Here is a 57671-nt window from a genome sequence, read left to right as displayed (position 1 = left end):
CGCGGTTCTCGGCGTACGCGGCGTCCAAGAGCGCGCTCGCGATCTTCGGCCGCAGCCTCAACGCCGAGCGCCCGCATCCCGGCGTGCACGCCACCAACGTCTACTTCCCCCTGGTGCGCACCGAGATGATCGCGCCCACCGCGGAATACGCGGAGGCCGGAGCTCTCGACCCGGTGGAGGCCGGACGGTGGATCCTGCGGGCCGTGACGCATCAGCCCGTCGAGGTGTCGCCGGCGGCGCTGCGCGCGGTGCTCCCGGTGGTCGACCTGCTCTCCCCCACCGCGTCCGACCGCGCGATCTCATCGCTTACCTGACCTAAGCGTGGTTTGCCTACCCTAAATCATCGAGTACGCTACGCCCGTGATAACCCGATCCGTCGCCCGCCGCCTCGCGCCCGCGGTCGTCCTGCTCGCCGCCTCCGTCGGCATCGCGTCCTGCTCGAACTCCGACTCCCCCGACAAGAACTCGGGGAACGCCGACGTCGCCACCGGCGGCGAGCGGTTCGGCACCGCCGATGCGGAGACCGCGAAGCTGGGCAGTGACGCCGCGCCCGGGGTCTTCCCGCGCACCGTCACACACGCCCGCGGCGTCGCCGAGATCCCGAAGAAGCCCGAGCGCGTCGTGGTCCTCGACACCGGCGAGCTGGACTCGGTTCTCTCGCTGGGCATCAAGCCCGTCGGCATGGTGGAGACCGAGGGCTCGTCCTCCGTGCCCTCCTACCTCGCGGACAAGGTGCAGGGCATCGAGAAGGTCGGCAAGATCCAGAGCGTGAACCTCGAGGCCATCGCCAAGCTCAAGCCGGACCTGATCCTGGGCAGCCAGCTGCGCGTGGACAAGCTGTACGACAAGCTCAACGCGATCGCCCCCACCGTGCTGTCGATCCGGCCCGGGTTCCCGTGGAAGGAGAACTTCCGCCTCGCGGGCTCGGCACTGGGCGAGGAGAAGAAGGCGGTGGACGCGCTCAACACCTACGCCGACAACGCGAAGGCGCTGAGCACCAAGGTGTCCGGTAAGCCGACCATCTCCCTCGTGCGTTTCCTCCCCGGCAAGATCCGCCTGTACGCGAACAAGTCGCTGATCGGCGTGGTGCTCAAGGACGCCGGGCTCACCCGCCCCGCGAACCAGAACGTCGACGAGCTGGCCGTCGAGATCTCCATGGAGAACCTGCCGCAGGCCGACGGCGACTACCTGTTCTATTCGAGCTACGGCACCCCGGAGGCCACCGGCGAGGCTGCCGCCCTGGCGAATCCCGCGTGGGGGCAGCTCGGCGCGGTGCAGCGCGGCAAGGCGTTCCGCGTGGAGGACGACGTCTGGTACCTGGGCCTCGGCCCGACCGGCGCGAACCTCATCGTGCAGCAGCTGGGCGACTTCCTGGCGAAGTAGCGGCGCCGGGGATTCGCGGACGCGCCGCCCGGCCGGTGTCCGCGAATCCCCCGTCGCATGGCCGATTCGGCCCCGCCGACGCGGCGAGACTCGCGAGGCGCATGTGACTAATGGTGTGTACGGTACGCCTGTGAACAACAGGGGTATGCGTATCGCCGACGGGGCGGGGGTCGCCCGATGACCACCCGCCGCAGTTTCCTCCGAGCCGGCGCCGCCGCCGTCACCGCCGCCGCGGCGACGGCCGCCACCAGCCGCTTCGCCTCCGCCGAGCCCGCGGCAGCGGCCGCGGCGAACATCGCCGGCACGACCCTCGAGCGGGTCAGCGTGCCCGGCGCGCCGCGCGCCGGCGGCTATCGCCCCCTCGTCCCCGGCGCCGCCTGGCCGCTGTACGTCCGGCAGGAGCTGGCCACGGCCGGCGCCGCGCGGGAGACCGCGCGCACGCCGCTCGCGTCCTTCGTGCAGCTCACCGACATGCACATCGTCGACGCACAGAGCCCCGCCCGGTTCGAGTTCGTGCACCCCTTCCAGGGCTCCGCCTACCGTCCGCAGGAGACCCTGACCACCCAGGGCGCCGTCGCGCTGGTGCAGCGGATCAACGCCCTGCGCGGCGGCCCGTTCACCGGCCGTCCGTTCGACTGCGTCATCACCACCGGCGATAACACCGACAACCGAGAACTGGCCGAACTCAACTGGTTCCAGACAGTCCTCTCCGGTGGCACGATCGTACCGAACACCGGTGCCCCCGATCGCTTCGAGGGCCTCGAGGCGCACGGCGCCGCCCTGTACTGGCAGGCGGAATCGCCGTACTGGGACATGTACAAGGACAAGGGATTCCTGCAGATCCCCGGGTTCCACCGCGCCGCGATCGGCGCGCACACCAGCCCCGGCCTGCGCACCCCGTGGTACGCCGTGGTCGGCAACCACGACGACGGGCTGCTCGGCACCCTGCCCAACGGCGTCGCCGACTGGCTCTACCTCTCGCCCGTCAAGCTCGACATCCCGCACACCGATCCCGCGGCGCTCGCCATCGCGCGGGCACTCACCAGCGACCCGTCGCAGCTCGGCCCGATGCTCACCAAGCTCAAACTGTCCGGGCCCGTCGTTCCCGCCACCGTCGACCCGAAGCGAACGCCGTTCAGCCCCAGGGAGTTCGTGCGCCGGCACTTCGATCCCGCCGTCACCGGGCCCGGCCCCGTCGGGCACGGGTTCTCCAGCCCCGACGGCCCCACCTGGTACACCTTCCAGATGGCGCCCTGCGTCCTGGGCATCGCGCTCGACACCACCAACAACCTCGGGCTCTCCGAGGGCACCATCGGCGAGAAGCAGCTCGCGTGGCTCGTGGCGCAGCTCAAGGCGCACCCGGACCAACTGATCATCGTGTTCAGCCACCACACGTCGACCACCATGACCGCGAAACTCCCCGACCCCGAGGAACCCGGCGAGAAGCAGTACGACGGAGGCGTTCTCGTCTCCACGCTGGCCCAGCACACCAACGTGATCGCATGGGTCAACGGCCACACCCACAAGAACGAGATGATCGCGCACCCCGGGCCCACGCCCAAGCAGAGCTTCTGGGAGATCAACACCGCGAGTCACGTCGACTTCCCGCAATTGGCCCGGATCATCGAGGTCACCGACAACCGGGACGGGACGATCAGCATGTTCACCCCGCTGATCGAGGCCGACAGCCCCGTCACGGCGAACCCGTCGGACCTCAGCGCGCCCGGCCTCGCCAGCCTCTACCGGGAGCTGGCCTACAACGACATCCATCGCGACGACGACAAGCTCGGCGCCGTCGCCGACCGCAACTGCGAGCTGCTCCTCGCCCACCCGCTCCGCTGACGCGCCGCCCCCCGGGGCCGGGATCCCGACGGACCCCGGCTCCGGGAGCGCTCCCGCGCGCCGGAGGACGTCACCGGCCCCCGGGGCGCACCCTGTCGGCGGATCACTTGTCCCACGGCGTGACCGGGTAACCGCCGCTCTTCGGGTTGCCCGCCGCGTCGAACTTCGCGTCCAGGTCCGCGATGATCCGCGCGTAGTTCGGCGACTCCGAGTTCACGAACGCCTTCCGTTGCGCCAGCGTCATACCCGGCGCGTAGATGTCCACGGGCTTACAGCCCTGCAGCCCCTCGGGCCACGGCTTCTTCGAGCCGTCCTCGGCCACGAAGTCCAGGCAGCTCGGCAGCGTGCTCGGATCGAAGCCCGGGTCGGCGTTCGCCGAACCCGCCGCAGCGACTCCACCCAGCAGCGCGCCCGCGGCGACCGCCGAGCCGGCGATCCCCGTCATGATCCGATTCCTTCGCGAAAAGCTCGATCGCATGGTGCATCTCCTCATTCGTCGATCAGCCGCACGACCTGTGCGACACCGACCACACTCGTCCGGAGATGTCGCACGACCGTCCCAGCGATGGCGCGATCGAGCACGAAACGCGTCCCACTTCCCGCCGTCGGTGGCGCGCCGCCGACGGGAGCTACAGGCCCCGGGCGGCGAGGGCCTCGCCGAGGAGGTCCGCATCGCGGACGAGGCGGATGAGCACCGTCGGGAGGACCCGGACGAGCGAGGCGCGGCGGCCCCGGGCCCACTCGGCCTCACGGGACTGCCGCACGATCGCGATCACCGCCGGGATGGAACGCACCGTCAGCGCGATGAGCAGTTCCACCCGCCACCCCAGCAGGCGGCCCGCGAGCGACGCGAGGTCCGTCGCCCGAGTGGTGAACACCAGCAGGTTGCCCGCCAGCACGCCCACGATCAGCTGCCCCACCGGGCCGATCGCGGCGCGCGCACCGTCGGGCCAGCCCCGGCTGACCAGATAGAAGCCCGTGAGCACCGCGGCGAACAGCAGCGCCGGGCGCAGCGCCCGCCACAGGTGCACGGGCCGCAGCCGCGCCACCGGGAACAGCGCCGCCACCAGCAGCGCTGACACGGCCAGCGGCGCCGGCCGCGGAACGATCGCCAGGAACGTCACCAGCGCGAGCATCGCCAGCAGCTTCACCCCCGCCGGCAGCCGGTGCAGCGGCGACCGGCGCGGGACGTACTGCCCGATCATCGCGCCGCCAGCTCCCGGTAGAAGGGAACGGCCTCGGCGGGCGGACCGTCGAAGACCACCGCCCCGTCGTCCATCACCAGCACCCGGTCGAAGTCGTCGAGCATGTCCAGATGGTGGGTCAGCAGGATCACCTGCTGCTCCAGCGCGGCCAGCCGGCTCCGCACCAGCAGCACGTTCCGCAGATCCAGCAGCGTGGTCGGCTCGTCGCACACGAGGATCTTCGGCTCGGTGACCAGCACCGACGCGAACGCCAGCATCTGCTTCTGCCCCGAGCTCAGCAACTGCGCCGGCGCGTCCGCGTGATCGGCGAGCCCGAACTCGGCCAGCACCTCGGCGACGCGGGCGGCCACGGCACCGTCGGGCCCGCCCCGCCGCCGGCGGCCCCGCGGGCGCAGCGACAGCGCCACGTCCTCCGCCGGGGTCGGCATGACGATCTGCGCCGACGCGTCGGCGAACATGAACCCCACCTGCGCACGCACCTCGGCGCGCTTGCGGCGCACGTCCAGCCCCAGGGTCTCGACGGTGCCGCGGTCCGGCACGACGAGCCCGTTGAAGGTCCGCGCCAGCGTCGACTTGCCGGAGCCGTTCGCCCCGATGATCCCGATCCGGCGCTCGGACAGCTCGGCCGACACGCCCCGGAGGACGGGCCGGTCGTCGTAGCTGTGCCAGACGTCGTCGAGGACGATCACGGTCTCTGGGCGATCTTCGGATAGGCCCGCACCACCGTGACGGTGACGAGCGCGGTGATCGCGACCTTGATCAAGTCGCCCGGAATGAACTGCAGGCCCAGCGTGAGCTTGGCGAACAGGCCCGATCCGGTGCGCCAGCCCAGCCACGGCAGGCCGACCGCGTAGACGATCAGCATCAGGCCGATGACGTTCGCGAGCGCGATCTTCAGCGGGTTCGTCCGGCCCCAGGTGTCCACCAGCCACCCGGTGATCAGCGCGCCGACGATCGCGCCGACGAGGAAGCCGCCGGTGGGGCCGGTGAGCACCGCCAGGCCGCCGCGGCCGCCCGCGCCGATCGGCAGGCCGATCACGATGAGCAGCACGTACAGCGCCACCGAGGCAGCGCCCCACGGGAACCCGAGCAGCGTGGCGGCCAGCATGAACCCCAGCGTCTGCAGCGTGATCGGGGCGATCCCGCTGATCGTGATGGTGGGCAGCGCGAGCACCGCGGTGAGCGCGGTGAACATCGCGATCAGGGCCAGGTCCCGGGGGGTGGCGCGATACGTCGCAGCGTTGAACACGGTTCAAGAAGTAATCCGGTGCTCGGCTACAGTCAAATCCGTGGCCATCAACCGACAGGACGTGCTGACCTCCGCGATCGGCGTCCTCGACCGGGTGGGCCTTCCCGATCTGACGATGCGCCGCGTCGCGGGCGACCTCGGGGTCGCACCCGGAGCCCTGTACTGGCACATCCCCAACAAGCAGTCGCTGCTGGCCGCGATCGCGGACACCATCCTCGCCGACCCCGCGCTCGCCGCCGCCGCGTCCAAATCCCGGATGCGCTGGGACCGGCAGCTCACGGGGTACGCGCACGCCCTGCGCGGCGTGCTCAAGCGGCACCGCGACGGGGCGGAGGTGGTCTCGGCGTCGCTCGCCTCCCGGCTGGGCACCCGCAACCTGCACGAGCAGATCGCCGACATCGCCCGTTCCGCCGGCGCCAAGCCCGCCGACGCCGCCTCCGTCGCCCGCACCCTGACCCACTTCGTCGTGGGGTTCACCTTCGAGGAGCAGACCCGGGAGGCGATGGCCGAGGCCGGTGCCGCCGCCGGGGACCTGGACCGTTCCGCCACGGACCGCGAGTTCGCGGGCGGCGTGGATCTCGTCGTCGACGGACTGCGCACCCGGCTGCCCGGGGACTGAGAGGCCCGACGGTGCGCCGCGGACCGTCGGGGACCGGCCCGGCGGCCGACGGGACGTCCCGGCGACGGGCCGTGCTCAGGCCCTGTCGACCGCCCTGTCGACCGCGTGCCCGTAGCCCGCGATGCCGAAGCCGGCGATCACGCCCGCCGCGATCGGGGAGACGTAGGAGTGGTGCCGGAACGCCTCGCGGGCGTGCACGTTGGAGATGTGCACCTCGAACACCGGGACCTCCGGGATCACGAGCGCATCCGCCAGCGCGACGGACGTGTGAGTCCACGCCGCCGGATTGATAACAATCGCATCGAACGACTTCTCCCGCGCGACGGCGTGGATCCAGCCGATCATCTCCGCCTCGTCGTTGGTCTGGCGGACCTCCGCGACGGCCCCGCGGGCCTCCGCGGCGCGTTCACAAACGGCGACGATATCGGCGTACGAATTCCTTCCGTACACCTCCGGTTGACGAACTCCGAGCATGTTCAAGTTCGGTCCGTTCAGCACCAGTACGCGGGGACTCATGGATACCGAGCCTAGCCGCCCGTGCCGAATCCATTTGGGATAGTTATCCCACGGCATGCGCATCTGACGAGCAATTCATGTAATGTCACCTGTGATCGCAAGCAGGAAGGGAGGGCTCCATGACAACGTTTGCGGCCAAGCTGAATCGACTTTTCGAGGTCGTCCATCCCGCAGACCGAGGGCCCTATACGTCGTCGGAATTCTGCCGGATGGTGGAGGAGAACGGCGGCAAGCTGTCCGTTCCGTATCTGTCGCAGTTGCGCTCGGGCCGTAGCTCGCGCCCGGCGTACGACATGGTGGCGTCCATCGCGCAGACCTTCGGTGTGCGCGCCGAATACTTCTCCGATCCGCTGTACGAGCGCGAGGTCCTGGGCGACCTCGAGCTGACCCGCGAACTCCGCGAGGCCGGCATGCTCGAGATGGCTCGTCGTTCGACGAAGCTGTCGGCGGACCGTCGTGCGACGCTCGCCGGGCTCCTCGCGGAGCTCGAGGCCGCCGACGATCAGGAGCGCACCGCCAAGTAGCGGTACGAGCACGTCGAAAACGGGCTCAGCGCACCCGCTCCAACAGGGGCGACGGGGTGTGCTGGGCCCTTTTCGTCACCGCGGACGTCCACCGCGCCGCGCGCCACCCCGGCGGCGGCGCCAGATCGGCCGACGAGATCGAGCTGTAGGGCGCCGTCTGATCCAGCCACTGCGCCACCGCCCGGGCGCGATCCGCGGGCGACTCGTCCGCGTGCAGCGCCTCCCCCGGGCGTGCCAGCATCGCCCACCCGTCGAGCAGCACGATCGCGCGGGCGTCGGCGGTCTCGACCCACCCTCCGCCCGGCCGGAGCACCGGCTCGAGATCCGGGAACAGCTCGTGCACCTGCTCGAACGCCGGCCGGAAATCCAGCCACTCCCGGGACGCGATGAGCGCCGAGCCGAGCCACGACGCCATGAGCACCAGCGTCCAACCGGCGAACGCCGCGCCCAGCATCGCCCGGTTCACCCGCAGCACCCACACGCTGACCTGCAGTTGCTGCAGTAGGAAGCCGCCCGCGATGACGTTAGCGACCGCCACCACCGCCAGCACGATCCCGCCCAGCGCCAGGACCTGCAGCTGCACCCGGTGCACCCGGGTCCGCTGCGACGCCCGCCAACTGGACAGCGCGACGCCGAGGGCCGTGGCCGCGAGACAGCTGTAGACCAGCGCGTTCTCCACCGCGAGTTGCAGCACGTCGTCGGCCGTCGAGGGGTCGAACCTCGTCAGCACGGTGTTGACCACCACGACGACCCCGGCGAACAGCAGCGGGACGGCCCGGACCGCGGCCCGGACCGGCGTCAGCCGCCCGTCGAGGGCCAACGCGAAGACGAGGGCGCCGAAGCACGCCACCAGCAGCAGGATCCGCTCGATGGTGATGACCTCGGACACGGTGAGGCCGGCGCCGACGAACGCCTCCCGCACCAGGGGCGTGTCGAGCGTGAGCATGAGGGCCAGGGCGACCGCCGTGACCAGGCCCGCGGTTGCGGGGGCGTTGCGATGGCTCTGCCACCGGCCGAGACGTTCCAGCGCGCCGAACCAGAGGATCGGCGCGACGAGGGTCGCGATCATCCGAGCAGCTCGTCCACCACGGAGTGGACGCGGCCCATGGCGTGCCCGGCGTTGACCCGGCGGACCAGCAGCGTCGCGAAGGACTCCGCCTCCACCTCGCGCTTGACGGCCCGCCCCTCGTCCGGGTCGGCGTCGCAGCCCGCGTCGTGCCCCAGCACCAAGTGGCCGAACTCGTGGGCGAGGGTCTGGTCGAACGTGGCCACCCCGGTGGAGACGACCAGGACGTCACGCTCGGCCGAGGCGAACCACATCCCAAAGACGCCGACCTCCAGCGTGATCCGCTTGATCTCGATCGGCCGGCCGCGGCGGTCGGCGTACGCGGCGACCACCTCGGCGACGGTGCCGGGGCCCGCGCCCTTCTCCGGGGTCACGACACGCAGAACGTCGCGCACTGCGCGCGTCGCACGGTCGATGCCCCTCATGACCTGAACTTTACGTCCAAACGTCAGTTCGTCGTACTCCAAGCGCCTGTTCGGAACCCCGCGTTGTCAATACCTGAACGCAATGTGCGTTGACCATGTGTTGCACAAGGATCGCCCCGGCCGCAACCCCGCAGGTCGCGGGCCCCCGCCGGGGCCGCCGGGGTGGCGGACCGGCACTCGCCACGCGGGGGTCGGCGTCTAGACTCGCGGGGTGCCCGATCAGCCCAACGCACCGCGCGCAGCCCGCGTCACGGCGTGGACCGCCGCCGTGACCGGCGTGCTCGGTGTCCTGTTCGCGCTTCTCACACCGTTCATGCCGGTGAAACAGACCACGGCCGCCCTGGAGTGGCCGCAACGCGACTCCCTGGAGTCCGTCACCGCCCCGCTCGTCTCCTACGTACCGGACCGGCTCGACGTGACGCTCCCGTGCTCCGCGGCGGCGGCGCTGCCCGGGGGCACCGGAACCCTGGTGGCGACGGGGCCCAAGGGCTCGCCCGACACCGTGCGACGGGGCCTGCAGATCGCCGTCAACGGCGGCGGCGAGGGCCGGCCTGCCGCGCTGCAGGTGGTGGTCCGCAACACCCCGCTGATCAGCGTCGACACGGCGACGCTCGCGAACCCGGACTGCCGCACCGTGCGCTTCCGCGGGGACGCGGAGACCGTCGAGGCCGAGGTCACGGGCGTCACCGGGCCCGACGGCGCGCCGATCAAGGGCGGCAAGGACAACGGCTTCGACTACCGCCCGCAGACCGTCGGGGTGTACTCCGATCTCGCCGGGCCCGTCACGGACGCCACCCGGATCCGGTTCCACGCCGACGTGGACACCCGGTACACCACGACCCCGTCGTTCCTGCGCTGGGCGACGATCGTGCTGGCCGTCGGGTTGATCCTGGCGAGCCTGGTCACCCTGCACCGCCTGGACGCCGCCGCCGACGGGCGGCGGCACCGCCGGGTGCTGCCCGAGGGCTGGTGGCGGCCGAGCAAGCTGGACAGCACCGTCATCGCGCTGCTGATCACCTGGCACTTCATCGGCGCCAACACCTCGGACGACGGCTACATCCTCACCATGGCCCGCACCGCGAGCGAAGCGGGCTACACGGCCAACTACTACCGCTGGTACGGGGCACCCGAGACGCCGTTCGGCTGGTACTACCAGGCCTTCGCCTGGCTGTCCCATCTCTCCACGTCCAGCCCGTGGGTGCGGCTTCCCGCCCTGCTCTGCGGGATCGCGACGTGGCTGATCATCAGCCGCGAGGTGGTGCCCCGGCTGGGCCGGGCGGCGCGCTCGAGCTTCGCGCTGTGGGCGGCCGCCGGGGTGTTCCTCGTGTACTGGATGGCCTTCAACAACGGGCTGCGCCCGGAGCCGATCATCGCGCTCGGCGCCTTGCTGACCTGGTGCTCCGTGGAGCGGGGGATCGCCACCGGCAGAGTCCTGCCGTTCGCCGCCGCGGCGATCGCCGCGGGGTGGACGGTCGCGGCGGGCCCGACGGGCATCATGACCGTGGCGGCGCTGCTCGCGGGCGTGCGGCCGATGGGCCGGCGGATCCTGTCCCGGGCCCGGCGGGGCACCGTCGGGGTCCGGCTGAGCGTCCTGGCGAACATCGCGCCGGTGCTGGCCGGCGGCGTGCTGCTGGTGCCGATCATCTTCTCCAAGCTGACGGTCACGGCGTTCTTCGCGAAGACCGCGATGCAGTCCTCCGTGGGCACCGTGGTCGAGACCAAGCAGTGGTTCAACGAGATCGACCGGTATTCGGCCCTGTTCACGTTCACGGCCGACGGGGGCGTGGCCCGACGGTTCGCGGTGCTCGTGACGCTGCTCTGCCTGCTGTTCGCCGCGGCCATCACGCTGCGCAAGAACCGGATCCCGGGCGCCGCGCTGGGCCCCAGCCGGCGCCTGGTCGCGGTCACCTTCGGCGGCTTCCTGCTGCTCATGTTCACCCCGACCAAGTGGACGCACCAGTTCGGCGCGTTCGCGGGCCTGGCCGGGGCCCTCGGGGCGCTCACCGCGGTGGCGATCGCCCCGACCGCGATGCGCAGCCCGCGGAACCGCGCGCTCAGCGCCGGCGCGGTGTTCCTGGTGCTCGGGCTCGCGTTCAGCGGCCCCAACGGCTGGTGGTACGCCAGCAATTACGGAGTGCCCTGGGGCGAGTCGACGGTGCTGGCGCTGGGCGGGATCTTCTTCGCCGCCGCCGTCCTCTCCGTGGTCGCGGCGGGCTGGCTGCACTTCCACGAGCCCGATCCGCCGCCGACGCCGCGCCTCGTGGCGCGGACGAGCGCGTTCTTCGGCCGCCAGTCGCCGGTCACGTGGGCGGCGGGCGCGGTCGTGCTGCTGTGCGTGGGCTCCATGGTCGCGACTACCACGCTCACCCAGTACTCCTCCTACTCCAACGGCAAGGCCAACCTGCGCGCCGTCGCGGGCCACGGCTGCAACATGGCCGATTTCGTGCTCACCGAGCCGGACCCGACGACGGGGCTGCTCACCCCGCTCGACGGTGCCCCGCGGGACGGCCTGAGCGGGCCGGGCACCGTCGGGGTGTCGCCCGACGGGGTGCCGGTGGTGATCAACGCGACCACCTCCTCGGCGACGGACGACTCGTCGACCTCGCTCGACGCGATGACGCGGCTGCCGCAGGACACGACGTCGGGCCGCACCTCGACCGCCGGGCTCAACGGCTCGCACATGAAGCTGCCGTACGGGCTCGATCCGGCGCGGACGCCGGTCCTCGGTTCCTACGCGCAGGAGGATCAGTTCCGGGCGCAGATCGTCTCCCGGTGGTATCCGCTGCCCGCGGCCACGGGCGACCGGCCCCTCATCACGATGTCGGCGGCGGGCAAGTTCACCAACGACGAGTTGTACCTCGAGTACTCGACGGACGCGGCGAAGCCGGGCGCGCCGATGCGGGTCGCGGGGAAGAAGCCGTTCATCGACATCGGCCCGAAGCCGGCGTGGCGGAACGTGCGGATGCCGCGGACGGACCTGCCGGAGAACGCCACCGCGGTCCGCGTGGTCGCCAAGGACGACGATCTGGCGATCGACCACTGGCTGGCGGTGACCCCGCCGCGGATGTCGAAGCTGGTGACGGCGCAGGAGCTGGTGGGCTCGTCCGATCCGGTGCTGCTGGACTGGACTTCGGGCCTGTCGTTCCCGTGCCAGCGGCCGTTCGGGCACCGCGACGGCGTCGCCGAGGTGCCGCTGTGGCGGATCTCGCCCGATCAGAACCTGTCGCCGGTGACCACCGAGTGGGAGGGCACGCTCGGCGGCGGCCCGCTGGGTTGGGCGCAGATGCTGCTGCAGCAGGAGAAGATCCCCGCGTACCTCCGTGGCGACCTGGGCCAGGACTTCGGCGAGGTGATGCGCTTCGCGCCCTACGTGCCGGCCCGGAAGGCGGATCTCTCCCTGGGCAGCCGGACGATCTGGGGCACGCATTCGGAGGCGCCGATCCGCAAGGACAAGACGGATTCGTGATTCGGCGGGGCCGCCGGTTCCTGACGATGCGCACGCCTCCTGCTGAGAATCCCCTGAACGAACGCCCAGGTGGCGGGGCCGCGGCTCGGAACACGGGGTGTCCTGGCATACCATGAGCACCCGTGTCCGTGCCATCGTCTCGCTCCGGTCAGGAGCCCGGCTCTCCGCGCCGCATCGCGGCCGCGCGTCTCGTCGCGGTCGTCGCCGGTGCCGTCGGCCTTCTGCTGTGCCTGCTGACTCCGCTCCTGCCGGTCAAGCAGGCCACCGCCGCCGTCGACTGGCCGCAGTCGCGTCCCGGCGCCGAGAGCGCGAGCGTCACCGCGTCGCTGGTCTCGCAGGCCCCCGCCGATCTCCGGGCGACGGTGCCGTGCGCCGCGTTCGCGCGACTCGCGCCGACGGGCGGGACGGTGCTCTCGACCCTCCCGCCCGGCTCCTCCGGCGCGCGTGAGTTGGGGCTGAACGTCACCGTCGGCTCCCCGGGGCCGGGGCAGAGCGTGACCGTCTCGACCCGCAACACCGTGATCGCCTCCGCGCCGCTGGACCACGTGCGGAACTGCTCGCAGTTGCGGCTGTGGTCCTCCATGGCCGACGTGGGCGCGGCGTTCGAGGGCACCGACGTGCGGGGCACCACGTCGACGGACAACCGCCCCGTGGTGGGCGGCGTGTTCACGTCCCTGACCCCCGAGCAGGTCGCGGCCGCGGGGCCCGGGATGCGGTTGCACGCCGATGTCGACACCCGGTTCGAGCTGTCGGCGGCGCCGCTGAAGACGCTCGCGATCGCCATCGGACTGCTCGCCGTGCTCGCGTCGCTGGTCGCGCTGTGGATGCTGGACCGCGGATTCGGGCACCACCGGCGGCCCCCGGGCCGGTCGTGGGCGCAGCTCCTGCGCCCCCGCCCCGTCGACGTGGCGACGATCGGCGGCCTCGTGCTGTGGTCGTTCCTGGGCGGCGGCGGCTCGGACGACGGCTACATCCTGTCGATGGGCAAGGTGGCGCAGGAGGCCGGGTACACGGCCAATTACTACCGCTTCTTCGGTGCCCCGGAGGCGCCGTTCGACTGGTACTACACGTTCCTCTCGCACTGGTCGACGATCAGCGCGGGCGCGCTGTGGATGCGAATCCCCGTGCTGGTGGCCGGGATCGGCGTCTGGCTGCTGCTGTCGCGGGTGATCCTGCCGCGCCTCGGCGCGGGCATCCGCCGCTACCCGGTGGCGATCTGGGCGGCCGCGGCGATGCTGCTGGCGTTCTGGTTCCCGCTGAACTCGGGCCTGCGGTCCGAGCCGATCATCGTGCTGGGAACGATGATCACGTGGGCCGCCGTGGAGCGGGCCGTCGCGACGCACCGCGCGCTGCCCGCCGCGGTCGCGGCGATGGCCGCGGGCCTCACGCTCGGCCTGGCGCCGCAGGGCGTGATCGCGGTGGCGCTGCTGCTGGCCTCGTCGGCGGCGGTGCTGCGGATGCTCGTCGCCCGGCGGAAGGAGGCGGGCCTGGCCGCGCTGGTGCTGCCGGTGCTGGCGGCCGCCGCGGTGATCGTGCCGGTCGCCTTCCGGGACCAGTCGCTGGCCTCGGTGGCCGAGGCGATCCGGATCCGGCTCGAGGTGGGTCCGGCGGCGCCGTGGACGCAGGAGTACCTGCGCTTCTTCTTCCTCACCGCGGAGACCACCGACGGTTCGCTGGTGCGCAGGGTGCCGATCTATCTGCTCATCGTGTGCCTGTTCGTGGTGCTGTTCGTGATGCTGCGCAGCACCCGGATCCTGCGCCTCGATCCCGGTCCTGTGTGGCGCCTGGTGGGTTCGGTGTTCATCGCCGCGGCGCTGCTGTCGCTGACGCCGACCAAGTGGACCGTGCACTTCGGCGTGTACGCCGGGTTCGCGGCGGCGCTGGCCGCGGTCACGACGGTGGCGGTGGTCGAGGCCGCGCGCACCTCGGTCCGGAACTTCACCTTCTTCCTGTGCGGCATGCTGTTCGCGCTGGCGGCGGCGTTCGCGGGCTACAACCTGTGGCCGTGGCCCTACGCGTGGGGCGTGCCGTGGTTCGACCGCCAGCCGGAGGTCGCGGGCGTCACCTTCAGCACGGCCTGCCTGGTGCTCGCAGGGCTGGCAGGTGCGCTCGCCGCGTGGCAGCACTTCCGGATCGACTTCCGCCGGCGCGGCGAGGGCGGCCTCGCGGACGACGCGATCGTCGACGCCGACGATGCGGAGCTCGCCTCGCACACGAAGGCCGAGCAGGAGCTGGCCCGACGGGGCCGTCGCCGGCTCCAGCTGGCCTCGGTGCCGCTCGTGGTGGTGCTGGGCCTGCTGGTGCTGGGCGAGGGTGCGATCTTCGCGAAGGCGATGGTCTCGAACCCGTCCACGTACACCGTGGCCAAGGGGAACCTGGACACGCTGCGCGGCGACGAGTGCGGCATGGCCTCGAAGGTGATGGTCGAGACCGACCCGAGCTCGGACATCCTCGACTCCGCGGAGGGCCGCCCGGCGGGCGACGCCCTCGTCGGCGAGGGCAGCCGCGGCTTCCTCCCGACGGGCATCCCCGGCGAGCTCAAGCCGCTGCCGATCAGCTCGGCGCCGGGCCAGATCAACATGGCCTCGCCGATCACGTCGCCGTTCACGTCCACCGCCGCGACGGCCGGCACGGGCGGCGGCTCCGGCCCGAAGACGGTCAACGGCAGCACCGCGGCCCTGCCGTACGGCCTGGACCCGGCGCGGACGCCGGTGGTGGGCTCGTACGGCCAGAACTCGGTTCCGGCTGAGCTGTTCAGCGACTGGTACACGCTGCCGGCGCGCACCGCGGACCGACCGCTGGTGGCGTTCGCCGCCTCGGGCGCGATCTCCTCGGTCGGCCCGACGGGCGAGAAGCAGTACGGGCAGCAGGTGAACCTGGAGTGGGCGGAGCGCCGCCCCGACGGGTCGATCGGCGCGCGCGGTTCGATCGACCCGATCGATCCGGGCCCGAACAAGCCCTGGCGCAACCTGCGGGTGCCGATGGGCGCGATCCCGCCGACGGCGAACGTGGTGCGGATCCACGTCAACGATCCGAACCTGGGCGCCCAGCAGTGGGTTGCGGTGACCCCGCCGCGCGTCCCGAAGCTGCGGACGCTGCAGGACGTGGTGGGCAGCGACGATCCGGTGCTGCTCGATCTGCTGGTGGGACAGCAGTTCCCGTGCCAGCGGCCGATGGCGATCCGCAACGGCGTCTACGAGCTGCCGAAGTGGCGCGTCCTGCCGACCCGCAAGGACGCGCTGTCGACGTCCGGCACGTGGCAGGCGCGGGAGGCCGGCGGCCTTCTGACGGCGCCGGACACGTTGCTGCGGACCACGACGCTGCCGACCTACATGACGGGCGATCTGGCCCGCGACTGGGGCGATCTGCAGCAGTACGAGCCCCTCGTCGACGACGCGCCGCAGGCCGAGGTGTCGACCGGTACGCGGACGCGGTCCGGCTGGTGGCGCGAGGGCCCGATCCGGGCGCTGACGAACCAGACGGTGAGGAACTGATGACCAGCGAGCACTCGACCTCCTCGGCGCCGTCCGGCGGGGACGCCGCCACGACGGGGAAGGCCCGGAAGGGCGCGGCCGTGCCGCCGGAGCAGCGGTACGGGAAGTGGCGGATCGTCGCCGCCGTCGCCGGCCTGCTCGGCTTCGTCCTGGCCTGCCTCACGCCGTTCCTGCCGGTGAAGGAGACCACCGCCGCGGTGCACTGGCCGCAGAACGGTCGCGTCGCCAACGTGGATGCGCCGCTGGTGTCGTACGCGCCCGTCCGGCTCGACGTGTCGCTGCCCTGCTCGCTGGTGAACGAGCTGCCGCGGGACGGCGGCACGCTGCTGCGCACCCTGCCGGAGGACGGCCCGCGCCCGGGCCTGCAGGGCCTGGCGATCAAGGCCGACACCAAGAACGTGATCATCGCCGACCGCGACGTGGCGCTGGCCACGGCGAACCGCGCCGACGTGGCGCGCGGCGGCGAGGGCTGCGCGATCGGTTTCGTGTCCACCCCGGAGAAGACGACCGCCAGCATCACGGGCCTGCCCGACGGTGCGCATTCGTCGAACGAGGGCCACGAGAGCGTGGCGGACCCGAACCTGCGTCCCCAGATCACCGGCTTCTACACCGATCTCCCGGACACCGCGTCCACGGCGGGGATCGACGTGTCCACCCAGGTGGACACCCGGTTCAACACGAAGCCGTCGACGATCAAGCTGATCGCGATCGTCGTGGGCATCGGGTCGATGCTGCTGTCGCTCGTGGCGCTGGGCTTCCTGGACCTGCGCGACGGCCGCGGGCACGTGCGGATCATGCCGCCGGGCTGGCTGCGGCCGCGGCCGGTGGACTTCACCGTGATCGGCGTGCTGGGAATCTGGTGGTTGATCGGGCCGAACACGTCGGACGACGGCTATCAGATCACCATGGCCACGCAGGCGAAGTACAGCGGCTACCTGATCAACTACTTCCGCAGCTTCGGCGTGCCGGAGAACCCGATCGGCTGGAACGACTACCTGTTCACGGCCATCTCGCACTTCACCACGGCGGCGCCCGCGATGCGCCTGCCGGGCCTGGCGATGGGCCTGCTGACGTGGCTGATCATCTCGCGCGAGATGATCCCCCGGCTGGGCCGCGCGGTGCGCAACAACCCGGCGGCGCTGTGGGCGGGCGCGGGCGGCTTCCTGCTGGTGTGGCTGCCGCTCAACAACGGCCTGCGGCCCGAGCCCGTGGTGGTGCTGTTCTCGCTGCTGACCTGGGTGTCGGTGGAGCGCTCGATCGCCACGGGCCGCCTGCTGCCGGTGGCGATCGCCGTGCCGTGCGCCGCTCTGTGCGTGGGCGCGGCCCCCGGTGGCCTCATCGCCGTCGCCGCGCTGCTCGCGGCGTCCCGGCAGATCGTCACGCGGATCGTCAAGCGCCGCAAGCGCGACGGGCTGTTGCCGTTGGTCGCGCCGATCCTGGCCTCGGGCATGGCGTACCTGTTCTACGCCTCCTTCACGCCGAGCTTCGCCGCGCTGCGGGAGGCCATCAAGGTCAAGGGCATCACCGGCCCCACCCTCGACTGGTACGAGGAGGGCGTCCGCTACTACTACCTGATGCTGGAGACCGAGGACGGCTCGGCGGTGCGCCGCATCGGCGTCCTCACGGCGTTCCTGTGCCTGCTCACGGTGCTCACCTTCATGCTGCGCCGCAAGCGCCCGTCGGGCATCTCGGCGGGACCCGTGTGGCGCCTGATGGCGGTCTTCTTCGCCACGGTGGTGCTGCTGGCGTTCACGCCCACCAAGTGGACGCACCACCTGGGCCTGTTCGCGGGGTACGCGGCCGGCATCGCCGCGGTGGCCGCGACGATGACGATGGCGCCCATGATGCGCTCGAAACGCAACCGCGTGTTCTTCGCGGCGGCGGCACTGCTCGTGGCGGCGGTGTCCTTCGCCGCGCGCGTCGGCTACTACTGGGTGGGCACCTACGGCATCCCGTGGAACAACATGCCGCCCGAGCTGGCGGGGGTGAAGATCTCCTGGGTCCTGTTCGCGGCCGCGGTGATCACGGCGCTCTACGGGCTGTGGCTGCACTATCAGAGGGACTACCGCCCGGAGCCCACGAAGAAGGCCTCGCGCGGGCTGCCGACGCTGGCGATCCTCACCATGATCATGGTGCTGTTCGACGTGAGCACCATGGCCAAGGGCGCGTACGCGCAGCGCGGAAGCTTCTCCTGGACCGCCTCCAACGCCCGTGCGCTGCAGGGCGACACGTGTTCGATGGCGGATTACGTGCTGATGGAGCGCGACCCGAACCAGGGGCAGCTGAAGCCGGCTCCCCGGCCGGACGGGTCGGTGCCCACGGCGGCGCAGGCCCTCGCCGGCCGCTCCACCGGGTTCACCCCGACGGGCGTCCCGTCGTCGGTCACACCGGTCAAGTCGAACCCCGGCCACAACACCGACAGCACGAACATGGACGTGCCGGAAGTGGTGGGCGGCAAGCGCAATCCGGATCCGAAGACCGACGGTGTGCCGCTGCCGTTCGGCCTGAACCCGGCCACCACCCCGGTGCTGGGCTCGTTCGGCGCGACCGGGCTCGCGAACCTGACCACGGACTGGTACCAGCTGGGTCCCATCACCGACCGCACACCGCTGGTCACGCTCTCGGTGGCGGGCTCCGCCGCCGCGACGGGCCTCAACGGGGTCCCGCGCCCGGGCCGCACGCTGATGCTGGAGGCGGGCCGACGGTCCGCCGACGGCGCGGTGCAGCCCCTGGGCCGCCTGGCGCCGCTGGACGCGTGGTCCGGTGCCGACTGGCGGAACCTGCGCTTCCCCACGGAGAACCTGCCGCGGGGCGCGAACACGGTGCGCGTGGTGATCGACGATCCAGTGCCGTCCTCGGAGTTCGTGGCGATCACGCCGCCGCGGATGACGACGATGTCCACCGCGCAGGAGGTGTTCGGCCGCGACACCGTGGTGGCCCTGGACTTCATGGTGGCCTTCGCGTTCCCGTGCCAGCGTCAGGTGCGGGCCGTGAACGGCGTGTTCGAGCGCCCGGAGTACCGGATCGCACCCGACGCGGGCGCCACCCGGACCACGTCGAACACGTGGCAGGGCTGGAAGACCGGCGGCCCGCTGGGCGTGACGGACGCGATGTACCACGAGCAGATCGTGCCCAGCTACCTCAAGGGCAAGTGGGCGATGGACTGGGGCACGATCACCAGGTACACACCGTGGACGAAGGCCGAGCCCGCACAGCTGGACATCGGTTCCGCCACCCGCAGCGGCTGGTACACACCGGGCCCCATGCGCTCCGCCGACTACTGACCCGCCCCGCCCGACCCCGGCACCGTCGAGGCCCGCACCGTCGGCCCCGCCGGGCTCAGCCGGGGCTCAGCCGAGCTCCGTCTCCCCGCCGGGAGAAGGTGTCCCGGTTGTTTTAAGGCGTAGCGGCCCCAGTTTCATGGGGGACGCCGAAATACGACGGGGCTGCCTTCTCCCGGCGGGGAGACGAAGCCACGCGGGACGAAGGCCCCGGGGGACGGGGCGGCGGGTCACCGGGCGCGGGCACGGCGGAAGGACGCGGGCGGGCGTAGCTTCGAGGCATGGAGAAGGACGGGAACGACCGCCGGATCGACGTGGTGACCACGCGGACTCTGTGGCGCTCGTTCGACGTACTCGCTCGAGCCTTCGCCGACGATCCGGTGATCCGGTGGGTCCAGCCCGCTCGGTGGGGCGACCGCGCCGTCTTCGCGGGCGTGTACCTGGCCTCGCACGGCGCACCGGGCACGGGACACCTGTTGTCCGAGGGCGGAATCGCGGTGGGCGCCGCCTATTGGGATCCGCCGGGATACGAGCCGTCCCCGCTGCGCCGGGTCGCCTCCCTGCCGGTGCTCCTGGCCGGCACCACGACGGGCTTCGCCCGCGGTGCGACGCTCGCGAAGGCGCTCGGCGAGCGCCGCCCCCGGGTGCCGCACTGGTACCTCTCCACCCTCGGCGCGGTCGCCACGGGCCGAGGCATCGGTTCGACGCTGCTGGAGTACGGCCTGCGGCACGTCTCCGCGCCGGCCTATCTGGAATCGAGCAACCCACGCAATGTTCCTCTCTACCAACGGTTCGGATTCGAACCGCTCAGCCCGATCCGGCTTCCGCACGGGGGTCCCGCGCTGATCCCGATGTACCGCTCCGAACGCTGAACGCGGCCCGGGGACGGGCGCGCCCCTTCGGAGGTGCCTAACGCACTCCCTCCCAGAGGACGCGGGTAGCACCGTCGAGGTCGTCGATCACGGTGCCCTCGGCCCCGTCGCCGAACACCCGCACGGAGCGCGCGGCGCCGTAGGCCGGCCAGCCGGGGTCCCCGTCGCGGGTGAATCGCACCCACGCGGAGTGCATCTCGTCCGCCAGGACCTGCGGCGGGTTGGGCCCGGTGAGGGCCTCGACGCCGTCGGCCCCGAGGGCGTCGAAGGCGAACGGGAGCTCCACGGCGTGGCAGGCGCCGAGCGCACCGTCGAGCGCGGTGGAGCGGTGGTCGAACCGGTAGACGTACGCGAGTCCGGGCCTGGTCTCCGCGAGCCGGACCGCGGGGATGCGGAAGAACCAGTCGGTCATGATCCGTGAGACGAGCTGTCCGCCGGGCAGATCCGCGTCGCCGTCGCGGTACACCGCGGCGGCGGCCGCAGGATCGGGCAGGCCGTAGCCGGCCGCGATCCCCAGCGCCGCCTCCGGCGGCATGAGGTCGACGACGCCGCCGGGCGCGAGGAAGAACAGCATCTCCTCGGCGTTGGAGCCCACCAGGATCCGGACGCCGTCGCCCGCGCCGTCCCGGATCCCGTCGATCGGCAGCCGGGGCAGCACGTCGTCGCCGATCACCGGCTCGAAAAGCATGACGTTGGTGGTGATCTCGCCCCACCGGGCCGGGTCCGGGTTCTGCTGGACCTCGATGTCGAGCGCGGAGGAGGCGGCGATCAGGTCATCCGCGGCGACGCCGGCGAAGGCCTCCCGGGTGGGTGGGATCCCCAGCCGCTCCGCGAGGGCCGCGGTGACGGCCTGTGCGGTGGGCCGGGTGAGCGCGTGGTGGCCCGCGCCGCTCTGCAGCACCGCCTGGGAGAACAATCCGGCCGCGCGCGGCGAGGAGAGCAGCGATCCCACGCTCATCCCGCCCGCGGACTCCCCCGCGACGGTCACCCGCGACGGGTCCCCGCCGAACGCCGCGATGTGGTCGCGGACCCATTCCAGCGCCGCGATCTGGTCCCGCAGGCCGATGTTGGTGTGCTCGTCGCCGGTGTCGAGGAAGCCGTAGGCGCCGAGCCGGTAGTTGATGCTCACGCACACCACGCCGTCCCGGGCGAAGGCGGAACCGTTGTAGTAGCCGCTGCGGCCGCTGCCGTTGCGGAAGGCGCCGCCGTGGATCCACACGAACACCGGGGCGGAGCCGTCGGTGGCCGGTGTCCACACGTTGAGGTTGAGGCATTCGGGCCCCGGGAAATCGGGCTCGGCCGTGAGGATCCGGGCCACCGGGCCCTGATAGCCGGGTTTGGGCACCGTCGCGCCGAACGCTGTGGCATCGCGCACCCCGTCCCACCCCGGAACGGGCTGAGCGGGCAGGAACCAGTCCTGCCCGCTCAGCGGCGCCGCGTACGGTACGCCCAGGAACGCGGTCACTCCGTTCTCGACGGTGCCGCGCAGGCGGCCGGGCGTGATGTCGACGGTGACGGAGGAGGCGTCCATGCCTCCCTGTCTACCGGGGAGCCGCCTCCTCCGAGGCCGAATCCCCTCCCTTGTCCGCGTCGCCGTTGACGAGGTTGTCGGCGTCGAAGACCTCGATGGTCACCAACTCGCCCGTGAGCGTCGGGTGGTACAGGTCCTCGGGGACCGTGCCGTCCGAGTACACCGGCAGGTCCTCCGACGGCAGCACGTCCGTCGAATCGTCGGTGATCGCAAGGGTGTTGGCGTGCCAGCGCATGCGCTCGCCCAGCTCGTCGCGGTGCGTGCGCTCGGCGACGATGAGCGGGTCGTGCCACAGGTCCATCATGAGCGCCACGCACATGCCGACCATCACCACGAGGAACGGCACCGCGGCGATGATCGCCATCTGTTTGATGCCGGTCAGCGCGTCGTCGCCGCTCACGTACAGCAGCAGCGCCGCCACGGTGCCGGTCAGCACGCCCCAGAAGATGGTGATCAGCCGGTTCGGCTCCTCCGCACCGCGCTGGGACAGGGTGCCCATCACGATGGACGCGGAATCGGCGCCGGAGACGAAGAAGATGCCCACCAGCAGCACCACGAGGAACGCGGTGATCGACGGCCACGGCAGGTGCGCGAGGGAATCGAACAGCAACTGCTCCTCGTTCGCGGCCTTACTGACGCCCAGTCCCCCCTGCTCCTGGTTGATGGCGGTGCCGCCGAAGACCGCGAACCAGACCAGCGAGACCAGCGTCGGCACGGCCATCACGCCGATGACGAACTCGCGGATGGTGCGGCCGCGCGAGATCTTGGCCAGGAAGAGGCCGACGAACGGGGTCCAGCTGACCCACCACGCCCAGTAGAAGATCGTCCACGTCCCGAGCCACTCGCCCGCCTCCGGCTGGTTGGCGGCCGAGCGGGCCGACATGTCCATGAAGTCGGCGGCGTAGGCGCCCATCGTGGTGGGGATCAGGTTCAGGATGAACACCGTGGGGCCCACCACGAACACGAACACCGCGAGGACCAGCGCCAGCACCATGTTGGTGTTCGACAGGAACTGGATGCCCTTGGCGATGCCGGAGACGGCCGAGGCCACGAAGGCCAGCGTCAGCACGGCGATGATCGCGACCAGCAGCAGCTTGGCGGAGCCGTCGCCGACCCAGCCCAGGTTCTCCAGGCCGGCGCCCACCTGGGCGGCGCCCAGGCCCAGCGAGGCGGTGGTGCCGAACAGCGTGGCGAAGATGGCGAGGATGTCGATGATCCTGCCGCCCACGCCCTCGCCGCCGGTCTTGTTGAAGATCGGGGCGAACACCGAGCTGATCAGCTGGCTGCGGCCGCACCGGTAGGTGCTGTACGCGATGGACAGACCGACCACCGCGTAGATGGCCCAGGGATGGAATCCCCAGTGGAACATTGTGGTCGCCATCGCGACCGCCACGTCGTGGCTCGAGGTGCCCGGAGGCGCCTTGACGAAGTGCGCGATCGGTTCCGCGGCGCCGTAGAACATGAGCCCGATGCCCATACCCGCGCTGAACATCATGGCGATCCACGAGACCGTCTTGAACTCGGGCTTCTCCCCGTCGCGGCCCAACGGGATGCGACCGAAGCGGGAGACCGCGAGGAAGATGGCGAACAGTACGAAGAGGCTGGCTGAAATCAGGAACAACCAGCCCAAATCAGTGATGATCCAGGTGAGAACATCGGAGGTCGTCTGCTTCAACCCATCCGAATCACGGAAACCCCAGACGACGAATGCGAGAACCGCCACCGCCGTCACGCCGAACACGACCCAGTCAGTCCGGCGATGGTTTCCTGTCTCGTTACTAACAGTAGCCATGCGACCACTAGATCACAGGACGTGTGCCGTTCACCAAATCTCCACGAAAGACTTGCGACTGCGTATCCCACGCACTAGCCTGCGGCGAATTCCCTGCGCATCGCCCCTACCAGTGGCTATCCGGACGAGGGCACCACCGATCGGACCCACCCCTCCAGGCCCTTCGGGTTACGGGTCTGCAACAGGATCCGGCCGGGCCCGGTGAACTCGAAGACCATGCCCTCGCCCGACTTCATGGACTGGATCCACTTGCCCTGGACCGCGCGGCGCATCGTGAACTGGATGCCCAGGTCGTACGCCACCACGTGGCCGGTGTCGATGACCACCTGCTCGCCCTGCCGCAGGTCGAGCGCGTCGATCGCCCCGTAGCAGGCGACCAGGACCTCGCCCTGGCCCGCGGCCTGCAGGCCGAACGCACCCTCGCCGCCGAAGAACGTCTTGGCGCCGCCGAACTGGGTCGTGGTCTGCACGCCGTACGAGCTGGCGAGCCAGCCTCCTCGGGTGATGTAGTACGGCCGGTCGGGCTGGATGGGGATCTGCGCGATGTCGCCCGGCAGGACGCCCGCGAGGTCCACCCAGCCGCCGTTCTGCGGCGCCGTGAAGGTGGAGACGAAGAAGGACTCCCCGGAGAGCAGGCTGCGCTTGAGGCCCTGCATGATGCCGCCCTGCGACTGCGACTGGAGGTGCATCCCGGCCGAGTGGGCCACCATCGAGCCGGATTCGACGGTGAGCGGTTCGCCGGGCGCCAGGTGGCACCGGGCCATCGAGAAGGACGGGTTGTGCCGGAGCTGTACCTGCATGCGTCGAACCTAGCTCAGACGCCGGCTGCAGTCACCGCCTTGTAGCCGCCGGCGACATCGGCCGCGCGGTGCAGCCCGATGTCCCGCAGCGCCGCGGCGGCGAGGGAGCTGGAGTACCCCTCGGAGCACATGATCAGCCAGCGCACGTCCCAGTCGACGGCCTGGGGGATGCGGGCGCCGGAGGTGGGGTCGAGGCGCCACTCGAGCACGTTGCGTTCGATCACCAGCGCGCCCTCGATCTCGCCCTCGGCCGCACGCTGGGCTGCGGGGCGGGTGTCCACCAGGACGGCGCCGGCGGCGAGCTCCGCCTCGAGGTCGCCCGGTTCCACGCGGTCGATCCGGCCCCGCGCGGCCGCGAGGAGGGCGTCGATCCCGCGCCCGCCCGTGGGTTCCTCCGGGTGGTCGGTCAGCTCGGTGCGCACCCTGCGGAGCCTACCGCCGGGGGTCACCTCGTAGAACGACATCGCGGTGAGCGGCGGGGAGTACGCGTGCACGGAGAGGGTGGGCGCGGCGGCCTCACCGGACGCCGCGTCGTGCGCACCGGGATGCCTCGTCACGTCGTGCACCCAGCCCCGGTCGAAGGCGGCCTGCCCGCCCGCGTCGATCCGTCTCTCACGCAGAGCCGTACCGTCCCAGCTGCGTTCGGACAACGCACCGTCGACCACCGTGAGCGCGCCGAGGGAGCCGGCGTGGTCGTGCAGCGCGGTCGATCGCTCGGGCACCCAGCTGATCAGCCACACGTCCACGTCGTCGTCGCCCCACAGCCGGGCGGCCCAGCGCTCGCCGGGCGGCCACTCGCCGGGGGTCACGTGGTCGTACTCCCCGGAACGTACCTTCGCCGCCTCGGCGGCGGTGAGCGCCAACAGGTCCGGTGCGCGTTCGGTCATATCGGCCAGTGTCGGCCGGTCGACGGTACGCGGGAACGGTTGCGCTCAGTGCGAACGCAATACCGTCACTTCACGAGGCCCTCGCGGCGCAACCAGTCCCCCGCCACATCGGCGGGTTCCCTTCCCTCGATGTCGATCTCGCCGTTGAGCTCCTGCATGGTCTCGTTGGTGAGCAGGCGGCTCACCGTGCCGAGCACGTCCTTGATCGCGGGATACTTCGCGAGCGCGTCCGAACGCACCTCGGGCACACCGTCGTAGGGCAGGAAGTACTTGCGGTCGTCCTCGAGCAGTTCGAGGCCGAGCTTGCGGATCCGGCCGTCGGTCGCGTACACGTCTCCCGCCAAGCAGGTGCCGCCGGAGATCGCGGAGTAGACCACGCCGGCGTCCATGGTGCGGACGCCGCCACCCGGGGGCACCTCGTACTTCTCCAGCAGCGGCGCCAGACCGTCGGGCCGCGACTGGAACTCGGGATCCACGCACAGCGGCCGATCGCCCGGGGGCAGGCGGAACAGATCGGTGAGGGTGCGCAGCCCGAACTTCGCCTTCTGCGCCGGGGTCACGCCGAACGCGTAGGTGTTGTTGAACGGCGCCGGCGTGAGCACCTCGATGCCGTTGGCGCGCTCGGAGTCCCGGACGCGCCGCCACAGCTCGCCGGAATCGCTGATGGTGTCGGTCTGCTTGAGGTAGCTCACCCACACCGTCCCGGTGTACTCCCAGGACACGTCAGCGGCGCCGGAGACCATGGCCTGCCGCGACGACATCGAGCCCGGGGCGTTGGTGAGGTCGGTGACGTCGGCGCCCGCGGCCTGCAGGATCGTGGTGCTGATCTTCCCGAGCAGCACGCCCTCGGAGAACGATTTGGACGTGACGGTGATCTTGGCGCCGTCGAGCGGCCGCTGTCCGTCGGCGGATTCGCCGCGCACGAACCGGCCGGAGGAGCTCTCCAGGCCGCAGGCGCCGAGGGTGACGACGAGCGCCGCGAGCAGCGCGACGACGAGGGGGCGGGTGCCGCGGATTCTCATACCCCCACCTCCCGGAGGCCGCGCGGTGTGAACAGGTACTCGGCCACGCGGGCCAGCCAATCGATCCCGAGCGCCAGCAGCGCCACCAGCACCGCGCCGGAGACGAGCAGCTTGGGGAGGTACAGGGTGACGCCGGTGGTGATGAGCACGCCCAGCCCGCCGGCGCCGATGAAGGTTCCGAGCGTCGCGGTGCCCACCAGAATCACCAGGGCGGTCCGGACGCCGTGCAGGATCACCGGCACGGACAGCGGGAGCTCCACCGTGAGCAGCGTCTTCCGTGCGGAGAAGCCCTGCCCGCGGGCTGCTTCCACGATCCGCTGATCCACCTGGCGCAGGCCGGTGATGGTGTTCTGCAGGATGGGCAGCACCGCGTACACCACGAGCGCGACGAGGGCCGTGGTGAAGCCGGTGCCGAGCCACATCGCGAACAGCACCACCATGCCCAGCGCGGGCGCGGCCTGGCCCACGTTCGCGAGGCCGACGATGATCGGGGACACCTTCGCGAACCGCTTGCGGGTCACCAGGATTCCGAGTGGGATGGCGATGATCACCACGATCAGCGCCGCGACCACGGTGAGCTGCACGTGCTCCCAGATGGTCTTGCCGAGGGCGCTCCACTCGAGCTGCAGCTCGGTGTCCGTGAAGGTCTGCGTGGAGTGCCATACGACGTATCCGGCGAAGCCCACCAGCACGAGCAGGGGCTCGAGCCACAGGTCCAGGGGCAGCCGCTTGCGCGCCGCCGGGGCAACCGGTTCCGCTCCGCCGGCGGGCGCACTCGGCGGCCCGGCGGTGGTGCCGGGCTCGCCGCTCGCCGCGGTGCCGGGCTCACGGCTCGCCGCGGTCACGGCGCCGCCCGGTAGGTGTCGGCCGCCTGCTCCGGGTTGGCGAGCGCCTGCCGCTCGCGGATCCGGCCCGTCACCTGCTCGATGGTCACCGAGCCGGTCACCTTGCCGCGCCGCAGGATCAGGACGCCGCCCTGGCTGGCCGCCAGCATCACGTCGAGGGCGTCGGCCAGGGTCGCGGTGTGCTCGACCACGGGCAGGCGGCGATCGACGTACTTCGACACGGTGGGCTTGCTCGCCACCTCGTTCACGGACGGCCAGGCCCGCGGGCGGTCCTCCGCGTCGGCCACCACGATCCAGTTGTGGCCGATCTCGCGGGCGCGGGCCACGGCCTCGTCGGACGGGTCGCCGGGACGCGCGAGCACGACGGGGGTGAGGGGGATGTCGGACACGCCGGACAGGGTGAGGTGACGCAGCGTGGCACCCGATCCCACGAACTCCTCGACGAATTCGTTGGCGGGACTGGTGAGGATCTCCTCGGGGGTGCCGAACTGCTCGATGTGCCCGCCCTCGGAGAGGATCAGCACCCGGTCGGCCAGCTTGGTGGCCTCGTCCACGTCGTGGGTCACGATGACGATCGTCTTGCGCAGCTCCTCCTGGATGGAGAGCAGCTGATCCTGCAGCCGTACCCGGGTGATCGGGTCGACGGCGCCGAAGGGCTCGTCCATGAGCAGGACCGGCGGGTCGGCGGCGAGGGCCCGCGCGACGCCGACGCGCTGCTGCTGACCGCCCGACATCTCCTTGGGGAACCGGCCGCGGAACTCGTTCGAATCCAGGCCGACGAGCTCCAGCAGTTCCGTGACGCGGTCCTCAGTGCGGGCCTTGTCCCAGCCCAGCAGGTTCGGTACGGCCGCGATGTTCTTCTCCACGGTCCAGTGCGGGAACAGCCCGCCCGCCTGCACCACGTAGCCGATGCCCTGGCGCAGGTCGTCGCCGTCCACGCCCTTGGCGTCGTTCCCGTCGATCAGCACCCGGCCCGAGCTGGGCTCGATGAGCCGGTTGATCATCTTCAGGGTGGTGGTCTTACCGCAGCCGGACGGGCCGACGATGGCCACCGTCTCGCCCGCGTCGATCGCGATGGACAGTTCCTTGACGGCCGGCTTGTCCTGCCCGCGGTAGCGCTTCTCCACCCCGTCGAGCTCGATGGCCACGCCCGTGGTGTGCGCCGCCGATGCGGGGTTCGCAGTCGTTGTCATCGGAGTCCCTTCGAGACGGTGAGGCGGCCCAGCAACACGAGCAGACCGTCGAGTACGAGTGCGACCACCACCACGAGAGCGGTGCCCACCAACGCGGATTCGAGTGCGCCCGCGCCGCCGAGGCGCGCGAGGCCGGAGAAGATGAGCGAACCGAGGCCGGGTCCGAGGACGTAGGCGACCACCGCCGCGATGCCGACGACGAGCTGCGTGGCGACCCGGATGCCGGTGAGGATCACCGGCCAGGCGTGCGGCAGTTCGACGGTGGCCAGCACGCGCCAGCGCGGCATGCCCAGGCCCCGCGCGGCTTCCACCAGCGTGCCGGGCACGGACCGGAGCCCCACGATGGCGCTCGTGAGGATCGGCAGCGTGGCGTAGAAGGCGAGCATGAACACCGACGGGGTGACGCCCAGCCCGAAGACGAGGATGAGCAGGGCCAGGAGCGCCAGCGACGGCACCGTCATCCCCACGGACGCGACGGCCGTGGCGATCGCGGCGCCCGCGCGCGACCGGTAGACCAGGCCCGCCAGGACGAGCGCGAGGACCACGCCGAGCAGCACGCACTGGATGACCAGGGAGGCGTGCTGATAGGTGAGGAAGGCGAGCTGGCCCCCGCGACCGGCGAGGAATCTTCGGAGGTCCATCGATCTGAACCTACATACATCGGGGGCGTCGTGCTGGATTCGCGTCAGACTGCGCCGAATCGGCCGACTCGCTCCTCCCTCTTCAACGTATAACGCACACCGGGTCTTGCCGCAAGGCCCCGGTGGGGGCGCACACTCGTACCTCCCGACCAGGTCGGGAGGACGAAGGCGAGGGTGTGCATGACCGATCACGAGAACGAGTTGGCCGCGGAGCGGCGGTACGTGGGGGAGCTGTACGGGCGGCTCGACGCCGAGCGGGAACGGGCGCGCCGACGGTACGCGGACGCCCTGGCCGATCACGAGGGCCGGGCCGTGGACCGGGAGGGCGACGTCATGACGACGGCGCGCGAGATGCGCCGCCTCGACGTCGCGGAGGAGGGCCTGTGCTTCGGCAGGCTCGACGGTGCGCCGCGGCCCGACGGCACCGTCGACACGCGGTACGTGGGCCGGCTCGGCCTCTTCGGGGACGGGGCGGCGGACTCGGCCGGCGACGAGGAGCGCACGCTGCTGCTGGACTGGCGGGCGCCCGCGTCGCGGGCGTTCTACACCGCGACCGGGGCGCACCCGGAGGGGGTGCACCGGCGCAGGCAGTTCCTGAGCCGCGGCCGGGACGTGGAGGACTACACCGACGAGATTCTGGGCCGCCCGGGCGCCGACGCCGAGGGCGACGCGGCGCTGCTGGCGGCGGTGAACGTGCCGCGCGGCGAGGGCATGCGCGACATCGTGGCCACGATCCAGGCGGACCAGGATCGCATCATCCGCTCGGACGATCCCGGCGTCACGGTGATCGAGGGCGGGCCGGGCACGGGCAAGACGGTGGTCGCGCTGCACCGGGTGGCGTACCTGCTGTACACGCAGCGGGCGCGGTTCGAGCGGCACGGCGTGCTGGTGGTGGGGCCGAACACGTCCTTCCTCCGGCACATCGGGCGGGTGCTGCCGTCACTGGGCGAGTCCGACGTGGTGTTCGCGACGCCCGGCACCCTCTACCCGGGCGTCACGGCGTCGGCGGAGGACGCCCCGGAGACGGCGCGGCTCAAGGGTTCCGCGGCGATGGCGGCCGTGCTCGCCGCCGCGGTCGCGGACCGTCGAACGCTGCCCGAGGCGCCGGTGTCGATCGGACTCGGGGATGCGACGGTGCGGGTCACGGCCGACGTGGCCGGGTGGGCGCGCGACGAGGCGCGGGACAGCGGGCAGCCGCACAACCAGGCGCGGTCGGTGTTCCTGGACGTGTTGACCTGGGCGATCACCGAGCGGGCGCTCGGGCGGATCGGGCGGCAGTGGCTGCGCCGCGAGGACACCCGCGCGTGGGAGGAGATGCGCGCGAGCATGCTCGCGGACCTCGCGGTGGACGGGACGTTCCGGCGCACCGTCGACGCGCTGTGGCCGGTGCTGTCCCCCGAGACCGTGCTGGCAGACCTACTGTCCTCCCCCGAGCGGCTGGCCGCGGCGGGCGCGGATCCCGCGCTGCTGCGGGCCGACGGTGCCGCCTGGACCGTCTCGGACGTGCCGCTGCTCGACGAGCTGGCGGAGCTGCTGGGCCCGCACGAGCAGGAGGACCGGACCGCGGCGCGGCAGCGGCGGCGCGAGCAGGAGGAATTCGCGGAGGGCGTGCTGGATTCGCTGGTGTCCCGGTCGGACTCGATGGACGACGAGGACCACCTGTTCGCCACCGACCTGCTGTACGCGGAGGATCTGGCGGGGAGGTTCGAGGAGCGCGACACCCGGGACCTGGTGGAACGGGCGGCGGCCGACCGCACCTGGGTGTACCGGCACGTCGTGGTGGACGAAGCGCAGGAGCTGTCGGCGATGGACTGGCGGGTGCTGATGCGGCGCTGCCCGAGTCACTCGTTCACGGTGGTGGGCGACCTCACCCAGCGAAGCGCGCCGGCGGGCGCGCGGTCCTGGGGCGAGATGCTCGATCCGTACGTCGCGGGCCGGTGGGCGTACTCGGCGCTCACGGTGAACTACCGGACGCCCGCGGAGATCATGGCGATCGCCGCGGGGGTGCTGGCCGAGTTCGCGCCGGACGCCGAGCCGCCGGAGTCGGTGCGGTCGTCGGGCGCGCGGCCGTGGGCGCGTCCGGTGTCGGACGCCGGGATCGCTTCGGCGATCGAGGAGTTCGTCCGCGAGGAGGGGGATCGACCGGGGACGGCCGCGGTGATCGGGCCCGCGGGGACGCCCGGGGCGATGACTCCGGGGCAGGCGAAGGGCCTGGAGTTCGACGCGGTGCTGGTGGTGGACCCCGCCGCGATCCTGGCCGACGGGGACCGCGGGGCCGCCGAGCTGTACGTCGCGTTGACCAGGGCGACGCAGCGGCTGGGCGTGCTGCACCGGGAACCGTTGCCCGCGTGCCTGTCCGGTCTGAGCGAACGGGTGCCGTCGTCATCCGCCGACAGGCCCCGCTAGCGCACCGCCCGCTCGCGGGGCGCGACCGCGCCGTCGCCCTCCGGGGCGGCGGCGCGGTGGTTCACCGGGCAGCCGGGGGCGAAGGTTCCCATCTTCTCCACCTGGAATCCGAACGGGTAGCTGCGGATCCGGCGCGAGTCCCGGACGAGTTGCGCCCGGCGGCGGGGCGGCAGTACCGCGAGCAGCCGTCCGCGGGCCTTCAGGGAGCCGACGGCGATCCTGCGCGCCAGCGGGCCGGGCTCGCGGAACCGGAACGCCTTGATCAGCGGCTCGTCCATGAGCGCGCGGCTGAACACGTCCACGGCGCGCGCGGCGGGACGGGGGTAGAAGCTGTTGAGCAGTGCCAGGGTGGAGTCGGCGACGCGGCGGGCGCCGGGGTCGTACGCGAAGTGCTGCGCCTCATAGGAATCCATCAGGTCGGCGAACTCCTCGTAGGTCTCCGGGATGTCCGGGATCGCCATGTGCTTCCCGAGGGTCTGGTAGTAGCGGACCGTCGCGCGGACCTCGTCGGGGGTGAGCCTGCGCCAGCCGTAGTCCTCGATCCAGCGGACGGGCACCACGACGAACGTGGACAGCACGTAGCGCATGTCGTCGTCGGAGATGTCGTACATCTTGTGCATCTGGTTGATGCGGCGGACGGCGGACCTGCCCTCCGCGCTGGAGAAGCCGTTGATGAGGGGCTCCTCGAGGAGGAGGGCGGTGTCGTCGTAGCGCTTCTGCACGCGGCCGGTGAACTCGCCGGTCTCGTCGAGCAGGCGACCGATGCTGGGGACCGCGTAGGTGCGGAACAGGGCGAAGCTGAGCGCCTGCATGATGTCCCAGGGGAATTCGTACGTGGCCAGGTTGCGGCTGATCTGCTCGAAGTCCGTCTCCGGATCGAGTCCGGCGCTCAGGCTGGTCTTGGTCATCGTGCCTCCTCTGCGGCGTGCCCTCACTATAAGTCGACTTCTAGTTGTGTGCAAGAGGTCACATCGGGTCCCCCGGGCGGCGCGCTCGGCCGGATGCGCGCGGCCTACGATCGGATCCATGAAGCCAGCGCGGTCGACCCCGTCCCGCTACGCGCAGCTGCGTTTCCTCGACGCCGGGCTGACGGTGCTCGCGGAACAGGGGCACGCGGGACTCAAGTTGGCGACGGTGTGCTCCCAGGCCGGCGCGACCACCGGCAGCTTCTACCACGCGTTCACGGGATGGCCCGAGTTCACGTCGGAGCTCATCACCTATTGGCGCCAGACGAAGAGCGACCGCCTGATCGACGCCGCCCGCCAGGTCGCCGACCCCACCGACCGGCTCATGGCGCTGGTCGACACCGGGCTCGGCCTCCCGCACGCCACCGAGGCCGCGATCCGCGTGTGGGCGGCGCACGATCCGGAGGTCGCCCGGCACCAGGCGGAGGTCGACGGTGAGCGCCGCGACGTGATCGCGCAGACCTACGCGGAGCTGCTCGACGATCCGGAGCTCGCACACCGGTACGCGACCATCGCGATGTACCTGCTGGTGGGCTACGAGAGCGGGACGCTCCAGTCGATGGACACCCTGGCGTTCGGCTTCCGCACCTTCACCGATTTCGCCCTGGGACTCGACCCCACCGCGGAGTGAGGGTGTAGGGTCCCGACCTACCTGGCGACTGTCAGCCTTCTCACCTGCACTGCATCACGCAGTCCCACGGAGTTGGCATCTCGCCAGTCCCAGCAACATGGCATTTCCACCACAGCATTCAGGCCGTCGCCGGACTCCCACTCCAGCAGCAGTACCGTTCCCACAGCCTTCGACAGGTCGTAACTAGAACTGGGTCTACGAATTGATCAGCCGGACCACGTAGGGCATCGCGCCGTCGGTGCGCAGCGGCGATACTTTGACCGTCGATCCGGACTCGGGTGCCTCAAGCATCTGGTTGTCACCCAGATAGAGCGCTTCGTGCTGGCTCGCATTCGGGCCGAAGAAGATCAGGTCACCCCGCTTGATCTCAGCGAGCGGAACCTTCTTGCCGATGTTGTACTGGTAGCCGCTGTAGTGCGGGAGCTTGATGCCGACGGCAGCAAATGCGAACAGCGTCAGGCCCGAGCAATCAAATCCCGGGTTCTCGAAGTCACGGAAGGTATCGGCAACGCCGCCGTCGCGGACCCCGACGGTGGGGCCGTTGATATCACCACCCCCCCAGGAATATCTGGTGCCGACCACCGACAGGCCCCGGGCAATGACCGTGTCAATCATTTGCTTGCCCGACATCGACGCGACTGACACAGGCGCTACTGGTGCCTGGATTGCAGGCACCTGGGCTGCCGCTTGAGCCGGGACCTGGGATGCGGTCTGCGGTTGCGGCGTGAACCCGAACAGGTTGCTCAGTTGCCCGAGCAACGACGACGCTGCGGTCGCGGCCGACGGTGGCCCCCCGGGCGCCGACACTGCCGGTGCCGCAGAAGGAGCCGCTACGGGTGTGCTTGCGTTCGGGGGTGCCGCCGGTGCAGGAGCCGGCTGCGAGGAAGGCACCGTCACTGTCTGCTGTTCGCTGACGACGTATTGGTCATAGATCCGCTGCTGACCTGCGGCATCCCCGGACTTCGCCTTCGCCTCGGCGAGCGCCCTTGCGGCCGTCTGCCGACGCAAATCCAACCGTCGGCGTTGATCGGTCGCCGAACGCAGCGCCTCCAGGGTCTGGGCCACCGACCCCTGCGCTCGGGTGCGGCGGTCGGCAGCCGCGCCAGCCGCTGCATCCGCGGAGATCTTCGCGATCCGCGCAGCATCGCGGCTCGATCGCGCCCGCCGCCGGGCGTCATTGAGGCCGGTGACAGTACCTGCCTGGGCGGCAGCAACGCGCCGAAGAACCGCAGTGCGGTCTACCGCCGTCTGCCCATCCGGGGCGGTCAGAGCATCCGCGACCCCGCCCGAGGAGTTCCCCTGCATGTAGGCGGCGCGGAGCATCTCATCGAGCCTGCGCTGAGCAGCATCCACTGCCTGGTCGGAAGCCACGGCCTCCCGATCCGCAACTACTACTGCATTCGTCGCGGCCCGCGCAGCGTCGGCGGCCAACGCCACGTCGATCACCGCCTTGTTCACCGACTGCCGCCGAATGTCAACGTCGTTCTGCAAAGCCGCGATCTGCTGATCAAAGTCCGCAAGGCGCACGATCAACGAAGGAACCACCGCGACCGAGTGACCTGCTCGAGGGTCGTCTCCCACGTGCCGCGCCCACGCAGGATCCGCTCCGCCGACCACGATCGCAGCCACGATCGTCACCGCCGCCGCCCGCTGCATTCCAGACGCCCATCGATGCTGATTCACCACGGAACATCTCCTTCAACGAGCCGACCGCCCCCCGCGGGGAGGTTGCGCCCACGCGAGGGGATCAGAAGCGGAATATTGTTGGTGCGCAATCTTTTTACGCAAAGTTTGACGCGCCGCACCGGCACCCCTTGAGTACCATCCGAACCGTACGTCACAGACGCCACAGAGGGAAGCGGTGATCGAGCAGATGCAGAGCCTTAACTGCCACCTACAATGGGGTTGGCCTGCGGTATTCAAGATTCAATCAAGATCCTGCTACTATCCACGATAGTACTAAGGAGGAGTGCGACCCTTGCCTGGTGAGTTGGAATCCGCGGTCATGCAAGTGCTCTGGGACAGTGAGCACGCCTTGAAGGTGCAGGAGGTGGTCGATGCCCTCGACACCGGGCGGGCACTGGCCTACACCACGGTGATGACGGTTCTAGACAACCTGCACCGCAAGCAGTGGGTCCAACGCGAGAAGGTCGGCAAGGCCTACTTCTACGAGCCGACACTCAGCCGCGCGGAGGCTGCGACCCAGGCGCTGCGTGACGTGCTGGATGCATCCGGCGATCCTGAGGCAGTGCTGCTGCACTTCACCGAGTCCGCGTCGGACGAGGAATCAAAGGTCATCCGGCGGGCACTACGCCGTCGGTCACGGCAGCAATAGACTAAGCCCGGTGCGCGAGATCCGAATCCGGACCCGGATGGAGGGAATGAGTACACGATGACGGTGTTCGCGGCATTGGTCGTCGCGGCGGCTGCGATCGCGGCTGCCGGACCTGTGCTGCTCACCCGCGCGGGGCGTACGCGGCTCGATCCAGTTGCCCTGCTCATCGGCTGGGTGGGAGCGCTGGCAATGCTTGGACTGCTGACGGCGTTAGCGATCGTGGCACTGTTGCTGCCGCTGCACGCAGACTACTCGGTAACCACTGCGTTCGGAGACTGCTGGTCCCTGGCGGTCCATGGCACCGTGCCGCAGGGACGCCGGGCGACCGGCGCCGCACTAGCCGCGCTCATTGCGGGCTCCGTCGTGATCTCCGGCGTGCGCTGCGTCTTCGTCCTCGCGCGCCGGCGGGCGGTCGCGACGTTGCATTGCGACCGAATAAGGCTGGTGGCCAGTCCAGCCGCCGGGGACGGCCGAGTGTGGTGCCTCGAGCACGACGCCCCCTTGGCATTCGCCATCGCCGCACCCAGGGGCGGGATGGTGGTGATCTCCCGCGGCCTACAGACCTTGTTGGCACCCTCCGAGCTGGCGGCAGTGCTGGCACACGAGCACGCACACCTCCGCGGTCGCCACCACCTGATCGTTGCCATCACTGAGGTCATCGGGCAGGTCCTGCGCCCGATCCCGCTGTGCCGGAACGCCCCGAGCGCCGTGCGGGAATTGGTCGAGGCGATCGCTGACGGAGCAGCAGCACGCCGTTGCGGGGCGGCCACGGTACACCGGGCCCTGCTGCAGATGGCCTCCGCACAATCGGTGCGGCAGCGATCAGGGACAGCCGGGCGGGGCCCTACTCTGGCGATGGCGACCACCGCGACCTCGGCGCGGGCCCGCCGCCTACAGCTCCCCGCAGCGAGCCGCAGTGCTCGCGTGCGCCACTGCGGCGCGGTCGCCGCGGCCACCGCCCTGGGATCAGCCGCTACGGTGGCGCTTGCAGCCCTCGTCGTGTCCGCTATTTCCTGCCCAGCGCTCTAGCCCGCTGCGCCCGTGGCGCAGCGTGACAGAGAGATTTGCCTGTTCCCCGGGGGGCCAACTGCGCAGCAACATCCGCTGCGACGCTTCATCGTGACTAGCGAGTGCGACCCACGAGTCGCATTTCAGCGACCGTACACCGAGTCCCGAGCGCCTACGTCCTTGAGCCACTACGCTCCGGTGCCGCTATTCGACGAGTCACGAATGCCGATGCCCGGCGGTCGTGTCCACAGCCACAGGCATCTTCGCCGAGGGGTCGCACACCCCGGCGGGGCATTCGCTCACCTGTAGCGGATGCTCAGGCTCGCCGCCCCGCCACGACCACCGTATCCCCCAGCGGGTGGCGACCGCGGCACCCATGGCGAGGGCCGAGACGACAGCAACCAGGGGCTGCAGCGGCGCCCACAGCGTCAACGCTCCCGACGCGCCCAACATCGCGACGACGACCTTGTTACACAACGGGCACCCCACCGCGAGCGTCGACAGGACCACACCGGAAGTGCCTCGCACAGCACCACGATTCCACCCGGCCACCACCGGAGCTGCCAGCCAGGCGGCCGCGAGAACGGTCACCACCACGAGGACGAGGTAGTCCCACCAGCGCACCGGCGTCATCCGGGTGAAGACAGGATTGGGAAGCACTCGGGAGGGGATCGCGATCACCAGTGCGATCAGCGCACCGCCAGCCGCTGCGTGCCACCACCGCACCCGTCCAATGACCGCCCTGCGGTTCATACCACTCACAGTGCACCCTCCTCACCTCGCGCTTGTCTTTCCTCGAACTCAGCATAACTACTAGATCACATAGTAGTTCTTGGTGGCGGGCCTGCCCGCCCCTCATCTACTATTCAACATAGTAGTTACCTACTAAGCGTGTTAGTAGCTCAATCTCGGGAGAGGCCTGATCGATGAAACATCTCTCTAGCGTGCCGGATCCAGACGTGGGCCTTCCAACGGTGACCGAATCCGTCGGCGCGCCGGTGCGGCATGACGCGGTGCAGGCGTCGGAGAGGATCTCGACGATCACCGGTCCGGTGGGCGGTTGCGACCCAGTGAACGAAGCGGAGCCACAAGGACTGTCCGCTACGTACGTGCTAGACGCGGTCAGCGCTCCCGGTGCGCTCCGGATGCAGTACGAGGGCCTACGGATCGGCGCCGAGGCCGACGATACGCAAGGGCGATTCACCTGCCAGCGCGATGTCAGTCTCGCGGCGGCCCGCGGGCGGCCGGTCGCTGTGACCGAGCGGCTATCGGGGATCCCGGCAGGCGAGTGGGATATTCGGGTGCGAGCAGCGTGGACACCGGCTGCGACGCAGGCGGGCGAGCTGGCGGGCGAGATGAAGCTTCCGGACCAGCAGATGCGGGTCCGGACGGTGTTCGCGCCTCTGGCACACGGGCCCGCGGTGGCAGCGTGGTGTTGGCCGCTGCTGGTGGGGCTCGGCGCTGTCGTCGCGGTCGCGCTCATGGCAGTGAACGTCTCCCTCGCTGGCGGCTCTGCATTCGCGGCGGTGGGGATCAGCGGTGTGGCCTGTGCTGTGGGGTTTCTCGGCGCGCGGTTGTGGTTCTTGGCAATCCATCGGATGCCGCTACGGAAGCTGCTGTCCTCCGGAGCCTGCATTCAGGGGTTCAACGCCGCTGCCGCGGTGGTCTTGGTGATGGGGGCGCCGGCGATCGGACTGTCATGGGGCGCGGTGCTCGATTCTGCTGCCCCGGCACTGCTCGCAGGGATGGCCGTCGGGAGGCCGGGGTGTTGGCTGACCGGCTGTTGCGCTGGAAAGGTCACCGTGTCGCGGTGGTCACTGTGGTCATCGGATCGGAGGGTGGCCGCTTCACGCTATCCGGTGCAGCTGTTTGAAGCTGCGGCGTGCGGGACGCTGGCGATAGGGGCCGAATTCCTGTTCCTGGGCGTCCGGCACTCGGGAGCGATCTTCGTGATCGGACTCGCTGCCTACGCGCTGGTCCGGCAGGTGCTGTTTCCGCTGCGCTCCGACCCGCACACTCGGTGGGGGCGTACCGCAGTCGCAGCAGGTGCTACGGCCGCGATCGCGGTGGCGATATGGGTGATGACGTTGTGACGAGTCGGCGGGGCTACCGGGATGTGCTCAGACAGATCCGGACTGCCTCGCCCATTCTCCGTCCTGGTCAGCGGCCTTCCGACGACGCCAGGGCGCTGGCTTTGGTCCACTGCTGCCAGGGCACACTCCAGTCACCGTTCTGCCATTGCTCGAGAGGTGCGCCGCCAGTGTTGCGGATTTCGACGATGTCGCCGGGGACCGAGAAGTCGAAGAACCATCGAGCGTTGTCACCGTTGAGGTTGAGGCACCCGTGGGAAGTGTTCGTGTTGCCCTGCGCCCACACAGAACTGTCGAGTTGGTGCAGGTAGATACCGTCTGTGCTGATCCGTGTCGCGTAGTTGATCGTCTGTTTGTACCCCAAGCGCGAGTTGATCGGTAGCCCGTAGGTGGACGAGTCCATCACCACCGGGTTCGCCTTGTCCATCACGGTGTAGATGCCCCGTTGGGTCCAGAAGCTGATGGTGTTGCCGTTGATGATCTCGCTGCCGCCCATGCCCATGGAGGTGGGCATCGTACGGACGAGATTACCGCCGTCGTAGACGGTGACCGTCTTGGTCGCGTCGTCGGCGATCGAGACATGCGAGGCGCCGATGGTCGCACTGGCACGCACGTCCTCGGCGCCGTAGAGGCGCTCGCCCAGGCGGACACCGTATAGCGCGGCGTCCACGGTGATCTGAGTGCCCGGCGTGTGGTATTTCTCAGGTCGCCAATGCGCTTCGGTATTCGAGACCCAGCACCACGCTCCCTCGACCGCGGGTGTACAGGTGACTTTCATACGACGTTCTGCCTCGGCGCGGTCTGCGATGTCGGTGTCGAACTTCGCCACCAGCACCAGCCCCACACCGTAGGTCCGCCCTTCGCCGACCGGGGTGCCCGCCGTCGTTGCCAGCTCCATCGTCGCCTGCGCCTGTGGCGCGAGAGTGGTGAACGTGCTCTGCCGTTCGGTCCGGCGTCCTGCCTCATCGACCGCGACCGCTCGCAAGCGGTAGGTGCGGCCGAATCCAAGGGGCTCACCGGCCGACCAGGATTTGCGCGGTGCGTCCAACGTGCCGGCAACGGCGCGTCCCGCCTCGTTGGTGAGCGTGACTTCGGCGAGGGCGCCGGTGCCCACGACACGCACAGTGACCGGTGTGCGGGGTGTGACCTCCGCGGCGCCGTCGGCCGGCGCCAGCTCGATCAGTGGCACGGCGCCCGACGGTTTCGGTGAGGACGAGGATCCGCTCAGCGGCACCGCGCCCCGCTCGGCACCGCAGGCGGACGTGATCGCGACGGCTCCGATTCCGGTTGCCGTCCGCGCCAGCAGAGTTCGCCGTTGCAGAACCATTCAGCCTCCCTCGACCCGCCTCATCACGCAACTACTAATTTGCATAGTACTTTATGGTGAGTGGTCGAGCCCGCCAGGTCCGCAGGCGAGGTACTCTCACCCGCTCCGCCGGTACAGGTACCAGGCGCGGCGAGTCGTCGAGCAGGTGCGGGTGGGTGTTCTGACCGTTCCATCGACTGAAGCGCTCACTTGCCCGGAAGCGAGGGTTGCGCCCTAGCAACAGCGTCCTCGATGTCCTGTACTGATCGGAAGACCAGCGGGTCCACGATCCGCTGCACGGAGCCGTCGGGGCGGACGAGAAAGGACAGCGGCAGCAGGGGCGGGATCTGCAGTGTCCTCGCGACCGCGCCGTCCGCGTCGATGATGCTCGGGTACGCGAGGGCGAGATCGGTGGCGAAGGTACGAGCGTAACTCTCGACGTCGCGGACGTTGATCCCGAGTACCTGGACTGCTTCGGGGCGTTGGGCATAGCGCGAGAGGATCGGCATTTCTTCGCGACACGTCCCGCACCAGGACGCCCAGAAGTTGAGCAAAGTGGTTCTGCCTGCGGTGAGTTGTCCGAGGTTGATCACATCGGGGGTAGTGAGGCAGGGCTCGGACAGATCTGCCAGGGGCCCAACGGATCGGGCTGATACCGATTTCGTTCCGCCGCACTGCGGTTTAGGTACACCGCGGGCTGAGCTGGCCTGGAGTGGGGCCTCGGTTCCAGTGCGGGTGCCGGTGGAGGCGGTATCGTGGTCTCCTGGTTTTTCCGTGAGCGAATGCGCGGTCGAGACGGCGATGAGCAGCAGCGCGGCAGCGATCGCAATAAGGGCCAGTGCGTACCGGTGCCGGCGATGCCACGGCGGGGTTGAGGCGCACTCGTCGGGTCCGGGGGGAAGGGCGACGCTCATGGTGTCTTCTGCTCGTCGATGGGCACGGGCGTCGTATCGGCGGGGACCGACTGTTTGAGACCGGTGGTGCGACGTGCGCGCCGTTTGATCACCGTTGCGGCGATCAGGGCCGCAGCGGCCAGGGCGGACGTGACCGCTTCGGGCAACGCGCCCCAGCGGGTGGCGAGTGTGAGCCGGTCGTCGAGGGGAACAGTCGCGATCAGAGTATCCGCGCTGAACAGTGCGGACTGGTCGGTGACCGTCCCGTCCGGGGTCACGACAGCGCTGACGCCACTCGTCGCGGCGATCAGGACGGTGCGGCGGTGCTCGATGGCCCGCAGTCGGGACATCGCCAGTTGTTGGTACGACATGGCCGTGCGGCCGAAGGTCGCGTTGTTAGTGGGCACGGTGATCAGCTGGGCTCCACCGCGTACAGATTCACGGACGAGGTCGTCGAAGGCCACTTCGTAGCAGATGGCAGCCGCGGTCGGTATGCCAGCGAGGGTGACAATGCCGTCACCATCGCCAGGCACGAACCGGCCGGCCTTGTCGGCGTATGCGGACAGGCGGGTCGCGAGCGGCCGCATCGGTAGGTACTCCCCGAAGGGCACCAGTCGCCGCTTGATGTGTTGCTGTCCAGGACCGGAGCCGGGGTTCCAGACGATGGAGACGTTGCGTGATGTGCCGTCGTCGGCGGAGAGCACTGCACCGACGAGGACAGGTACGCCGAGCCTGTTGACCGTCTCATCGATCCGCGCGCGCACCTGCCGATCGCGCAGCGGGTCGATATCCGAGGCGTTCTCGGGCCAGACGATCATGGCGGGCCGGGGCATCTGGCCAGATTCGATGGCACTGGCGAGGTCCTCGGTGCGTCGTAGGTGATTCTCGAGCACTGCGGCACGCTGAGCATTGAAGTCCAGTCCTAGGCGGGGAACGTTGCCTTGGATCACCGCAACGGTCACGCTCGCTCGCGGTTCGTACGCTGGTAGCGCGATTAGGAGTGCTGCGCCGGCGAACGGGAGGATGCCACCAAGCGACGCACGGACAGCAGCGCGCGGTGACCTCCGCAGTGCCGCGCGGACCACGGCGAAACCGGAGCACCCGATGAGGGCGACCGCGAACGAGACGGCCGGTGCGCTGGCGATCGCGGCCAACTGTACGAGAGGCCCATCGGTCTGCCCGAACGCCAACTTTCCCCAAGGGAACCCGCCGAATGGCAGGCGGCTGCGCAGTGCCTCCGTCGCTGTCCACGCGCAGGCGCACCACAGCGGGTAGCCGGGGAGAACCACCATCCGGCTGACCAAGGCGCCGAACACCGCTACCGCGACGGCTTCGACCGCGGCGAGCGCGATCCACGGCCCAGCCCCAACGTAGATGCCTACCCACGGAAGCAAGGGCAGGAAGAACGCCAGCCCCGCGGCGTAGCCGTACAGCAGGGCTTGGCCGATTCCGCAGCCCCACACGGCGGCGACCACGAGCGCGACACCGACCGGCGCCGCTCCCCACAGCGCGGTGGGTGGGAACGAGATGAACATCGCTCCGCCGCCGGCGGCAGCCAGAAGTAGCCTGACCGCTGTGTGCGTCCACGGCCAATGAGCCGGCCCCCACCGAGTGGATGTCGCGGATGGGAGCCTTCGTGCTGTCTGCGTGGTCACGAGTGAGATCTCCTCAATTCTGGACCGTGGTGGTGCTGCTCGTCGCGAGTCGTCTGGGCGATCGCGGGCGTACTGGTTGGTGCGTGTCGACGGCGATTCCTGTCAGATCGGCATGACGATGTTGGAGACGAAGAGCCGCCGGACCATGTCGACGAAGTCGGACCAGTAGCCGGTGACCAGGGCGAGTCCGACGGCGATCATGAGCACGCCGCCGGCGACCTGGATGCGTCGGCTGTTGCGGCGAAGCCATCCGACGGCCCGCACCGCGGCGGTCGATCCGACGGCGAGTGCGATGAACGGCAGGCCCAGGCCTACGCAGTAGGCCACCACCAGCGCGGCACCGCGTGCCGGCGCTGCGTTGGTGCCCACAATGATCGACATGATCCCCGCCAGGGTGGGACCGATACAGGGAGTCCAGCCGAGCGCGAACACCCCGCCCAGCAGCGGGGCACCGGCAAGCGTGGTCCAGGGTCGTGGCGCAAAACGCACCTCGCGGGCAAGTGCCGGGACCAATCCGATGAACGCCAAGCCCATGATGATGGTGATTCCCCCACCTATCCGCATCAGCGTCTCTGCATTGAGCCGAATCGTCGCCGCCAGACCAAACACCGACATCGTCATCAAGAGGAAGGCCGCTGTGAACCCGCCGACGAACAACGCGGCTGCGCCGAGCACTCTCCACCGACCGGACCGGTCTACCGCCTTTCCGCTGCCGCCGAGCTCTGCGATCGACGTCGCTGGAGCCTCGGCGCCGACCAGCCCCGCGAGGTACGACAAGTAGCCGGGAACAAGGGGCACGATGCACGGCGAGGCGAAGGACACCAACCCGGCGAGCAGGCATGCCCCGATCGCCAGGATCAGCGGACCTGACACGGCGGCGTCGGCAAAGGCTTGTCCCATCAGCCCTCCCCGGCGACGCGGTCCACGGCATCGGTGAGGGTCTTCTCGTCGATCGTCGTCAGGTATGCCGCGGCCACGCGATGCTGCCGATCAAGGACGAAGGTCATCGGCACTACTGTGGTCGGGTACTGCTCACCGAGCGCGAGCAGCGTCTTGCCAGGGGGATCGTAGATCGACGGATAGGTCAGCCCGTGGGAGCGGATGAAGTCCCGCGCCGCATCGTCGCCGGCGGTTTCACGAACGTCGATACCGAGAAACTGCACACCCTTGGACTTGCGCGCCGTGTACACCTTTTCCAGAGCAGGAGCCTCGAGACGACAGGGGGCGCACCAGGAGCCCCAGACGTTGATCACCACGACCTTTCCGGCGTAGTCCGACAGTCGCAGCGTGGCCCCGGGATCAGTGACACTACGTCCGGACAGCTCACCGACGACGCTGCGCCGCTCGGGCGGGTAGAAGTGCCTGGCCTTGCCATCCGGAGCGATGATCCCGCCATCGCGTGCCCGGTCGCTGAGCTGAACGCACCCGCCGAGCAGCATCGCGACCACAAGCACCGCGATCACACCGGCGCACCGGCGCAGACTCGAGCTGCCGCTCGGGGGACGGTCATCATCGCCCAGCGATGCCCGTGTGGACTGTCGTCGCATCCTCACCCCTTCTCGGCGGCTAACGAACCAGCCACCAACTACTAAGTAGCATAGTAGTTGGTGGCTGGTCGGTCGCACTCGCCATCGGGGGCAGCCGCGGAGACGTCGGTCGCGTCAGGTGTACTTGAGGGTGGTCATCATGCCCATCTCCATGTGATAGATGTTGTGGCAGTGCAGGGCCCAGGTTCCGGGGTTGTCCGCGTCGAGGTCGACCTCGACCGAGCCCATGGGCTTGATGAGCACCGTGTCCTTGCGCAGTCCGCCACTGCCGGGGAGGCCCCAGGTGTGGCCGTGGATATGCATGGGGTGGAGCATCATCGTTTCGTTGGTGATCTGCATCCGCAGTCGCTGGCCCTTGCTGACGCGCAGAGGCGTGTCTTCGCCGTGCTTCTTGCCGTTGATGCCCCAGGCGTACGGGTCCATCTGGCCGTTGAGAGTGACCTTGATCGTGGAGTCGGGCTGGGCGTCAGGAAGGCGCGCGGAGTCGGCGGCGGTGAGTTCGGTGGCGCCGAGCAGGACCGGGCCGTCCAGTTCCGCGGGGCGAATGTCGGCGGCGGGTGCGGCGCCGGAGCCTGTGCGCAGGACTGCCAGAGCCTGGCCCTTCTTACCTTCGGCGGCGGCGACTAGCGGAAACGCGCCGTCGCCTGCGGTGACGGTCACGTCGTAGCGTTCCCCCATAGCGACGAAGAGCGCGCGGGCCTGCATGTCGTTGACCCTGTGTCCGTCGGTGTGGGTGACGGTCATCGTGTGACCGCCAAGGGCGACCCGGAAGACGGTGTCGGAGCCGGCGTTGATGATCCGCAGGCGGATGCGTTGTCCGGGCTTGGCGCGGAACTCGGTCGGCGCCGTAGGGATTCGGCCGTTGATGAGGTAGTGCGGGTAGACCACGTCGCCAGCATCGCCCAGCGGAGAGCTTCCCATGCCAGGCATCGAGGAGTGGTCCATGCCACCCATCCCGCCCATTCCGGTCTGCAAAGGTCCGGTCTTGGCTTGGAAGTCGGCAAGGATCTGGTCAGGGTTCTTGCCGATGCCGTCGGTCCAGTCGTCGAGGACGACGATCCACTCGGCGTCGAAGGCGCCTGGTTCATTGGGGTCGTCGATGATGATCGGAGCGTAGAGGGCACGGTCGAGTTGGGCACCGACGTGGGGATGGAAGTAGTGGGTGCCGGCGTCCGGGGCGGTGAACTCGTAGACGAATCGCCCCCCGGGGCGCACAGCATCCTGCGTGACGCCGGGAACGCCGTCAGCTTCGTTACGCAGGCGGATGCCATGCCAGTGGATGGTGGTGTCGGCGGGAAGCTTGTTGTCGAGGGTGACGCGGAGGAAGTCTCCGGCGTTGGCGCGCAGGACCTTGCCGGGGAGGGCGTCGTCGTAGGCCCAGGTACGGGCGGTGATACCGCCGAGGTCTACGGTGGTCTCGCGCGCGGTGAGGGTCGTCTCAACGACCTTCTGTCCGGCCTGGGGTGTGGCCTGTAGTGGCGGTCCTTGCAGCGCACGAGAGGCACCACTCGGCGTGCTGGCGGTCTTGTCGCCACATGCGGCGAGCGCGCCGACGCTGAGCGCGGCGAGACCGCCGAAGAGGGCTGTTCGTCTGGTCACCGGTGTCATGAATTGGTTCCTTGGTTTGACGTCGAGGAAGTCGGGGGCGGCCCTGCTTAGGGGGCAGCGGGGCTGACTGTCGGGCTGCCGTCGCCCATCCCTGGCATACCCGACATACCCGGCATGCTTGTGTGAGGTGTCGGCGATGAAGTCGGGGAGCTGCTCATCGAGTGGCCTGCGGGCATCGACGGTTGGGTTGAGGTGGGGGTAGTGCTGGTGTCGTCGTTCATGTTCATCGTGGACATGTCGTCGCCGCAGGCGGTGACGGCGAGGGCAATAGTGGCGGTGACGGCGGCGGTGGTGATCAGTCGTTTCGGGTTCATCGGTTCGTCTTTCTGGCAGGGATTCTCTGTGGGGTTCGTTGAAGGGGCGGTCGGGGTAGTGGGCTCGAGGCTGTACCGGGTTCCGGTGGTGGGTGTTCTCGCTTGGTGTTGCGGCGTTTGTAGACCGGCAGGGTCAGGGTGAACTGGGCGCCTTGTCCGGGGCCGCGGCTGGTGGCGGTGAGGGATCCGTCGTGGGCCTCGGCGAGCGCGCGGGCGATAGTCAGGCCGATACCGCTGCCGCCGGCGTCGCGGCTGCGAGAGGTGTCGGTGCGGTAGAAGCGGTCGAAGATGTGTGGGAGGTGTTCGCTGGCGATGCCTTCGCCTGTGTCCTCGACGATGATGTCGATGAGGTTGTGGTCGCGGCGGCGGCTGCTGACCGTGACGCTGCCTCCCGGTGGGGTGTGTCGGCGTGCGTTGCTGAGCAGGTTCGCGAGGGTCTGGCCGATGCGGGCACGGTCGGCGTCGACGAGGTCGGTGGTGGTGGGTCCGAGGCCGAGGTGGATACCTACGGCGTCGTAGCCGGGTTGCGCTTCTCGGACCGCGGCGGTGGTGATGTCGTTGACCGCGGTCGGCTCTGCTTCGACGCGTAGTTGTCGTTCGCCGGCGCGGGAGACGGCGTCGATGTCGTCAGCGAGTCGCTTGAGGCGGCCGGTGGCGCTGCGGATGACGCCGTACATTTGCGCGCCCGGCGTGCGGATGCCGTCCTCGGCGGCTTCGATTTGGGCGGTGATGGTGGTGATCGGCGTCCGGAGTTCATGGGCGAGGTCGGAGAGCATCTGCTGGCGGATCTCTTCGGTGGTATCGATTTGCTCGGCGAGTCGGTTGACGCTGCGGGTCAGGTCGCTGAATTCGCGGCCCAGGCGGCTGGGCGGGACGCGAATGGCGTGGTTGCCGGCGGCGATGTTCGCCGTCGAGGTCACCACGGCGCCGATGGAGCGTCGGACGCGGCGGGTGATCAGCCAGCTGACGACCAGTGCGAGGACCACGGAGCTCAACAGGGCGACCGAGACGGATACCACCAGTGAGGAGGCGAACGCCTCCTCGACGTGTTTGGCTTGGGGTGAGGTGGTCGGCAGGCCGGCGTGGGCCATGTGGGTGTGGAACAGGTGCGGTGCGACAGTCCACGCCACCAGCGCGGAGGCCCCAGCGCCAGCGGCGATGACGATGGTCTGGGCGATGAACAGCCTGGTGGTGAACCCCGAACGTGGGCGACGGGTGCGCCGTGCGTCGGATCGGGGCGCGCTCATTGCTTCGACCGGCCGTCACCCATTCGGTAACCGATGCCGCGGATGGTGCGGATGTAACGCCGCTCGGTGGTGGTGTCGCCGAGCTTGCGACGCAGGCTGGCGATGTGGACGTCGACGACGTGTGCATCGCCGACCCAGGTCGGTCCCCAGAGTTCGGCGAGCAGTTGGTCGCGGCTGAACACCATGCCCGGGCGGCGGGAGAGGACGTCGAGAAGGTCGAACTCGGTGCGGGTGAGAGCCGCGGGTCTACCGGCGACGCTCACCTCCCGACCGTTCGGGTCGATTAGCAGATCCCCGATGCGGCGCTCCGCGCCCTGGGGCATGGCGGGCCCGTTGACGGTTCCGGCGCGGGGGCGGCGCAGCATTGCTTCGATTCGGGCGATCAGCTCCCGCGGGCTGAACGGTTTGGTCAGATAGTCGTCCGCCCCGACGGACAGGCCGACCAGAGTGTCGACTTCGTCGGCGCGGGCGGTGACCATGACAACGTAGGCGTCCGAGAAGGTGCGCAGTTGCCGGCACACTTCGACACCGTCGAGCGAGGGCAGCCCGAGGTCGAGGACGACGACATCCGGTGGAGTTCGGTGCGCGGCGGCGACTGCGGCCGCTCCATCGCCGGTGATCTCGACATCGAAACCACTGCGCTGAAGGTAGTCGGCGATGACCTCGGCGAGGTCCGGCTCGTCCTCGACAACCATCGCGCGCAGGCCCAGCTTCGGCCGCGGTTCGGTCACCGCCGTCGGCTTGGGCTCGGCAACAATCGCATCCATGCCTCCATCGTGGCCTGACCGTATGCCCAGGATCGACCCGAGGCGCGGTTCTTGAGCAAATCTTGATCTTGAGCACACGTAACGGCCTGGTTAGGGCACGCACAGTCGAGGGCGATCAGATACCCCTCACCGGACTGATCACCGGTGGCACGTCTTCACCCGGCGGGCCACGGGCACGCCATCTGCCGACTCACGCTGACCGTCCTGGTCCTGCAAGACCGTCGCGCCGGGTGGCGTGCCACACACCTGTGCCGCCCTTTTCCGCTTCCGAAAGGACCCCAGCACGTGAGCACCGAAGTGACCACGGTTCCTGATTCTCGCCCCCCACTGTCATTGCTGCACCCGCCGTTGCCCGCCCGGTCGCTCCTCGACATCGGACCTGTCTCGGAGCGCCCGGCGGCCCTGGTCGGCAACACTCCGGTGATGCGGATCGCCGAACCGTTCGCGCCGGCCGGGCACGGGTTCTGGGCCAAACTCGAGGGGTTCAATCCCGGCGGCATGAAGGACCGCCCTGCCCTGCACATGATCGAACGGGCCAAGGCACGGGGGGATCTCACGACGGGCGCACGGATCGTGGAGTCGACCAGCGGCACGCTCGGGCTCGGCCTGGCGCTCGCGGGCATCGTGCACGATCATCCGGTGACGCTGGTGACCGACCCGGGGCTGGAGCCGATCCTGACGCAGATGCTCGCCGCCTACGGCGCCGAGGTCGACCTGGTGACGGAACCTCATCCGGCGGGCGGATGGCAGCAAGCCCGACGCGACCGGGTCTGTGAGCACCTGGCTGCGGACCCGACCGCGTGGTGCCCGGACCAGTACACCAACCCGGACAACGTCAGCGCCTATCAGCCGCTGGCCCTCGAGCTGCTGACCCAGCTCGGGCACATCGATGTGCTCGTCTGCTCGGTCGGCACCGGCGGACACTCGGCCGGGGTCAGCCGCACCCTGCGGCAGTTCCTGCCGGACCTGCAACTCGTCGGAGTCGACACCATCGGATCGACGATCTTCGGCCAGCCCGCGCACAAGCGACTCATGCGTGGCCTTGGCTCGAGCATCTATCCGGAGAACGTCGACTACTCGGCGTTCTCGGAAGTGCACTGGGTCGCGCCCGAGGAGTCGGTGTGGGCGTGCCGGACCTTGGCATCGACGCACTACGCGACCGGCGGCTGGAGCGTCGGTGCGGTAGCCCAGGTCGCCGGGTGGATCGCCGGCACCCGCTCGCCGGACACGGTCGTTGCTGCGATCTTCCCCGACGGCCCCCAGCGCTACTACGGAACCGTCTACAGCGACGCCTACTGCCACGCCAACAACATCGACCCGACGCTCGCACCACCGTTGGCGCCGATCACCATCGCCGACCCAGCCAGGACCGTGGTCACCCGCTGGTCCCGCACCACCAACGTCCGCAACCCGCTGACCGTCGTATGAGGGGGCCCATCGCCACGTTCCGGACCTTCGACCGGCCCAGCCAGGTGTTGATGGTCAACCAATTCACCATCAACCTGGGCTTCTACATGCTCATGCCCTACCTAGCCGGATACCTCGCTGGCCCCGTCGGGCTCGCCGGCTGGGCGATCGGGTTGGTGCTGGGAATTCGGAACTTCTCCCAGCAAGGGATGTTCCTCATCGGCGGCACCCTCGCCGACCGACTCGGCTTCAAGCCGCTCATCGTCGCCGGGTGCCTACTGCGGACCATCGGGTTCGTACTGCTGGCGACGGTCGAATCGCTGCCTGCACTGCTAATCGCATCCGTAGCTACCGGATTCGCCGGGGCACTGTTCAACCCCGCGGTGCGCGCGTACCTGGCCGCTGACGCCGGAGACCGGCGCATCGAAGCCTTCGCGATCTTCAACATCTTCTACCAGGGCGGCATCCTGATCGGCCCGCTGGTCGGGGTAGCGTTGATGGCCTTCGACTTCCAGGTGACATCGGCGGTCGCCGCTGGGGTCTTCGGCGTGCTGACCGTCGCGCAGATCCTGGCTCTGCCACGCGATCGGCGCGACCGCAGAGCCACAGCCGAGCCGCGGCCGTCGGTGCTTGCCGACTGGCGGACCGTGGCCAGCAACCGGCGGTTCGTGCTGTTCTCGTGCGCGATGATCGGCTCCTACGTGCTCTCTTTCCAGGTCTATCTAGCGCTGCCACTGCACGCGGCGTCGATCACCAGCAGCGAGCAAGCGTCGACCTACCTTGTGGCGGCCGTATTCGTGGTAACCGGTGTGATCGCCGTGGCCGGGCAGCTGCGGATCACCGCTTGGTTCCGGAGCCGGTTCGGGCCCACCCGCAGCCTCAGCCTCGGGATGGCGCTCATGACGGTGGCGTTCGTGCCGCTACTAGCAGTGCCGACCGCAACGCTGACCGGGCAGGTCGCCGCCATCGCGGCGCTGTTGCTGGCGGCAGCGGGCCTGGCGATAGCCACGGCGACCGTCTTCCCATTCGAGATGGACACGGTCGTCAGCCTCTCCGGCAATCGACTCGTCGCTACCCACTACGGGCTCTACAACACGGTGGTCGGCGTGGGGATCCTGGCCGGCAACCTCGGCACCGGGGCGCTCATGTCATTGGGGGACCGGCTCGGGTTCCCGGCGCTGATCTGGCTGGTGCTCATCATCGTCGGTTCCGGCGCGGCACTCGCGTTGCGGGCGCTCCATCGAGCCGGCGCACTGAGTGTGCCCGATCCCGCGGCCCGCGAAGCGGACGTGGCCGCTGCGGCGGGAATGCATCGTCGGTGACCTGCTGTCAGGAGTCTGTGCTGCGGTGTTCCGATACGCAGGGCCCCGGTCCCTCCGCGGTGGAGGGCCGGGGCCGGGGCCGGGGCGACGTTAGTTGGCGACGCTGGTGAAGCCACGCAGCCGCAGGCTGTTGCCGACGACGAAGACGCTGGAGAAGGCCATCGCGGCCCCGGCCAGCATCGGGTTGAGCATGCCCGCCGCAGCGACCGGTATCGCAGCGGTGTTGTAGGCGAATGCCCAGAACAGGTTCGTCTTGATCGTGCTCAGCGTTTTGCGAGAGAGCCTGATCGCGTCAACGGCGCTGCGCAGGTCGCCGCGCACCAGCGTGATGTCAGAGGCTTCGATCGCGACGTCGGTGCCGGTTCCCATTGCCAGGCCCAGGTCGGCCTGGGCCAGCGCAGGTGCGTCGTTGACGCCGTCGCCGACCATGGCGACGACCTTGCCCTGATCCTGCAGGCGCTTGACCACCGACACCTTGTCCTGCGGCATCACCTCGGAGATGACCTCGTCGATGCCGACTTCAGCCGCGATTCGTTGTGCGACGGCGGCGTTGTCACCGGTGAGCAGCACCGGCTTCAGGCCCAGGGCCCGCAGTTCGCTGATGGCCTGGGCGCTGGTCGGCTTGACCGCGTCGGCGACAACGAGGATGCCCTTCGCCTGACCGTCCCAGCCAACCGCCACGACGGTCTTACCGTCCGATTCGGCGTCCCGTTTCGCGGCCGCCGTCCGAGGGGACAGTTCGAGTGCCCAGTCAGCCAGGAAACTCTCGCGGCCCACGATCACGGCATGCCCGTCGACCACGCCCTGCACCCCTTGTCCTTCGACGTTGGCGAAACCTTCCGGTGTGGGCAGTTCTCCGCCACTGTCGCGAGCCGCGGCGGCAATGGCCTGGGCGATCGGATGCTCGGAGGCGTTCTCCAATGCACCGGCTAGCCGTAGCAGTTCGTCAGAGTCGGTGCCGTCCTCTGCAATCACCTCGGCCAGCGTCATCTTGCCGGTCGTGACCGTTCCGGTCTTGTCGAGCACGATGGTGTCGACTTTGCGGGTGGACTCGAGCACTTCCGGGCCCTTGATCAGTACACCCATCTGGGCTCCACGACCCGTTCCCACGAGAAGCGCTGTCGGCGTGGCCAGTCCAAGTGCACACGGGCAGGCGATCACGAGCACGGCGACCGCGGCAGTGAACGCGGCCGCGACGGGGAAGCCAGCACCGAGCCACGCGCCGAGGGTGGCGAACGCGATCGCGATGACGATCGGCACGAACACACCCGAGATCCGGTCCGCGAGCCGTTGCACCTCGGCCTTCCCCGTCTGCGCGTCCTCGACGAGCTTGGCCATCTGCGCGAGCTGCGTATCCGCTCCGACCCGGGTGGCGCGCACCTCAAGCCGTCCTCCGGAATTGACCGTCGCTCCGGTCACCGTGTCCCCAACGGAGACCTCGACCGGGACGGACTCGCCGGTCAGCATCGACGCATCGATGGCCGAGGATCCGGACGTGACCACCCCGTCGGTGGCGACCTTCTCCCCCGGTCGGACCACGAAGGTGTCGCCGACGGCCAGCTCGGCGACCGGGATCCGAACCTCCGCGCCGTCACGCAGCACTGCCACGTCCTTGACGCCGAGCTCGAGGAGCGCGCGCAATGCTGCTCCGGCCTGCCGCTTGGACCTCTTCTCGAAGTAGCGGCCGGCGAGCACGAACACCGTGACCCCTGCGCCGACCTCGAGGTAGATGTTGCCTGCTCCGTCCGACGGAGCGATCGAGAACTCGAACCCGTGTGTCATCCCGGGCGTGCCGGCGGTGCCGAGGAACAACGCGTACAGCGACCACAGGAACGCTGTTAGGGTGCCCATCGAGATGAGGGTGTCCATGGTGGCGGTTCCGTGTTTGAGGTTCATCCACGCCGCCCGATGGAACGGATAGGCACCCCAGACGATCACTGGCGCAGCGAGCGTGAGCGATGCCCACTGCCAATAGGTGAACTGTAGGGCCGGTGCCATCGCCATCGCGACTACCGGCACCGCCAGCACAGCCGAGCCGATCAGCCGCTGCCTCAGGGACGTCAGCTCCGGGTCCATGTCCTCGCCGGCAACCCCAGCACCAGGTCCTCCAGCCCCCGGCGTCGAGGACCGCGGGAGAGTCGCCGAGTAGCCGGTCTTTGCCACCTCGTCGATCAGCGCCTGCGCATCGAAACCCTCGGGGACGTGCACCTTCGCCTTCTCCGTGGCGTAGTTCACCGTGGCCTCGACCCCATCGAGCCCGTTGAGTTTGCGCTCGATCCGGTTCGCGCACGAGGCGCACGTCATCCCGCCGATGTCCAGCTCGACACTACGGCCGCCCGACGGCGCTGACACACTCATCATTTTCCTCGATCCGTACTTGCGGTCTATCGCCAGGCCTGTGGCCCGCGCTGCTTCATTGCGTCACTGCTGGTGGCCGCCACCGTGCGGGGCGCCCGGTTCACTCGCCGGCACGGCGGGCGATCCACCGGGGGCACGGTGCTCCCACCGCGCGACCGCCGAGTCGGGTACTGCCACCCCACCGATCACATACGCGCTGGCGAAGACACCGGTCACCGCAACCACGTAGACGATCAGCCTGCGCATGGCACTCATGGATTGCGCACTGCCGAGTAGCCAGCCTCTTCCACCGCGGCGAGAACCCGCTCGTCGGTCACCTGCTGCGCTCCCGTGACACGCAGCCGACCCGTCTGCGCGCTGACCTCGATGGACTCGACACCGGGGATAAGGCTGACCTCCTCACGGATGGACATTTCGCAGTGGCCGCAGGTCATGCCTGTCACCTGGTATTCGCTGGTCGTCATCGCCTTCTCCTACCCAGTTCAGATACCCCCTGTGGGTATCTCCAAATCATGCTTAACATACCCCAGGCGGGTATGTCTAGGCCCTCCTGTCGCGGCGAGTGCGCCGGAGCGGTGGTCGCGCGGCCGATCCCGAGCAACCCTTGCGGTCAATACCCCGCCGGGGTATATATTCGGGGTACCCGGCTGGGGTACCCGTTCAGGTGAATGTGAGACGGTCGGGGGGCCTGAGATGAAGGAGTTCGACGATGACCGACAATGCACACCGACAGTCTTGCTGTGGGCACACCGGCCCCGGCGAGCAGTCGCTCGAGCTGACCCGCAGCGCCCGGCAGGCGGGCACAGGCGGTACCGACACGGCGGAGTGCCCCGTCATGACCGGCACGGTGGTGGACAAGTCTGCCGCTGTCAGCAAGGGCCTCTACCGCGACTTCGAGGGCACGCGGTACTACCTGTGCTGCGCCGGGTGCGGGCCTCGGTTCGACGCCGACCCACACAAGTACGTTACGGCGGCCTCGGCGTGAGCACCGATATCCCCGCGGTTGCGGTCGAGCGGGCCGAGTGCTGTGCGGCGCAGCACGGGTATTTGACCGATAAGTCGCGCTATCTGATGCGGGCGAAGCGGATCGAGGGACAGGTGCGTGGCATTGAGCGGATGATCGATGAGGACCAGTATTGCATCGACATCCTGACCCAGATCAGTGCCGCGACGAGCGCCCTGCAAGGGCTCGCCTTGGCGTTGCTGGATGACCACATGCGGCACTGCGTCGTCCAGGCCGCCCGCTCAGACCAGCAGGAACTCGACACCAAGCTGAACGAAGCGACTGCCGCGATCACCCGTCTCGTCCGATCATGAGTCCACCCGGGGTGTCGTCCCGGTGGCTGTCGTTTCCGCGAAGGAGCACGTTATGGAGCACGGTTCGCATACCGATCACACAGGACACGCCGGTCACGGCGTTGGGCCCGAAGTGCCACAGGGGCTGCAGGTCGCCGCTCGAGGCTATCGCTTCGAACCGGCGATCCAGATCGTCGACGCCGGGACCGTGGAACTTCGCTTTGTGATCCTCGGGCCCGACGGCGAGCCGCTAGTCACCTTCGAGGAACGTCACGACAAGCAGTTGCACTTGATCGTTGTGAGCCGCGACACCAGCGTCTTTCACCACGTCCATCCGTCGATGGACAGTGCCGGGTCCTGGACTGTGCAGCTGGCGCTCACGCCGGGAGTGTGGCGGGTCTTGGCCGATTTCGTGCCGCAGGGCGCGCCGGACGGGCTCACGCTCGGTGCCGACCTGTTCGTGCCTGGCGGGTTCCATCCTCGGCCCTTGCCTGAGTTGAGAAGGGCCTGGACCGGCGGCGACTACACCGTCACGCTCGAGGGCGATCTCGTTGCCGCCCAAGCCGGGGAGCTGCAGGCCGTCGTCACCTGGAATGGCGTCCCGGTGACCGATCTGCAGCCCTATCTTGCTGCGTACGGCCACCTGGTGGCGTTGCGGGCCGGTGACCTCGCTTACCTGCATATCCATCCCGAGGGGAGCCCGTCGGACCCGCAGACGCCTGCAGGTCCCCGGATCCGGTTCCACGCGGTCGCTCCCTCCGTGGGAACCTACCGGCTGTTCCTGGATTTCCGACATCAGGACACCGTCCGGACCGCGGACTTCACCCTCGTTGCCACCGGAGGCACCACCGGTGCAGTCACTGGCGGTGCGAGCGCGCACCACCATCAGTAGCGCTGATTCAGGCAGTACTAGGTTTTCCGGAGCCCGGGGTGGCGTGCGCTGCGGGCCCTGTTCGATCGACGTCGTCGCCAAACTAGTTGGGAGCCATCGTGGGGCCTTTTTCTCATCGCGATTTCCGCCTGTTGTTCAGTGCGCAGATCGTTGCGCTGCTCGGCACCGGGCTAGCGACGGTCGCCCTCGGGCTGCTCGCCTACGACATCGCTGGCTCGTCCGCAGCGGTCGTCCTGGGAACGGCGCTGACGATCAAGATGGTTCTCTATGTCGTTATCGCACCGGTGGCGGCGGCGTACGTCGACCGGCTGCCGCGACGCGCGTTCCTGATTGCGCTGGACCTGTTCCGTGCGGCGATCGTGCTGGCGTTGCCGTTCGTCACTGAGGTCTGGCAGATCTACGTGCTCATCGGATCACTGCAGGCGGCGTCGGCCGCGTTCACGCCTACGTTCCAAGCCGTGATCCCCGACATCATCACCGATGAGCGCGAGTACACCACTGCGTTGTCGGCCTCGCAAGTTGCCTACACGATGGAGAGTCTGGTCAGCCCGGTCGTGGCGGCGCTGGCGTTGCTGGTGATCGAGTTCAATGTGCTCTTCGTCGGTACCGCGATCGGGTTCGTCCTGTCCGCGGTGCTGGTGCTGCAAGCCAAGGTACCCAACGCGAAACCGTCGGGCGCCACGCGGCCAACGGACCGGATCTTCGCCGGTCTGCGGATTTTCACAGGTACCGCCAGCCTGCGAGGAGTCATCGCGGTCAATTTCGCTGTCGCCGCGGCCGGTTCGATCGTGGTGGTGAACACCGTCAACTACGTCCGTGACCGACTGAGCGGGTCCGAGTCCGACGTCGCGTGGATGATGGCGGCGTCCGGCGGTGGGACCCTAGCTGTGGCACTAGCGGTACCACGCTTGCTCGACCGGGTGACCGCCCGCGCCGTGATGCTCACCGGAGCGGGCCTGCTCACCGCCGCGGCTACTGCGGCGGTTGCCATGGCTGCGGTGGACCGGCCGAGCTGGGCGGTGACCGCGGCGATCTGGCTGGCGAGCGGTGCCGGCTCAGCGCTGGCTATCACCCCGACCGGAAAGGTGCTGCGGTCTGCTGTGGCGCCGGCAAACGTTGCTTCCGTGTTCGCGGCGCAGTTCTCGCTCTCGCACCTCGCTTGGCTCATTGCCTACCCGATCGCGGGTTGGGGGGCCACACGATTCGGTCTCGTACCCGCGTGGGGTGTACTCGCGCTGATCGCCGCCGCCGGTGCGATCGCCGCGCCGCTGCTCTGGCGGCGCGGTGCCCTGCCCGCTGGCACGCAGGTACCGGCCCCCGCGGAGGAAGGCGGCGCGGTCCCACCCGATCAGGCATGGCGTCACGCTGCGGCCGCCGACGGGACCCTGACCGAGTGCCAGTGTACATGCACACAAGCCGCGTAACGCCCAGGCGACGAAATTCCAGCACCTGCGCCGTCCCATCGCGGCCGCCTCGTCTATGGCAGGCAACCAATCCTGATCCGTACAAGCTGGCCGCCCCGCTCACCACCGTCCGGTGGGTGGATACTGACGCTATGGCGACAAGCGACGAGGCTGCGCAGTTCGTTTCAGGCAATGCCGGCTGGCCCAGATCCTGTCCGATCCGGAGCGCCGGACGCGCGTAGACGCCATCACCACAGAGATGGCCTTGCTCGACCGTCAATACCGCGCGGCTGTACGGCTCCTCGACGGCGCGCTAGCCGCGAAGACCACCACTGGCGAGTCCCCCAAGGTTCGAACAAGGCAGTGCAGGCCAAAGAGCAGGACGACGCCGCAGGCGGCCGCCACAACCGCGTCATCCGCACCGCGCCCCACGCTCTCGGGCGGGTGGTCCTCCGGTGCCAATACCGGCGCCTATACGCGGAACTGCGGTGGACCGATGCGACGAAGCAGCACGCCGAGTACCTCGGCGAGATGACCTGGCAGAGCCGCGCCGACAACCTCGCCGCCGCCTGGAGCGCAGCACACGCCCGCGGTCTCACCGCGAAGGTCCTCGAGGAAGGGTCCGCCGAAACCGGTACCAGGTAACCGCTCCGGTGCCACGCCCCTACTGCAGCCAGCGGGCGCCGTCCTCGGATGCACGTGCCAGGACGGTGTCCAGGCGGCGGGGATCACGCGGGCCGCGGGTGAGGTAGGTGATCGCCGTCTGGTCATCGAGGTCCGCCGACGGCGCGCACATCCAGCACGCCGCCGTCCACGGCTCGGCGGCGCGCCGCAGGGCCTGCCAGACGGTCAGCAGCCGCTCATCCACCCAGCGACCGTCGGGGAACTGCCACGCAGGGAACACCGGTGTGCCGCCGGCCAGCGGCACCCAGATCACCTGCTCCGCGGCGACCATCCGCGCCAGGTCATCGCCATCTAGACCGAGGTACCCGGTGACACCATCGGCGTCGTAGAAGGGACCGACGAGCTCGTCGAGTATCGCTGCCGCAGCGGCGCCGGCGCTCGTCTCGTCCACGCAAGGTGATGATCCGCGCGGCCGGTGCACTTGTCCACCCGAAATGACCCGCACCCAGAGCTGGCCCAGAAGTGGATACTGACGACCATGACGGAAAGCGGCGACGAAGTGCGGTTCATCTCCGGCGATGAGCGACTGGCGCGGATTCTCGCCGACCCGCAGCGGCGGGCCCGGGTGGACGCCATCACCGCCGAGATGGACCTGATCGATCAGCGGTACCGCACGGCCGCCCAGCTGCTCGACGACGCGGTGCCACGACAGCCGCAGAGGTCGGCGCCCGCGCGACCGCCGCGGTCCTCACCGCACTCCAGCGTCACCTCACCGCCGCGGGCGTCCGCGAGGTCAGCATCACGCTCACATTCGGCGATCACGACGTGACGGTGCCGTGGATCCGGTTCGCCGGACATCGCCTGCCAGACACCGACGACTGATCACCGTGCACCCGGACCCACACCGACCCTTCTAGTCCGGTGCGGACTCGTCGAGGGTGAAT

At 69.6% G+C, this 57671-nt stretch carries 52 protein-coding genes and 1 pseudogene (2 of these 53 cut by a window edge); 22 read left to right on the top strand and 31 right to left on the bottom strand.

What is annotated here, in order from left to right:
* The 3 genes from BN39_RS07000 to BN39_RS06990 form a co-directional block, all read left to right on the top strand.
* Positions 1-314, top strand: partial view of an SDR family NAD(P)-dependent oxidoreductase gene (locus BN39_RS07000; RefSeq protein WP_040766798.1) — the final stretch only. 514 nt of this gene lie to the left of the window's left edge; 314 of the gene's 828 nt are visible here — the last part of the coding sequence; its start codon lies beyond the left edge, outside the window; its stop codon occupies positions 312-314.
* Positions 315-360: 46 nt separating this feature from the next.
* Positions 361-1383: an iron-siderophore ABC transporter substrate-binding protein gene (locus tag BN39_RS06995; RefSeq protein ID WP_019201666.1), complete on the top strand. Its 1023-nt coding sequence runs from the start codon at positions 361-363 to the stop codon at positions 1381-1383.
* 177 nt (positions 1384-1560) lie between these two features.
* Positions 1561-3225 carry a TIGR03767 family metallophosphoesterase gene (locus BN39_RS06990; protein ID WP_019201665.1) on the top strand — a complete coding sequence of 555 codons (1665 nt, stop codon included), beginning with the start codon at positions 1561-1563 and terminating at the stop codon, positions 3223-3225.
* A 103-nt stretch (positions 3226-3328) separates the two neighbouring features.
* Here the strand turns inward: BN39_RS06990 and BN39_RS06985 are convergent, their stop codons facing one another.
* The 4 genes from BN39_RS06985 to BN39_RS06970 all read right to left on the bottom strand — a co-directional run bounded on the left by BN39_RS06985 (position 3329) and on the right by BN39_RS06970 (position 5679).
* The gene (locus BN39_RS06985; protein WP_019201664.1) at positions 3329-3670 is read right to left on the bottom strand and encodes a hypothetical protein; all 342 of its coding nucleotides are present in this window, start codon (positions 3668-3670) and stop codon (positions 3329-3331) included.
* Positions 3671-3854: 184 nt separating this feature from the next.
* Positions 3855-4430 carry an energy-coupling factor transporter transmembrane protein EcfT gene (locus BN39_RS06980; protein ID WP_019201663.1) on the bottom strand — a complete coding sequence of 192 codons (576 nt, stop codon included), beginning with the start codon at positions 4428-4430 and terminating at the stop codon, positions 3855-3857.
* Positions 4427-5119 carry an energy-coupling factor ABC transporter ATP-binding protein gene (locus tag BN39_RS06975; protein WP_019201662.1) on the bottom strand — a complete coding sequence of 231 codons (693 nt, stop codon included), beginning with the start codon at positions 5117-5119 and terminating at the stop codon, positions 4427-4429. Before BN39_RS06975 ends, BN39_RS06980 begins: the two co-directional genes overlap by 4 nt.
* Positions 5116-5679 (bottom strand): biotin transporter BioY, encoded by a 564-nt coding sequence (locus tag BN39_RS06970; RefSeq protein WP_019201661.1) that lies wholly within the window; start codon positions 5677-5679, stop codon positions 5116-5118. Before BN39_RS06970 ends, BN39_RS06975 begins: the two co-directional genes overlap by 4 nt.
* A gap of 40 nt (positions 5680-5719) precedes the next feature.
* Here BN39_RS06970 and BN39_RS06965 point away from each other — a divergent pair, with 40 nt between their 5' ends.
* A complete protein-coding gene (locus tag BN39_RS06965; protein WP_019201660.1) occupies positions 5720-6298 on the top strand; it encodes a TetR/AcrR family transcriptional regulator C-terminal domain-containing protein in 579 nt (192 codons plus the stop codon).
* Positions 6299-6373: 75 nt separating this feature from the next.
* Here the strand turns inward: BN39_RS06965 and aroQ are convergent, their stop codons facing one another.
* Entirely contained in the window at positions 6374-6814 is a 441-nt protein-coding gene (gene aroQ / locus BN39_RS06960) for a type II 3-dehydroquinate dehydratase (RefSeq protein WP_040765966.1), read from the bottom strand.
* Positions 6815-7023: 209 nt separating this feature from the next.
* Between aroQ and BN39_RS06955 the strand changes: the two genes are divergently transcribed.
* Positions 7024-7338, top strand: coding sequence for a hypothetical protein (locus tag BN39_RS06955; protein WP_019201658.1), 315 nt, complete (start codon positions 7024-7026; stop codon positions 7336-7338).
* Between the two features lie 25 nt (positions 7339-7363).
* Here BN39_RS06955 and BN39_RS06950 read toward each other — a convergent pair whose 3' ends face one another.
* Complete coding sequence (locus tag BN39_RS06950; protein ID WP_019201657.1) at positions 7364-8407, bottom strand: hypothetical protein; 1044 nt, start codon at positions 8405-8407, stop codon at positions 7364-7366.
* On the bottom strand, positions 8404-8829 hold the full coding sequence (locus tag BN39_RS06945; protein ID WP_019201656.1) for an ImmA/IrrE family metallo-endopeptidase: 426 nt from the start codon (positions 8827-8829) through the stop codon (positions 8404-8406). The genes BN39_RS06950 and BN39_RS06945 overlap by 4 nt, the downstream gene beginning before the upstream one ends.
* 211 nt (positions 8830-9040) lie before the next feature.
* Between BN39_RS06945 and BN39_RS06940 the strand changes: the two genes are divergently transcribed.
* The 4 genes from BN39_RS06940 to BN39_RS06925 all read left to right on the top strand — a co-directional run bounded on the left by BN39_RS06940 (position 9041) and on the right by BN39_RS06925 (position 19942).
* On the top strand, positions 9041-12295 hold the full coding sequence (locus BN39_RS06940; RefSeq protein WP_040765960.1) for an arabinosyltransferase domain-containing protein: 3255 nt from the start codon (positions 9041-9043) through the stop codon (positions 12293-12295).
* Between the two features lie 122 nt (positions 12296-12417).
* Positions 12418-15789: an arabinosyltransferase domain-containing protein gene (locus BN39_RS06935; protein WP_019201654.1), complete on the top strand. Its 3372-nt coding sequence runs from the start codon at positions 12418-12420 to the stop codon at positions 15787-15789.
* The gene (locus BN39_RS06930) at positions 15789-19073 is read left to right on the top strand and encodes an arabinosyltransferase domain-containing protein (RefSeq protein WP_019201653.1); all 3285 of its coding nucleotides are present in this window, start codon (positions 15789-15791) and stop codon (positions 19071-19073) included. The genes BN39_RS06935 and BN39_RS06930 overlap by 1 nt, the downstream gene beginning before the upstream one ends.
* Before the next feature lie 278 nt (positions 19074-19351).
* Positions 19352-19942 (top strand): N-acetyltransferase, encoded by a 591-nt coding sequence (locus tag BN39_RS06925; RefSeq protein WP_019201652.1) that lies wholly within the window; start codon positions 19352-19354, stop codon positions 19940-19942.
* Between the two features lie 37 nt (positions 19943-19979).
* Here BN39_RS06925 and BN39_RS06920 read toward each other — a convergent pair whose 3' ends face one another.
* The 9 genes and pseudogenes from BN39_RS06920 to BN39_RS06885 all read right to left on the bottom strand — a co-directional run bounded on the left by BN39_RS06920 (position 19980) and on the right by BN39_RS06885 (position 28653).
* Positions 19980-21473, bottom strand: coding sequence for a carboxylesterase/lipase family protein (locus tag BN39_RS06920; RefSeq protein ID WP_019201651.1), 1494 nt, complete (start codon positions 21471-21473; stop codon positions 19980-19982).
* 10 nt (positions 21474-21483) lie between these two features.
* On the bottom strand, positions 21484-23265 hold the full coding sequence (locus tag BN39_RS06915; protein ID WP_081585948.1) for a BCCT family transporter: 1782 nt from the start codon (positions 23263-23265) through the stop codon (positions 21484-21486).
* 116 nt (positions 23266-23381) lie between these two features.
* On the bottom strand, positions 23382-24065 hold the full coding sequence (locus BN39_RS06910; protein WP_019201649.1) for a TIGR00266 family protein: 684 nt from the start codon (positions 24063-24065) through the stop codon (positions 23382-23384).
* A 14-nt stretch (positions 24066-24079) separates the two neighbouring features.
* Positions 24080-24394 carry a rhodanese-like domain-containing protein gene (locus BN39_RS23855; RefSeq protein ID WP_256378472.1) on the bottom strand — a complete coding sequence of 105 codons (315 nt, stop codon included), beginning with the start codon at positions 24392-24394 and terminating at the stop codon, positions 24080-24082.
* Between the two features lie 63 nt (positions 24395-24457).
* Positions 24458-24952: pseudogene (locus tag BN39_RS23850) on the bottom strand (cysteine dioxygenase); the annotation flags it as partial.
* Between the two features lie 65 nt (positions 24953-25017).
* The gene (locus BN39_RS06900; RefSeq protein ID WP_019201647.1) at positions 25018-25974 is read right to left on the bottom strand and encodes a glycine betaine ABC transporter substrate-binding protein; all 957 of its coding nucleotides are present in this window, start codon (positions 25972-25974) and stop codon (positions 25018-25020) included.
* On the bottom strand, positions 25971-26819 hold the full coding sequence (locus BN39_RS06895) for an ABC transporter permease subunit (protein ID WP_019201646.1): 849 nt from the start codon (positions 26817-26819) through the stop codon (positions 25971-25973). The genes BN39_RS06900 and BN39_RS06895 overlap by 4 nt, the downstream gene beginning before the upstream one ends.
* On the bottom strand, positions 26816-28012 hold the full coding sequence (locus BN39_RS06890) for an ABC transporter ATP-binding protein (RefSeq protein WP_051158844.1): 1197 nt from the start codon (positions 28010-28012) through the stop codon (positions 26816-26818). Before BN39_RS06890 ends, BN39_RS06895 begins: the two co-directional genes overlap by 4 nt.
* Positions 28009-28653 carry an ABC transporter permease gene (locus BN39_RS06885; protein WP_019201644.1) on the bottom strand — a complete coding sequence of 215 codons (645 nt, stop codon included), beginning with the start codon at positions 28651-28653 and terminating at the stop codon, positions 28009-28011. The genes BN39_RS06890 and BN39_RS06885 overlap by 4 nt, the downstream gene beginning before the upstream one ends.
* Before the next feature lie 180 nt (positions 28654-28833).
* Here BN39_RS06885 and helR point away from each other — a divergent pair, with 180 nt between their 5' ends.
* On the top strand, positions 28834-31059 hold the full coding sequence (helR, locus tag BN39_RS06880; protein WP_019201643.1) for an RNA polymerase recycling motor ATPase HelR: 2226 nt from the start codon (positions 28834-28836) through the stop codon (positions 31057-31059).
* On the opposite strand, the gene BN39_RS06875 is transcribed toward helR, so the two are convergent.
* Positions 31056-31967 (bottom strand): oxygenase MpaB family protein, encoded by a 912-nt coding sequence (locus tag BN39_RS06875; RefSeq protein ID WP_019201642.1) that lies wholly within the window; start codon positions 31965-31967, stop codon positions 31056-31058. The genes helR and BN39_RS06875 overlap by 4 nt on opposite strands.
* 118 nt (positions 31968-32085) lie before the next feature.
* Here BN39_RS06875 and BN39_RS06870 point away from each other — a divergent pair, with 118 nt between their 5' ends.
* Entirely contained in the window at positions 32086-32655 is a 570-nt protein-coding gene (locus BN39_RS06870; protein ID WP_019201641.1) for a TetR/AcrR family transcriptional regulator, read from the top strand.
* A gap of 195 nt (positions 32656-32850) precedes the next feature.
* On the opposite strand, the gene BN39_RS06865 is transcribed toward BN39_RS06870, so the two are convergent.
* On the bottom strand, positions 32851-34341 hold the full coding sequence (locus BN39_RS06865; RefSeq protein ID WP_237741629.1) for an NlpC/P60 family protein: 1491 nt from the start codon (positions 34339-34341) through the stop codon (positions 32851-32853).
* A 283-nt stretch (positions 34342-34624) separates the two neighbouring features.
* Between BN39_RS06865 and BN39_RS06860 the strand changes: the two genes are divergently transcribed.
* Together BN39_RS06860 and BN39_RS22150 are read left to right on the top strand one after the other, a co-directional pair.
* Positions 34625-34990 (top strand): BlaI/MecI/CopY family transcriptional regulator, encoded by a 366-nt coding sequence (locus tag BN39_RS06860; protein ID WP_040765956.1) that lies wholly within the window; start codon positions 34625-34627, stop codon positions 34988-34990.
* Between the two features lie 57 nt (positions 34991-35047).
* Positions 35048-36019: a M56 family metallopeptidase gene (locus BN39_RS22150; RefSeq protein ID WP_019201638.1), complete on the top strand. Its 972-nt coding sequence runs from the start codon at positions 35048-35050 to the stop codon at positions 36017-36019.
* 195 nt (positions 36020-36214) lie between these two features.
* On the opposite strand, the gene BN39_RS06850 is transcribed toward BN39_RS22150, so the two are convergent.
* A complete protein-coding gene (locus BN39_RS06850) occupies positions 36215-36751 on the bottom strand; it encodes a hypothetical protein (protein WP_019201637.1) in 537 nt (178 codons plus the stop codon).
* A 221-nt stretch (positions 36752-36972) separates the two neighbouring features.
* Here BN39_RS06850 and BN39_RS06845 point away from each other — a divergent pair, with 221 nt between their 5' ends.
* The gene (locus BN39_RS06845) at positions 36973-38091 is read left to right on the top strand and encodes a prolipoprotein diacylglyceryl transferase family protein (RefSeq protein WP_158635062.1); all 1119 of its coding nucleotides are present in this window, start codon (positions 36973-36975) and stop codon (positions 38089-38091) included.
* A gap of 67 nt (positions 38092-38158) precedes the next feature.
* On the opposite strand, the gene BN39_RS06840 is transcribed toward BN39_RS06845, so the two are convergent.
* The 8 genes from BN39_RS06840 to BN39_RS06805 form a co-directional block, all read right to left on the bottom strand.
* Positions 38159-39415 (bottom strand): Ig-like domain-containing protein, encoded by a 1257-nt coding sequence (locus BN39_RS06840; protein WP_019201635.1) that lies wholly within the window; start codon positions 39413-39415, stop codon positions 38159-38161.
* Between the two features lie 185 nt (positions 39416-39600).
* On the bottom strand, positions 39601-40308 hold the full coding sequence (locus tag BN39_RS22710; RefSeq protein WP_081585946.1) for a TlpA disulfide reductase family protein: 708 nt from the start codon (positions 40306-40308) through the stop codon (positions 39601-39603).
* The gene (gene lnt / locus BN39_RS06830; protein WP_019201633.1) at positions 40305-41822 is read right to left on the bottom strand and encodes an apolipoprotein N-acyltransferase; all 1518 of its coding nucleotides are present in this window, start codon (positions 41820-41822) and stop codon (positions 40305-40307) included. The genes BN39_RS22710 and lnt overlap by 4 nt, the downstream gene beginning before the upstream one ends.
* Positions 41823-42044: 222 nt before the next feature.
* Entirely contained in the window at positions 42045-42842 is a 798-nt protein-coding gene (locus BN39_RS06825; RefSeq protein WP_019201632.1) for a cytochrome c biogenesis CcdA family protein, read from the bottom strand.
* Positions 42842-43405 (bottom strand): TlpA disulfide reductase family protein, encoded by a 564-nt coding sequence (locus tag BN39_RS06820; RefSeq protein ID WP_019201631.1) that lies wholly within the window; start codon positions 43403-43405, stop codon positions 42842-42844. Before BN39_RS06820 ends, BN39_RS06825 begins: the two co-directional genes overlap by 1 nt.
* A 198-nt stretch (positions 43406-43603) precedes the next feature.
* Positions 43604-45097 carry a multicopper oxidase family protein gene (locus BN39_RS06815; RefSeq protein WP_019201630.1) on the bottom strand — a complete coding sequence of 498 codons (1494 nt, stop codon included), beginning with the start codon at positions 45095-45097 and terminating at the stop codon, positions 43604-43606.
* 310 nt (positions 45098-45407) lie between these two features.
* The gene (locus tag BN39_RS06810; RefSeq protein ID WP_019201628.1) at positions 45408-46658 is read right to left on the bottom strand and encodes a cell wall metabolism sensor histidine kinase WalK; all 1251 of its coding nucleotides are present in this window, start codon (positions 46656-46658) and stop codon (positions 45408-45410) included.
* Complete coding sequence (locus BN39_RS06805; protein WP_051158842.1) at positions 46655-47425, bottom strand: response regulator transcription factor; 771 nt, start codon at positions 47423-47425, stop codon at positions 46655-46657. Before BN39_RS06805 ends, BN39_RS06810 begins: the two co-directional genes overlap by 4 nt.
* Positions 47426-47773: 348 nt before the next feature.
* Between BN39_RS06805 and BN39_RS06800 the strand changes: the two genes are divergently transcribed.
* The gene (locus BN39_RS06800; protein WP_051158972.1) at positions 47774-48853 is read left to right on the top strand and encodes a PLP-dependent cysteine synthase family protein; all 1080 of its coding nucleotides are present in this window, start codon (positions 47774-47776) and stop codon (positions 48851-48853) included.
* Positions 48854-48861: 8 nt separating this feature from the next.
* Positions 48862-50154, top strand: coding sequence for an MFS transporter (locus BN39_RS06795; RefSeq protein ID WP_175546284.1), 1293 nt, complete (start codon positions 48862-48864; stop codon positions 50152-50154).
* A gap of 90 nt (positions 50155-50244) precedes the next feature.
* On the opposite strand, the gene BN39_RS06790 is transcribed toward BN39_RS06795, so the two are convergent.
* Positions 50245-52506, bottom strand: coding sequence for a heavy metal translocating P-type ATPase (locus BN39_RS06790; protein ID WP_371190617.1), 2262 nt, complete (start codon positions 52504-52506; stop codon positions 50245-50247).
* A gap of 257 nt (positions 52507-52763) precedes the next feature.
* Positions 52764-52976, bottom strand: coding sequence for a heavy-metal-associated domain-containing protein (locus BN39_RS06785; RefSeq protein WP_019201623.1), 213 nt, complete (start codon positions 52974-52976; stop codon positions 52764-52766).
* A gap of 245 nt (positions 52977-53221) precedes the next feature.
* Between BN39_RS06785 and BN39_RS06780 the strand changes: the two genes are divergently transcribed.
* The 5 genes from BN39_RS06780 to BN39_RS06760 all read left to right on the top strand — a co-directional run bounded on the left by BN39_RS06780 (position 53222) and on the right by BN39_RS06760 (position 56748).
* Complete coding sequence (locus BN39_RS06780; RefSeq protein WP_019201622.1) at positions 53222-53497, top strand: YHS domain-containing protein; 276 nt, start codon at positions 53222-53224, stop codon at positions 53495-53497.
* The gene (locus tag BN39_RS06775) at positions 53494-53829 is read left to right on the top strand and encodes a metal-sensitive transcriptional regulator (RefSeq protein ID WP_019201621.1); all 336 of its coding nucleotides are present in this window, start codon (positions 53494-53496) and stop codon (positions 53827-53829) included. The genes BN39_RS06780 and BN39_RS06775 overlap by 4 nt, the downstream gene beginning before the upstream one ends.
* A gap of 52 nt (positions 53830-53881) precedes the next feature.
* Complete coding sequence (locus BN39_RS06770; RefSeq protein ID WP_040765953.1) at positions 53882-54700, top strand: hypothetical protein; 819 nt, start codon at positions 53882-53884, stop codon at positions 54698-54700.
* Between the two features lie 86 nt (positions 54701-54786).
* Positions 54787-56124, top strand: a complete 1338-nt coding sequence (locus tag BN39_RS06765; RefSeq protein ID WP_223120329.1) for an MFS transporter — start codon at positions 54787-54789, stop codon at positions 56122-56124.
* A gap of 342 nt (positions 56125-56466) precedes the next feature.
* Entirely contained in the window at positions 56467-56748 is a 282-nt protein-coding gene (locus tag BN39_RS06760; protein WP_019201618.1) for a hypothetical protein, read from the top strand.
* A gap of 19 nt (positions 56749-56767) precedes the next feature.
* On the opposite strand, the gene BN39_RS06755 is transcribed toward BN39_RS06760, so the two are convergent.
* A complete protein-coding gene (locus BN39_RS06755; RefSeq protein WP_019201617.1) occupies positions 56768-57178 on the bottom strand; it encodes a hypothetical protein in 411 nt (136 codons plus the stop codon).
* An 87-nt stretch (positions 57179-57265) separates the two neighbouring features.
* Here BN39_RS06755 and BN39_RS06750 point away from each other — a divergent pair, with 87 nt between their 5' ends.
* Positions 57266-57556 (top strand): hypothetical protein, encoded by a 291-nt coding sequence (locus BN39_RS06750; RefSeq protein WP_126195757.1) that lies wholly within the window; start codon positions 57266-57268, stop codon positions 57554-57556.
* Between the two features lie 84 nt (positions 57557-57640).
* Here BN39_RS06750 and BN39_RS06745 read toward each other — a convergent pair whose 3' ends face one another.
* Positions 57641-57671, bottom strand: partial view of a hypothetical protein gene (locus BN39_RS06745; RefSeq protein WP_126195756.1) — the end only. Its footprint extends 356 nt past the window's final position; the window shows 31 of its 387 coding nt (coding positions 357-387); the start codon falls outside the window, past its right edge — the gene reads right to left on this strand; its stop codon occupies positions 57641-57643.

Origin of the sequence: Tsukamurella sp. 1534, assembly GCF_000312385.1 — a bacterium.
In the GTDB taxonomy this organism is placed as follows: domain Bacteria; phylum Actinomycetota; class Actinomycetes; order Mycobacteriales; family Mycobacteriaceae; genus Tsukamurella.
The sequence above is the reverse complement of the archived record's forward strand: the minus strand, read 5'-3'. Positions and strand labels throughout refer to the sequence as shown.

Bases quoted from the DNA above. Each gene is read 5' to 3' on its own strand.
- BN39_RS06990 (WP_019201665.1), top strand. From the start codon at position 1,561: ATGACCACCCGCCGCAGTTTCCTCCGAGCCGGCGCCGCCGCCGTCACC.
- BN39_RS06985 (WP_019201664.1), bottom strand. From the start codon at position 3,670: ATGACGGGGATCGCCGGCTCGGCGGTCGCCGCGGGCGCGCTGCTGGGT.
- BN39_RS06980 (WP_019201663.1), bottom strand. From the start codon at position 4,430: ATGATCGGGCAGTACGTCCCGCGCCGGTCGCCGCTGCACCGGCTGCCG.
- aroQ (WP_040765966.1), bottom strand. From the start codon at position 6,814: ATGAGTCCCCGCGTACTGGTGCTGAACGGACCGAACTTGAACATGCTC.
- BN39_RS06955 (WP_019201658.1), top strand. From the start codon at position 7,024: ATGGTGGAGGAGAACGGCGGCAAGCTGTCCGTTCCGTATCTGTCGCAG.
- BN39_RS06950 (WP_019201657.1), bottom strand. From the start codon at position 8,407: ATGATCGCGACCCTCGTCGCGCCGATCCTCTGGTTCGGCGCGCTGGAA.
- BN39_RS06945 (WP_019201656.1), bottom strand. From the start codon at position 8,829: ATGAGGGGCATCGACCGTGCGACGCGCGCAGTGCGCGACGTTCTGCGT.
- BN39_RS06930 (WP_019201653.1), top strand. From the start codon at position 15,789: ATGACCAGCGAGCACTCGACCTCCTCGGCGCCGTCCGGCGGGGACGCC.
- BN39_RS06925 (WP_019201652.1), top strand. From the start codon at position 19,352: ATGGAGAAGGACGGGAACGACCGCCGGATCGACGTGGTGACCACGCGG.
- BN39_RS06920 (WP_019201651.1), bottom strand. From the start codon at position 21,473: ATGGACGCCTCCTCCGTCACCGTCGACATCACGCCCGGCCGCCTGCGC.
- BN39_RS06915 (WP_081585948.1), bottom strand. From the start codon at position 23,265: ATGGCTACTGTTAGTAACGAGACAGGAAACCATCGCCGGACTGACTGG.
- BN39_RS06910 (WP_019201649.1), bottom strand. From the start codon at position 24,065: ATGCAGGTACAGCTCCGGCACAACCCGTCCTTCTCGATGGCCCGGTGC.
- BN39_RS06900 (WP_019201647.1), bottom strand. From the start codon at position 25,974: ATGAGAATCCGCGGCACCCGCCCCCTCGTCGTCGCGCTGCTCGCGGCG.
- BN39_RS06890 (WP_051158844.1), bottom strand. From the start codon at position 28,012: ATGACAACGACTGCGAACCCCGCATCGGCGGCGCACACCACGGGCGTG.
- BN39_RS06885 (WP_019201644.1), bottom strand. From the start codon at position 28,653: ATGGACCTCCGAAGATTCCTCGCCGGTCGCGGGGGCCAGCTCGCCTTC.
- helR (WP_019201643.1), top strand. From the start codon at position 28,834: ATGACCGATCACGAGAACGAGTTGGCCGCGGAGCGGCGGTACGTGGGG.
- BN39_RS06875 (WP_019201642.1), bottom strand. From the start codon at position 31,967: ATGACCAAGACCAGCCTGAGCGCCGGACTCGATCCGGAGACGGACTTC.
- BN39_RS06870 (WP_019201641.1), top strand. From the start codon at position 32,086: ATGAAGCCAGCGCGGTCGACCCCGTCCCGCTACGCGCAGCTGCGTTTC.
- BN39_RS22150 (WP_019201638.1), top strand. From the start codon at position 35,048: ATGACGGTGTTCGCGGCATTGGTCGTCGCGGCGGCTGCGATCGCGGCT.
- BN39_RS06850 (WP_019201637.1), bottom strand. From the start codon at position 36,751: ATGAACCGCAGGGCGGTCATTGGACGGGTGCGGTGGTGGCACGCAGCG.
- BN39_RS06840 (WP_019201635.1), bottom strand. From the start codon at position 39,415: ATGGTTCTGCAACGGCGAACTCTGCTGGCGCGGACGGCAACCGGAATC.
- BN39_RS22710 (WP_081585946.1), bottom strand. From the start codon at position 40,308: ATGAGCGTCGCCCTTCCCCCCGGACCCGACGAGTGCGCCTCAACCCCG.
- lnt (WP_019201633.1), bottom strand. From the start codon at position 41,822: ATGTTCATCTCGTTCCCACCCACCGCGCTGTGGGGAGCGGCGCCGGTC.
- BN39_RS06825 (WP_019201632.1), bottom strand. From the start codon at position 42,842: ATGGGACAAGCCTTTGCCGACGCCGCCGTGTCAGGTCCGCTGATCCTG.
- BN39_RS06815 (WP_019201630.1), bottom strand. From the start codon at position 45,097: ATGACACCGGTGACCAGACGAACAGCCCTCTTCGGCGGTCTCGCCGCG.
- BN39_RS06810 (WP_019201628.1), bottom strand. From the start codon at position 46,658: ATGAGCGCGCCCCGATCCGACGCACGGCGCACCCGTCGCCCACGTTCG.
- BN39_RS06805 (WP_051158842.1), bottom strand. From the start codon at position 47,425: ATGGATGCGATTGTTGCCGAGCCCAAGCCGACGGCGGTGACCGAACCG.
- BN39_RS06785 (WP_019201623.1), bottom strand. From the start codon at position 52,976: ATGACGACCAGCGAATACCAGGTGACAGGCATGACCTGCGGCCACTGC.
- BN39_RS06780 (WP_019201622.1), top strand. From the start codon at position 53,222: ATGACCGACAATGCACACCGACAGTCTTGCTGTGGGCACACCGGCCCC.
- BN39_RS06770 (WP_040765953.1), top strand. From the start codon at position 53,882: ATGGAGCACGGTTCGCATACCGATCACACAGGACACGCCGGTCACGGC.
- BN39_RS06750 (WP_126195757.1), top strand. From the start codon at position 57,266: ATGACGGAAAGCGGCGACGAAGTGCGGTTCATCTCCGGCGATGAGCGA.